Source organism: Aeromicrobium sp. WCS2018Hpa-31, assembly GCF_031843905.1.
Taxonomy (GTDB): Bacteria; Actinomycetota; Actinomycetes; order Propionibacteriales; family Nocardioidaceae; genus Aeromicrobium.
In genome coordinates this window covers 222,832-280,502 of sequence record NZ_JAVTJF010000006.1, presented here as the reverse complement: position 1 = coordinate 280,502, position 57,671 = coordinate 222,832, and the positions used below count along the sequence as shown (strand labels likewise).

Below are 57,671 nucleotides of genomic sequence, written 5' to 3'. Positions count from 1 at the left end.
CCCCTCGGACGGCTTGTCGTAGCCGACCGGGAACCGGCCCTTGGTCGAGAGCATCCGCTCGCGCCAGGGTCCGTACTCCCCCTGCACGCCGGTCTCCTCGGCCTGCTTGCGCAACGTGACCACGAGGTCGGCGATGACCTCGCGGCAGTCGCCGACGATCGGCACGTCGACCTCGCGGTTCTTGCCGATCTCGGCGGGGTCGATGTCGGCGTGGATGACCTTGGCCCCGGGGGCGAACGTGTCGAGGTTGCCCGTGACCCGGTCGTCGAAGCGCGCGCCGAGCGAGATCAGCAGGTCGGACTTCTGCAGCGCCGCCACGGCGGCCACGGTCCCGTGCATGCCCGGCATCCCGAGGTTCAGCTCGTGGGAGTCGGGGAACGCGCCGCGCGCCATGAGCGTGGTGACCACGGGGATCTGCGTCAGCTCGACCAGCATGGCCAGCTCGGCCGCGGCGTCGGCCTTGATGACGCCGCCACCGACGTAGAGCACCGGCCGCTCGGCGGCCGCGATGAGCCGTGCCGCCTCGCGCACCTGCTTGCCGTGCGGGCGGGTCGTGGGCCGGTAGCCCGGCAGGGCGAGCTCGTTCGGCCAGTGGAACGTCGTCGCGGCCTGCAGCGCGTCCTTCGCGATGTCGACGAGCACCGGACCCGGACGTCCCGTGCCGGCGATGTGGAAGGCCTCGGCGACCACGCGCGGGATCTCGGCGGGGTCGGTGACCAGGTAGCTGTGCTTGGTGATCGGCATCGTGATGCCGCGGATGTCGGCCTCCTGGAAGCCGTCGGTGCCGATGAGGCTCGACGACACCTGACCGGTGATCGCGACGACCGGCACGGAGTCCATGTACGCGTCGGCGATGGCCGTCACGAGGTTCGTGGCACCCGGGCCCGAGGTCGCCATGCAGACGCCGACGCGGCCGGTGACCATGGCGTATCCCTGCGCGGCATGCCCGGCGCCCTGCTCGTGACGCACCAGCACGTGCCGGATGCTCGAGTCGAACAGCGGGTCGTAGGCAGGCAGGATGGCACCGCCGGGGATGCCGAAGATGACCTCGACGCCGGCGTGCTCGAGGGAGCGGACGAGGCTCTGCGCACCCGTCAGCGTCTCGGTGCTCGGCCTCGTGACCTGTTCCGTCATCGGTCGTTCCTCGCTTCGGTCCACGGTTCTCGGGTGTTCTGGGCTGGGTGTTCGGGGTGGTGGTCGTGCTGCCGCCGGTCGCTCGTGACGCCGACCCGACGGTGTCCTCGCATGAAAAAACCCTCCGGCCAATGATGGCGTACGGAGGGTGACGCGAGACGGCGGGTCGTCGCGTCAGACATCTACTACGAGCAGCATGGCGTGCACCGTCCCAGTCTCGCCCTCGCCCGGGGCGTGGTCAAGTACTGAGACGGGACGTACCAGCATCCGGACTGGCGCCGCGTCGGCGCCCGTCCGCGTTCGCGTTCGCGTCAGCGGACCTTGCGCGTCGTCGTGCGCACCGTGGCCTTGGCGTAGCCCGGGGCGGTGGCGACCACGCGGACGCTCACCCGGTCACCGCGGAGCTTCTTGCGCAGCGTCAGGCGAGGGCTGGTCGTGGTCGCCACCCGACGACCGTCGGCGTACCAGACGTGGGTGACCTTGGTCCCCGGCGCGGCCCAGCACCGCGACCGACTGGCGACGAGGGTGCGGCCGACCTTGGCCTTGCCGGTCAGGGTGACGCGCGAGCACGGGGCGTTGCGGCCCTGCACGACCACCGCAGTGCTCGCGCTCGTGTCGTTCGACGTGGTCGTGTTGGGCAGGTCCACCCCGACACGGACCGAGAGCGAGCGCCCGAGCTGGCTCGCCGTGGGCGCGAAGGTGCGACCCGTGGCCCCGGCGACGGGCCTGCCGTCGGCGAGCCACTGGAAGGTGAACAGGTCGTCGGTGACCGGCATCGGTCCACCGAACCAGTCGTCCTCGACCGTCCACTCCTGCGGGTCCGCCGTGAGCGTCCATCCCACCTTCGGCGTGCCCTTGACGTAGGGCCGCCAGGTGGCGGTGGCTCGGCGCGGGAGGTTGCTGCCGTCGAACCGGACGACGTCGAGTCCGTCGAGGTCACGACCCGCACGGACGTCCACGACCGTGGCCTCGTCCTCGCGCAGCGTCCCGCCGAGCCACATCGCGGGGATGCCCGACCTCTCCTCGGCCGGGACGGCGCGGATCCGGTAGCGGCCGTCATGGACGCCGGCCAGTCGGTAGGAGCCGTCGCTCGCGACAGCGGTGTCGACCTGGTCACCGGCACCGTCGACGGGCACCGCCGTGACCGTCCACGGCGTGGCGTCCCAGGCGCTGCCGTCGGCCTGGACGAGCCGTCCCGCGAGACCGGCTCCGGCGTCGTCCGCCGCCGCAGGACCGGCCACCAGCGCCGCCGCCACGAGGACGGGTGCGACCACGACCACGACCACCCGACCCAGGCGTCCGACGCCCCGACCGAACCTCGACCTGCTCGACATGGCGGCCCTCCCCTGCTCTCCGCTCTTGGAGAGTAGGGCGCCCCAGGACGCTGACGCCGCTTCGCGGATCTTTCCGGGACCAAAGCCGGCGAAGTCCATGACCTAGGTCAAGTGGACCGACCGGCCACGCTCACCAGGGTGAGACGTCGTAGTCCTTGAGGAAGACGCCGTGCACGTCCTCGCCCGCCTCGCCCCGCACGATCGGGTCGTACACGCGCGCCGCACCGTCGACCAGGTCGAGGGGAGCCTTGAAGCCCTCCTCCGCCAGGCGGACCTTCGTGGTGTGCGGCCGTTCGTCGGTGATCCAGCCGGTGTCGACCGCGGTCATGAGGATGCCGTCGGACTCCAGCATCTCGCCCGCGCTCGTGCGCGTGAGCATGTTGAGCGCGGCCTTGCTCATGTTGGTGTGGGGGTGCCCGGGTCCCTTGTACCGCCGGGAGAACTGTCCTTCCATCGCCGAGACGTTCACGACGTACGTGCGCCGCGCGGGAGAGGCCGCGAGCGCAGGCCGCAGGCGGCTGATCAGCAGGAACGGCGCCGTCTGGTTGCACAGCTGGACCTCGAGCAGCTCCAGCGCGTCGACCTCCGAGACGGTCTGCACCCAGCTGTTCGTGTCGACGACGTCGGGCACCAGTCCCCCGGCGTCGATCCGGCTCAGGTCGGCCGACCCCGCGGTGAGCGCCTGCTCCAGACGATGGGTCCGCTCGGTGAGCGCGTCCGCCGTCGAGGCGTCGCCGGCCAGCACGGGGTGCGACTCGACCGAGCCGACGAGTGCGGCGGGGTGCAGGTCGCTCGTGTGGCCGAACGTGACGAGCTCGGGTCCGCCCGTCTCGTACGTCAGCCCGGGCGGGAGCGGGGCGTCCTCCGCCTCGGCAAGAGGACCGTACGCGCCCGGCGACCGACGGACCGTCTGCGCTGCGTTGTTGATGAGGATGTCGAGGTGACCGCGGGACGCGAGGTCGTCGGCCAGCCCGACCACCTGTGCCGGGTCGCGCAGGTCGATGCCCACCACGCGGAGCCGGTGCAGCCAGTCGGCGCTGTCGGGCAGACCGGCGAACCGCCGCACCGCGTCGCGCGGGAACCGGGTCGTGATCGTGGTCTCGGCGCCGTCGCGCAGCAGCCGCAGCGCGATGTACATGCCGATCTTCGCGCGACCGCCGGTCAGCAGCGCCCGACGCCCCGTGAGGTCGGTGCGCGCATCCCGCTTGGCGTGGCTCAGGGCCGCGCACTCCGGGCAGAGCTGGTGGTAGAACGCGTCGACCAGCGTGAACTTGCGCTTGCAGACGTAGCAGCCGCGAGGCACCTGCAGGACCCCGGCGGTCGCGCCCCGGGCCGTGGACGTCAGGGCGATCCCGGCGGTCTCGTCGTCGATGCGCTGCGCCGAGCCCGTGGCGGTCCGCTCCACGACCTCACGATCGGCCGCGGCCGTCGCGTCCCGCGCCGCCTTGCGACGCTGCTTCTTGACGTCCTTGTAGAACCGACCGCAGGCACGCCGCAGCGCCACGTACGACGCGTCGTCCTCGGTGAGGTGCTGCGCCTCACCGAGCACCTTCAGGGCGGTGGCGAGCTCCTCGTCGGTGAAGTCGGCCACTCCTGCTACCCGGTGACGGCGCCGTGCGCCGCGGAGCTGACCAGCTTGCGGTACTTGGCGAGCACGCCGGACGTGTACTTCGGGGCCATGGGCTCCCAGCCGACCTTGCGACGCTCGAGCTCGTCGTCGTCGATCTCCACCTCGAGGGTCCGGTTGGCGACGTCGAGCGTGATCGGGTCGCCGTCGGCCACGAAGGCGATCGGTCCACCGTCGACCGCCTCGGGCGCCACGTGCCCGACGCACAGGCCGGTCGTGCCGCCGGAGAAGCGGCCGTCGGTGAGCAGCAGGACGTCCTTGCCCAGGCCTGCGCCCTTGATGGCGCCGGTGATCGCGAGCATCTCGCGCATGCCCGGACCGCCCTTCGGACCCTCGTTGCGGATGACCACGACGTCGCCGGCGGCGATGGTGCCGTCCTCCAGCGCGTCCATGGCGGCGCGCTCGCCGTCGAAGACCCGCGCCGTCCCGGTGAAGACGTCGGAGTCGAAGCCGGCGCTCTTGACCACGGCTCCCTCGGGCGCGAGCGAGCCGCGCAGGATCGTGAGGCCGCCCGTCTTGTGGATCGGTGCGTCGAGCGGGCGGATGATGTCGCCGTCCAGACCCAGGTCGATGTCGGCCAGGTTCTCGGCCATGGTGCGACCGGTGACCGTCATGACGTCGCCGTGCATGAGCCCCGCGTCGAGCAGCGCCTTCATGATGACGGGGATGCCGCCGACCTTGTCGACGTCGTTCATGACGTAGCGGCCGAAGGGCTTGAGGTCGCCCAGGTGGGGCACCTTGTCCCCGACCCGGTTGAAGTCGTCGAGCGTGAGCGGGACACCGGCCTCGCGGGCGATCGCGAGCAGGTGCAGCACGGCGTTGGTGGAGCCGCCGAGCGCCATGACGACGGTGATGGCGTTCTCGAACGCCTCGAGCGTCATGATGTCGCGTGCGGTGATGCCGCGACGCAGCAGCTCGACGACGGCCTCGCCGGACTTCTCGGCGTAGTCGTCACGGCGACGGTCGGGCGCCGGCGGGGCGGCCGAGCCGGGCAGGCTCATGCCGAGCGCCTCGGCGGCCGAGGCCATCGTGTTGGCGGTGTACATGCCGCCGCACGCGCCCTCGCCCGGGCAGATCGCCCGCTCGATGCGGTCGACCTCCTCGCGGGTGATGAGACCGCGCATGCAGGCACCGACGGCCTCGAAGGCGTCGATGATCGTGACGTCCTTGCCGTCGACGTTGCCCGGCATGATCGAGCCGGCGTAGAGGAACACGCTGGAGAGGTCGAGCCGGGCGGCGGCCATGAGCATGCCGGGCAGGCTCTTGTCGCAGCCGGCCAGCAGCACGGAGCCGTCGAGTCGCTCCGCCATCATGACCGTCTCGACGGAGTCGGCGATCACCTCGCGGCTCACCAGCGAGAAGTGCATGCCCTCGTGACCCATGCTGATGCCGTCGGAGACGCTGATGGTGCCGAACTCGAGCGGGTACCCGCCCGCGGCGTGCACGCCGGTCTTCACGGACTTGGCGAGCCGGTCGAGCGAGAGGTTGCAGGGCGTGATCTCGTTCCAGCTCGACGCGACGCCGATCTGCGGCTTGACCCAGTCGTCGTCGCCCATGCCGACGGCACGCAGCATGCCGCGCGCGGCGGTCTTCTCCAGGCCGTCGGTGACGTCGCGGCTGCGGGGCTTGATGTCGACGCCGGGCTCCGGCGTCGGGGCAGGACGGCTGTCGGGGGTCTCGCTGGGCATGGGCTGATCCTACGACCGGGGTCTGCGACCCCGTCCCCGGCCGCCACCGACACCCGGTCAGGAGGTCGCGGCGTCGGCGCGGGCGAGCAGTCGGACGGCCAGGGCGCGCAGACGGTCCTCGTCGTCGCGACGGGCGACCTGCAGACGAGCGCTCATGGCCTGGGGCGTGATGCCGAGCTGCTCGGCGGCTGCTCGCTGCGTGGCGTGGCGCCGCACCTCGTCGACCGCCTCCTGGCCGTCCGGCGACCGGTCCACCACGAGCCGGCCCAGCACCTGCAGGACGGTCTCGGCGTCGAGAGCGTCCTGGGCGTCGCGACCCTCACCCGCCTCCAGCGCCACGCCCGCGGTGCACCGTGCTGCTCGCTCGACCGCGACCCGGGCCGCGAAGAGCGCAGGACCCCGAGCCGCGCGGACCGAGGGCGGTGTCGGCGAGTCGACGTCCCCGACCCCCACCCCGATCCACCAGCGGCCGGTGCGGGCCACCTGCGTGACCACCTCGACGGCGACGTCCGGCACCGAGACGAGGCCCTGGACCTCGTCGCCCACGGTGCGCTCGAACGCGCGGACGGTCTCGGTGCCTGCCAGGAGGTCGAGGAGCCCCGGCACTCCGTCGTCGGATAGCCGGCTCCCCCGCTGGTCGATGGTGAGGGCGAACATGGACGCAGTGTATCAACCCATGAGACTTGATTCATGCGAATCAAGTCCTGAGGCTTGATTACTCGGCGAGGTGTCGCCACCCCGTGGCACGATGGCGCGCGAGGAGATGCCATGACCGATGCGACCGACGACGTCAGCCGACGCCCGACCACCGGCGACGCGCCTTCGCCTGCGCCCGAGCCAGAGCCCGCCGACGTCACCGCGCCCGACCACGACCGCGCGGTCGGGGCCGGGCCGCTCGAGGTCGAGCTCAGCATCCTCGCCGAGGCCCGCAACGAGGTGGGCGCCGCCGACCACAAGGCGTCCATGGTGCTCGCCGTCCTCGGCATCGGCTTCGGTGCGCTGCTCGCGGGCCTGCTGGCCCGGGACTGGAGCCCGGCGGAGCTCGAGCCGTTCGGACGCGTCGTCTGGACCGTGGGCGCACTGCTCGCGGGCGGGTCCGTCGGTGCTGCCGCGTGCGCGGTCTGGCCTCGCTTCACCGTTCCCCCGCCGTCGGCGCACGTGTACTACTGGGGGCACGTGGCGGCCTTCGCCTCCCGTGACGACCTGGACGAGACCCTCGACGCCCACCCGCCGACGCTGCCCGCCCGCACCCGGCACCAGCTCTACGAGCTGTCGAGGATCGTGGCGCGCAAGTACCACTGGGTGAGGGTGGCGATGCGCCTCGCGGGCGCCTCGGTGCCGTTCTTCCTGCTCGCCGCCTTCACCGGCTACTGAGGGTCGGGGCCGGCCACCGCGCCCTGGAGCAGCAGCGCGTGGGCGTGCAGCACGGCGTAGGCGCCGCTGCGACGCAGGTTCTGCGAGACCGCGGAGGGGCTGATGCCCTCCCGCTCGGCCAGCTCGGCCTGGGTGCGTCCGTCGAGCACACCGCGCAGGAGGCGACGGGAACGGACCGGCATGCCCGTCACGATCTCGTCGCGCAGCAGCAGGAACGCGTCGACGTGCGCCTGGTCGGGGCGGTCCGGGTCGGCGGGTGCGTCCGGCGCGACGACGAACCAGGTGCGCAGCGTCCGGTCCCGCGCGGTCTCGCGCGCCTTCGCCTCGTCGATGGCGTCGCGTGCCGCCCACCATCCGGGACCGTCCTGGAGCAGCCCCACCACGCCCGTCCCCAGGTGCTGCACGGCCCCCACCCCGATCCCGGCCCGTGCATCGAGCTCCTCGGGCAGCTCGAGACGGAGCAGCAGGGTGGCCCGCAAGGCCTCCTCGACCGTGCGGTACCGGGCCTGGGCCTCGTCACCCAGGGTCGGCTCGAGGGGCTGCTCGGCAGGTACCGCGTCGTTGACCGCCGACAGGGCCTGCGTGAACACCCGGTGGACCCAGGCGCGGTCACCGTGCCGGCGCGACCCGACGAGGTCCACGATCACCGTCACCCGCGTGTGAACCTCGACCATGGAGATAAGCCTATGCGTTCAGATAAGACAGAACCTGGACCTGGCACGATGGGCTGATGCGCATCGCTTGGGCCTGCGGGGCCGACTTCCGCGAGGTCGATGCCGACCTCCCTCTGCTCACCGCCGCCGTCGCGGAGGTCGGGATCGACGCCGAGACCGCCGTCTGGGACGACCCCGACGTCGACTGGGACTCCTACGACCTCGTGGTCGTGCGCTCGTGCTGGGACTACGTCCCGCGGCGCGACGCGTTCCTCGCCTGGGCCGACAGCGTGCCCCGGCTGGCGAACCCGGCCGGCGTGCTGCGCTGGAACACCGACAAGACGTACCTGCGCCAGCTCGTCGAGGCCGACGTGGCCGTGGTCGAGACGGCCTGGTCCGTCCGGTCCGCCGAGGCGTTGCCCGAGGCCGACGAGTGGGTCGTGAAGCCGACCATCTCCGCCGGATCCGCCGACACGGCGCGCTGGAGCGACCCCGAGCGGGCCGTCGCCCACAGCCGCAGCCTGCTCGACGCCGGCCGGCCGACCATGGTCCAGCCGTACGTCGCCTCCGTCGACACCGAGGGCGAGACCGGTCTGCTGCTCTTCGGCCGGACGTACTCCCACGCCTTCCGCAAGGGCGCACTGCTCGTGGGCGAGGGTGATCCCCGCGGGCTGCCCGAGCTGAAGGAGGACATCGCGTCGAGGGACGCCTCGCCCGAGCAGGTGGCCTTCGCCGAGCGCGCGGTGTCGGTGGCACGCGACCTGGTGGGCGACGACCTGCTCTACGCCCGGGTGGACGTGGTGACCGGACCCGACGGCGACCTGCGACTCATGGAGCTCGAGCTGACCGAGCCGTCGTTCTTCCTCGACCACACCCCCACCGGCGGCGCGGCGTTCGCGACCGCCCTGCAGCGTCGGCTCGGGATCTAGGGTGCCTCGGCCGCAAGGCACCGGTTCCGGCGAACGCGTTGCGGGCGGGGGCCGGAGGAGGCAGGATCGACGCCCGTGACCTCGACTCCCGGACTCGTGCGCTTCTACGACGTGACGAGTGCCGACGGCACACGCCTGAGGGCCTGGACGAACGACGCCGACGGCCCCACCGTGCTCCTGTGCAACGGGCTGGGGACCAACCCCTACGCGTGGCCCACGCTGCTGCGTCCGGACTGCGGCGTGCGCGTCGTCTCGTGGAACCACCGCGGTGTCGGCGGGTCGGCCCGGCCCAAGGACGGCCGGGTCGATCTGGATGCGTACGTGGAGGACGCCCTGGCGGTCATGGACCACGCCGGGATCGAGTCGGCCCCCCTGCTGAGCTGGTCGGCCGGGGTGACCGTGGCCTTCGAGCTGGCCGGACGCCACCCCGACAGGGTGGAGGGGGTCCTCGCCGTCGCGGGCGTGCCGGGCAACACCTTCGGCACGATGCTCGCGCCGCTGCACGTCCCGCCCTTCCTGGCCCGCCAGCTGATGGTGGGCCTGGCGCGCATCACCACCGTGACCGGGCACGGCATCGCCCCCCTGACGACCCGGATCCCCTGGACGCGTTCCACCACCAACATCCTGCGTCGCACCCGACTCATCGACCCCGCAGCCGACACCGCGGAGCTGCAGGCGATGGTGAAGGAGTTCTGCACGACCCACCCCGCCTGGTACGCGAAGCTCGCGCTGGGCGTGGCCGAGCACTCCCGCGTCTCGCTCTCCTCGATCGACGTGCCCACCACGTTCGTCTCCGGCCGGTGGGACGTGCTCACGGGCGCGCGCGACATGTACACCGCGTCGCAGGCCGTGAAGCGCTCCCGCTACCGCGAGCTCGACGCCACGCACTTCATCCCGGTCGAGCAGCCCGAGGTCGTGCGCGAGGAGCTGCGCATGCTGCTCGAGCGCATCGACGCGCTGCGCGGAGCCTGAGGCCGCACCCGCTCAGGCCGGCTCGTCCGCCCACGAGGCGCGACCGTCACCGGTGATGGGGATGGCCGGGCCCGGGGTGACCCGAGGCCGCAACGTCGCCTCGCCGAGGCCGCGGACGCGGGCGATCCACTCGCGCGCACGTCGACCGCCCTCGCTGACGACGTAGCCCTCGACGTCGAGACCGGCCGCGACGCCCAGGTCGACCGTCCGTGCCGCGTAGACGCCCTGGGTGACGACGATCGCGTCGTCGACCCCGAACACGTCCCGGGCGCGCCGCATGGTGTGCCACGTGCTGAAGCCCGCGTAGTCGGTGAAGACGTCGGCCGCGGGCACGCCGGCCTCGAGCACGGCCCGACGCATCGCGTCGGGCTCGTTGTAGGTGCTGGTGCCGTTGTCGCCCGACAGGAGGATCTTCTCGACCAGGCCCGCGTCGTGGAGGGCCACGGCAGCGCGCACGCGCTCCTCGACGGGCCGTCCGAGCGTGCCGTCCGGATAGACGCCGGCACCCGGAACGATCACGACCTGGGCCGGGCCGAGGTCGTCCACGTCACGGGTCAGGTCGTCGGAGGTCCGACCCACGACCACGAGGTTCGCGACCACCACCGACGAGCCGACGAGCGCGGTGACGGCGAGACCCGCGATCCGGAGGACGCGCGACGTGGACCGGCTCACGGGCCGACGCCGTCCGGAGCGCTCGTCATCGTGACGGGCTCATCCGCCGAGCTTCTCGAGGATCAGCTCGCGCACGCGCCCGGCGTCGGCCTGGCCCCGCATCTCCTTCATGACGGCGCCGATGAGCGCACCGGCGGCCTGCACCTTGCCGTCGCGGATCTTCTGGGCGACGTCGGGGTTCGCCGCGATGGCGGTGTCGACGGCGGCACCGAGCGCGCCGTCGTCGGACACGACCTCGAGCCCGCGCGCGGTCACGACCTCCTCGGGCGTGCCCTCGCCGGCCAGCACGCCCTCCAGCACCTGTCGGGCGAGCTTGTCGTTGACGCGACCCGAGTCGATCAACGCCTGCACGCCCGCCACTTGCTCCGGCGTGACGCCCAGCTCGTCGAGGCCGGTGCCGGACTCGTTGGCGCGGCGCGCCAGCTCGCCGAGCCACCACTTCTTCGCCGACACCGGGGTGGCCCCGGCCGCGACCGTGGCCACGACGAGCTCCAGCGCACCGGCACCCACGGTGTCGCGCATGTCGAGGTCGGAGAAGTCCCACTCCGCCTGCAGCCGCTTGCGTCGCTCGGCCGGCGGCTCGGGCAACGTGCCCCGCAGCTCGTCGACCCAGGCGCGCGACGGCGCGACCGGCGCGAGGTCGGGCTCGGGGAAGTAGCGGTAGTCGTCGGCGTCGGACTTGGGCCGACCCGGTGAGGTGGTGCCGTCGGACTCGTGGAAGTGCCGCGTCTCCTGCAGGATGCTCTGCCCGGCGTCGAGCACGCCAGCGTGCCGAGTCACCTCGAAGCGCACCGCCCGCTCGACCGAGCGGAAGGAGTTGACGTTCTTGGTCTCGCTGCGGGTGCCGAGCGTGGACGAGCCAGTCGGCTTGAGCGACAGGTTCACGTCGGCGCGCAGCGAACCCTGGTCCATGCGGGCGTCGGAGACGCCGAGCGCCACCATGAGGTCGCGCAGGTGCTGGACGTAGGCGCGCGCCACGAGCGGGGCCCGGTCGGCCGGCACCTCGATCGTGCGGGTGACGATCTCGATCAGCGGGATGCCGGCCCGGTTGTAGTCGAGCAGCGAGTGGTCGGCGCCGTGGATGCGTCCGGTGGCACCGCCGACGTGCAGCGACTTGCCGGTGTCCTCCTCCATGTGGGCGCGCTCGATCTCGATGCGGAACGTCTCCACCCCGCCGTCCGGCAGGGGGACGTCGAGGTCGACGAAGCCGTCGAAGGCGATCGGCTCGTCGTACTGCGACGTCTGGAAGTTCTTCGGCATGTCCGGGTAGAAGTAGTTCTTGCGGGCGAACCGGCACCACTCGGCGATCTCGCAGTTGAGCGCGAGCCCGATGCGGATGGCCGACTCGACCGCCTTGGCGTTCACGACGGGCAGCGCGCCCGGCAGGCCCAGGCAGACGGGGCACACCTGGGTGTTCGGCTCGGAGCCGAACACGGTGGCACAGCCGCAGAACATCTTCGTGGCGGTGTTCAGCTCGACGTGGACCTCGAGCCCGAGGACCGGGTCGTAGCGCTCGATCGCCTTCTCGAACGGGACGAGCGCAGGTGTGGTCGTGCTGCTGCTCTGGGTGCTCATCGGGTCGCTCCTGCGTCGATCTCGCTCAGCTGGGGTGCCGTGACGAGCCGCTCCAGGGCCGCCCCCACGTTGTACAGACGGTCGTCGGCCTGGGCCGGGGCGAGCACCTGCACACCGACCGGCAGGCCGGTGTCGCTCGCGAGCCCGACCGGGAGGCTGAGCCCCGGCACGCCGGCGAGGTTGGCCGGGATGGTGGCGATGTCCTCGAGGTACATGGCCAGCGGGTCGTCGCTCTTCTCCCCCAGGCGCCAGGCCGTGGTGGGAGCGGTGGGCGAGACCAGCACGTCGACCTGCTCGAACGCAGCCGCGAAGTCGCGCGCGACGAGCGTGCGCACCTTCTGCGCCGAGCCGTAGTAGGCGTCGTAGTAGCCGCTCGAGAGGGCGTACGTCCCGAGGATGATGCGGCGCTTGACCTCGTCGCCGAAGCCGGCGTCACGGCTGACGGCCATGACCTGCTCGGCACTGGGGCCGTCGACGCCGTCGGGCGCGACGCGGACGCCGTACCGCATGGCGTCGAAGCGGGCCAGGTTGCTGGACACCTCGCTCGGCATGACCAGGTAGTAGGCGGCGATGCCGTGCACGAAGCTCGGGCACGAGATCTCGACGACCTCGGCGCCCGCCTTGGCGAGCAGCTCGACGGACTCGTCGAAGCGCTGCTGGACGCCGGGCTGGAAGCCCTCTCCACCGAGCTCCTTCACGACACCGATGCGCAGGCCGGCGACGTCGCCGCGGCGGGCCGCGGCCACGACGTCAGGCGTCGGCGCGTCGATGCTGGTGGAGTCCATCGGGTCGTGTCCGGCGAGCACCTCGTGCAGCAGGGCGGCGTCGAGCACGGAGCGGGCCATCGGGCCGACCTGGTCGAGGCTGCTGGCCATGGCGATGACGCCGTAGCGCGAGACACCGCCGTACGTCGGCTTGACGCCCACGATGCCGGTCATGGCACCGGGCTGGCGGATGGATCCGCCCGTGTCGGTGCCGAGGGCCAGGGGCGCCTCGTAGCCGGCCACGGCGGCCGCGGACCCACCGCTGGAGCCGCCGGGGATGCGCTCGGTGTCCCAGGGGTTGCGCGCCGGCTTGTAGGCCGAGTGCTCGTTGGACGAGCCCATGGCGAACTCGTCGAGGTTGGTCTTGCCGAGGATCGGCAGACCCGCGGCACGCAGACGGCTGACGACGGTCGCGTCGTAGGGCGGGACCCAGCCCTCGAGGATGCGGGAGCCGGCCGTGGTGGGCTGGCCGACGGTGTTGATGAGGTCCTTCACGGCCACCGGGACGCCGGCGAGGGTCGCCAGCTGCTCGCCCGCTGCGCGTCGCGCGTCGACGTCGGCCGCCGTGGCCAGCGCACCCTCGGCGTCGACGTGCAGGAAGGCGCCGAGCCGCTCGTCGACGTCGGCGATGCGGTCGAGATGGGCCTGGGTGACGGCCACGGACGTGAGGGTGCCGCCGACGAGGCCGTCGGCGATCTCGGCGGCCTTGAGCCGGGTGAGGTCGCTCATCACTCCTCCCCGAGGATCTGTGGGACGAGGAAGCGCTGCTCCTCGCTCGCCGGGGCACCGGCAAGGGCCTCGTCGGGCGTCAGGCCGGGACGGACCTCGTCGGCACGGAACACGTTGCTGATCGGCACCGGGTGGCTCATCGGCTCGACGTCGTCGGCAGCGGCCTCCTGGACGGCGGCGACGTGGTCGAGGATCGCCGGGAGCTCGGCGCCGAGCCGGTCCAGCTCGTCCTCGCTGAGCGAGATGCGCGCGAGGCTCGCCAGGTGGGCGACGTCCTCACGCGAGATGGCCGACGACATGCGTCTCCCTTGCAGGCTCGGGTGCGGGTACCGACCCATCGTAGTGACGTGTCACCTGGCGTTCACCACGCTCCCCTAGCCTCCCGCTCGTGATCGACACCGTGGCCGCCCAGCACCTCACCGACTTCACCGTCGACGACTCCGACGACGACGACCCCGTGCTCCTGGATCCCTCCGGCGTGCCGGTGGACACCTGGCGCGAGGGCTACCCCTACGGCGAGCGCCTCGACCGCACGACGTACGACCTGGAGAAGCGGCTGCTGCAGATCGAGCTGATCAAGCTGCAGCGCTGGGTGAAGGACACCGGGCAGCGGGTCGTGATGGTGTTCGAGGGACGCGACGCGGCCGGCAAGGGCGGCACGATCAAGCGGTTCACCGAGAACCTCAACCCGCGCGGCGCCCGTGTGGTGGCCCTCGTGAAGCCGACCGAGCGCGAGCAGGGCCAGTGGTACTTCCAGCGCTACGTCCACCACCTGCCCACGACCGGCGAGCTCACGTTCTTCGACCGGTCCTGGTACAACCGCGCCGGTGTCGAGCGGGTGATGGGCTTCTGCACGCCCGACCAGTACACCGAGTTCCTCAAGCAGGCGCCGGCGTTCGAGAAGATGCTCGTCAACGACGGCATCCACGTCGTGAAGTTCTGGTTCTCGGTCTCGCGCGCCGAGCAGCTGACCCGGTTCACGATCCGCCAGATCGATCCGGTGCGGCAGTGGAAGCTCTCGCCCATGGACCTCGCCTCCCTCGACAAGTGGGACGCCTACACCGAGGCCAAGGAGGCGATGTTCCGCAGGACGGACACGAAGCACTCCCCCTGGACGGTCGTGAAGAGCAACGACAAGAAGCGTGCCCGCTTGGAGGCCATGCGCCACGTGCTGCACCGCTTCGACTACCCCGGCAAGGACCACGAGGTCGTCCGCATCCCCGACCCGCTCGTCGTGGGCGCGGCGGCCGACCTCTTCGACCCGGACGACGCCGACGTGGACTGAGTGCCGCTCGTCGGTCGCGCCCGCCGGACCGGCGCGGCCGAGCCGTGGGAGGGCGGAGGCACCCGCGGGCACCTCGTCGGCCGCCTGCCATGCTCGAGGGATGCCCCCCTTCCCCCGCCTGCTCCTGCCCCTGGTCGCCTGCGTCCTCGTGCTGACGGGGTGCTCCGCGGCCGGGAACGACGGACTCCCTGAGGCCGCCGACGGGTGCCCCCAGGTGCAGGTCGTCGGGGTCCGTGGGCAGTCGCAGTCGCTCGACAAGAACCGTGGCCTGGGCACCGAGGTCGACGGGGTGGTCACCGACCTCGAGGAGCGGCTCGCCGAGAAGGGCGTGGACGACATCGACGTCGACGCGGTCCGGCACCGCAGCCGTGACGCCTCCGACGTCGACGTCTACGAGGCCGACGTCGACCAGGGCCGACGGCTGCTGGCCCGCCGGCTCACCGCGTCGGTCCGGGACTGCCCGGAGGCACGACTGGCGGTCGTCGGCTTCAGCCAGGGCGCACAGATCGCCCAGGAGACGCTCGCCGACCGGCCCGCACTCGCCCGTCGCGTCGACGCGCTCGCGCTCATCGGCAGCCCGCGGCACGACCCGGATGCCCCGTTCATCCGTCCGGACCTCCCTGGTTCGGAGGCCACGCTCGACGGCAGCCTGGGCGCCGGTCCGGACCTCGGTGCGCTCGCCGACCGGACGGTGGATGCCTGCCTGACCCGCGACGTAGTGTGTGACGCCGATGGGGGCACCGACTACACCGTGCACAAGACCGGATACGAGGACGCGGCCATCACGAGCCAGGTCGCCCGCGCCCTGCAGCGCCTTCTGCTGGGCTGAGTCAGGACAACCGGACGGAGGAGATCGTCACGTCCGGGTCAGGCAGTCCGGAACGTGCACCCGTGTCGTCGACGGCGGGTGCGCCACGAGCCTGGAGGGCGACGGGGCCGGCCGGCGGACGAGCTCGCCGCCGCAGTTCGGGCACGTGAGGTCGAGCCGGCCCTCGGCGCAGTCGCGGCACCACGTGCACTCGTAGGTGCAGATGAAGACGTCGCGGCTCGTGGGCGCCAGGTCGACGTCGCAGCACTCACAGCTCGGACGAAGCTCCAGCACGGTCAGGCCTCACCCTCGGCGTCCGGCGCGTCGGCCCCGTCCTCGTCGTGGGCACCGTCGTCCACGTCGGAGTCGTCGTCCTCGGCCGCAGGAGGCCCGTCGGCGAGCAGCTTCTTGAAGCCGTCCTCGTCGAGGATCGGGACGCCCAGCTGCTCGGCCTTCTCGGCCTTGGAGCCCGGACTGTCCCCGACGACCACGTAGTCGGTCTTCTTGCTCACCGAGCCCGATGCCTTGCCGCCGTGGGCGATGATCGCCTCCTTGACGGAGTCGCGGGTGAAGTCCTGCAGGGACCCGGTGACGACCACGGTGAGACCCTCGAGCGTGCGCACGATGCTGTCGTCGCGCTCGTCGGCCATGCGGACGCCCGCGGCCTCCCACGCATCGACGATGCCGCGGTGCCAGTCGACGGTGAACCAGTCCACGACGGCGTCGGCGATCGTGGGACCGACGCCCTCGGCCGCCGCGAGCTCCTCGGCGCTGGCCGTGCGGATGGCCTCCATGGTGACGAACTCGGTGGCGAGCGCCCGTGCTGCCGTGGGACCGACGTGGCGGATGGACAGGGCCACGAGCACCCGCCACAGCGGCTGGGTCTTCGCCTTCTCCAGACCGTCGAGGAACTTGCGACCGTTGGTGGAGAGCACGGTGTCGTCCGGACCCAGGACCGGGGCGTCCGGCGCTCCGGCGGCCACCGCCTCCTTCTCCGCCTTCTTCGCCGCTCGGCGGTAGAGCGGCACGGTGAGCAGCTGCTGCTCGGTCAGAGCGAAGAGTCCGCCCTCGTCGACGAGCACCCCGGACTCGAGCAACGCCACGGCGCCCTCCCAGCCGAACACCTCGATGTCGAACGCTCCACGGCTGCCCACGTGGGTGAGTCGCTCCCGCAGCTGCGACGGGCAGGAGCGCTGGTTGGGACACCGGATGTCGGCGTCGCCCTCCTTGGCCGGGGCCAGGGGCGTGCCGCAGGACGGGCACTCGGTGGGCATGACGAACTCGCGCTCGGTGCCGTCGCGCAGCGCGACGACGGGCCCGACGATCTCGGGGATCACGTCACCGGCCTTGCGCAGCACCACCATGTCGCCGATGAGCACGCCCTTGCGCTTGACCTCGTGCTGGTTGTGCAGCGTGGCCATCTCGACCGTGGACCCGGCCACCTTGGCCGGCTCCATGAGCCCGAAGGGCGTGACGCGGCCCGTGCGGCCCACGTTCACGAGGATGTCCTTGAGCCGGGTGTTGACCTCCTCCGGCGGGTACTTGAACGCGATCGCCCATCGCGGCGCGCGGGAGGTGGAGCCCAGGCGTCCCTGCAGCGCCACCTGGTCGACCTTGACCACCACTCCGTCGATGTCGTGCTCGACGTCGTGGCGGTGCTCGCCGTAGTGCTCGATGAACTCCTGGACCGCGTCGAGGCCGGTGACGACCCTGGCCCGGTCCGACGTCGGTAGTCCCCATGCCTTCAGCGCGTCGTAGGCCTCGGACTGCCGCTCGGGCCGGAAGCCCTCGCGGTAGCCGAGGCCGTGGCAGACCATGGACAGCGGCCGCGAGGCCGTGACCGAGGAGTCCTTCATGCGCAGGGTGCCGGCCGCGGCGTTGCGCGGGTTGGCGAACGGGTTGTTGCCGGCCTCGGCCCAGGCAGCGTTGAAGTCGTCGAACGCCTGCGTGGGGAAGTAGACCTCGCCCCGGACCTCGACGTAGGCGGGCACCGGGAACTCGTCCGTCGCGGAGAGACGGTGCGGGATCGCCTTGATCGTGCGGACGTTCTCGGTGACGTCCTCCCCCACCCGACCGTCGCCACGGGTGACACCGCGGGTGAGGACACCGTCCTCGTAGGTCAGGCTGATGGCGAGGCCGTCGACCTTGAGCTCGCACAGGAACTCGGCGTCGCCCGCGCCGTCGCGCTCGAGCCGCCCGTACCAGGCCTCGAGCTCCTCGCGGCTGAACGCGTTGTCGAGGCTGAGCATCCGCTCACGGTGCTCGTAGGCCTCGAACGAGGAGGAGACCATGCCGCCCACCTGCTGGGTGGGCGAGTCGGGCGTGCGGAGCTCGGGCAGCTGCTCCTCCAGCGTCTCGAGCTCGCGCACGAGGGCGTCGTACTCGCCGTCGGAGATGGTCGGCGCATCGTCGCGGTGGTAGCGCTGGCGGTGCTCGTCGACCTGCTCGGCCAGCTCCTTGTGCCGCTGCCGCAGGTCGTCGTCGCTCATGCGTCAGACGATATCGGCGCCCGCCGACACGTGCGCCGCGAGTCGCGGGGTGCACCGGTGCCGACGACCTGGCACGGTGGACGCATGAGCACTCGACGTCTCGTCCCGATCGTCCTCGGCGCTCTCCTCGTGGTGGCCGGGCTCGTGGGGTTCTTCGCCCTCGACGGGCTCACGGCCGACGTGGTGTGCGGCGTGGCCGTGGTCGTCGGCATCGCGGTCGTGCGGCTCGGCAGTCGTCCGGCCCGCGACGAGATCGTGTGAGAGCCATGGCGCTGCGTCGCTGCGGCTGAACCTTCGCTGGTGCGCTTCCCCGGCGGGGCTCTCGCTCACTGCTGCGCTTCCCGGCTGGGCCCTCGATTGCTGCTGCGTCGCTGCGGCTGCGAGTCGGCTCGGTCTCCGAGAGGGCCTCGACCGGCGGAGGGGTCCGGGCTCGGTCGGTCTCTCGGAGCGTGGCTCGGGGGACGCAAGGTTCTGCGTTCGTGCATGAAGAGTCGAAGGATGCTGCATTCGTGTTCGGATCCCGTCGTGTACGCAGCATCGTTCGGGCTTCTGCACGCGAAGGCAGAATCCTGCGTCCAGCGGGGCTTCGGTCCGCGGCGGGTGGGCAGGGATTCTCCTTCTGCGCGGACCGTTCCACGAGAAGGGAGAATCCCTGCCATTACGGGGCCGTTTTCGTCGCCACGGTTCTTCCTTCGTGAGGCACGGTCCACGCGAAGGAAGCATCGTGCGTGGATCACGCGCAGAGGGAGAATCGTGGCTGCGCCCCGCAGGCCCGCCCGGGTCGAGACCCACCGGTCCGGTCGAGGCCCTCTCGGAGACCGAGCCGACTCGCAGCCGCAGCGACGCAGCAGCATGCGAAAGCCCAGCCGGAGCCGCGCAGCAGCAAGGACGTACCCACCCGAGCCACGCAGCAGCAGGTCGCACGCAACCGCGGGCAGCGAAGGCCTACGTGAGCCGCACAGAGGGTAGCCGCAGCGCCCTCGACGGTGGTCAGCCCGCGAGGGCGGCGAGCTCGGCCAGCACCTGGCGGGCGTGGGCCGGGGTGGCCCCGGCCAGGCCGCAGGACGGCGTGACGACCACCCGGTCGTGCCAGGCGTCCTCGGCGAAGCCCAGACGGTCGAACCACGCCTCGAGCGTGCGACGGGACGCGGCCGGGTCGAGCATGGCGTCGGTCGACGGGAGGATGCCGGGCCACAGGTCCGTCCCCGCCTCGAACGCCTCGGCCCAGGCGTCGCCTCCGGAGGAGGTGTCGAGCGACAGGTCGAAGGAGATCGCGTCGAAGCCCGCGCCGCGGAGCAGGGTGACGGGCAGGTCCGGAGCGCACGAGTGCACGACCGGCCTCGCTCCCGCCGCCCGCACCGCGTCGACGACGACCCGCAGCAGGGCGTCGGCCTCCGGCGGGTGCACGGTGCGGTAGCGCCCGAAGCCCGACGAGGTCGGGACCTGGGCGGACAGCACGGCCGGAAGCAACGGCTCGTCCACCTGCAGCACCAGCTCGGCGCCGGGGAACCGGCGGCGCAGCGACGCGACGTGGTCGGTGAGGCCCGACGCGAGCGCGTGGGCGAGGTCGCGCCGTGCTCCGTGGTCCGAGAGCACCTTCTCCCCCCGCTGCAGCTCCACGGTCGCAGCGAGCGTCCACGGCCCGGCGACCTGCTGCTTGACGGCACCCTGCCGGCCCTGCGCCAGCTCCTCCACGACGTCGAGGTCCTGGGCGAGCAGCGACCTGGCGCGACGGTGGTCCACGCCCGACGCGTCGAGCAGCCGCCATCCACCGGGCTGCAGGTCCGCCCCCAGCCCCTCCAGGAACGCGAGCGAACGGCCGATCATCTGCGCGCCGACGCCTCGAGCCGGCAGCTCGGGGACGAAGGCCAGGTCGTCGAGCGTGCCGAGCACGGCCTTGACCGACTCGGCGTAGTCCTCCCCCGGCATCGAGCCGACGCCCGTGGCCCTCACCGCACGGGCCCGGAGGGGGTGCTGCTGCGGCTCGTCGCGGTGATCGTGGCCGACCCGACCACGCGGGTCCCGACGTAGACCACGGCGGCCTGACCGGGGGCGATGCCCTCGGCGGGGTCGACGAGGTCGACGTGCACCCGGCCGTCGTCGAGCACCTCCACGACCGCCCGGTGCTCGGCACCGTGGGCGCGCAGCTGCACCGTGCACTCCAGCGGTCCGTCGGGCGCGGCTCCGCACCACAGCGGTCGGTCCGCCTCGAGGGTGTCGACGAGCAGGTGCTCGCGCGGACCGACGGTGACCGTGCCGGAGACGGGCTCGATGTCGAGCACGAAGCGTGGCTTGCCGTCGTCAGCCGGGACGCCGAGACGCAGACCGCGCCGCTGTCCGATCGTGTAGGCGTAGGCACCGTCGTGCTCGCGCAGCACCGCACCCTGCTCGTCGACGACCACGCCCGGTCGCGGTCCCAGCTTCTCGGCCAGCCAACCGGCGTTGTCACCGTCGGCGACGAAGCAGATGTCGTGGCTGTCGGGCTTGGTGGCGACCTGCAGGCCGCGCCGTGCCGCCTCGTCGCGGACGTCGGTCTTGACCGAGCCGCCGAGGGGGAAGTGCGAGTGACGCAGCTGGTCCTGCGTGAGCACGCCCAGCACGTAGCTCTGGTCCTTGCCGGCGTCCTCCGAGCGGTGCATCTCGACCGTGCCGTCGGTCGCGGTGCTCAGCTGCGCGTAGTGCCCCGTCACCACGCCGTCGAAGCCGAGCGCGAGGGCGCGGTCGAGCACGGCCGCGAACTTGATCTTCTCGTTGCAGCGCAGACACGGGTTGGGGGTCCGACCCGCGGCGTACTCGGAGACGAAGTCGTCGACCACCTCGTCGGCGAACTCGGCGCTCATGTCCCACACGTAGAACGGGATGCCCAGCGCGTCGGCGGCACGTCGGGCGTCGCCGGCGTCCTCGATGGAGCAGCACCCACGGGCACCGGACCGGTACGACCGGGGGTTGCGGCTCAGGGCCAGGTGCACCCCGGTCACGTCGTGGCCGGCGTCGACGGCACGCGCGGCCGCCACGGCCGAGTCGACACCCCCGGACATGGCCGCGACGAGGCGGGCCATCAACGGCTCCGCACGAGAGAGGCGCGGACGGCACGCTCGTGCACCTGGGGCAGCACCGCGAGCAGCCGGTCGACGTCGGCCTCGGTGCTGGTGTGGCCGAGGCTCAGCCGCAGCGAACCGCGAGCCGCGGCGTCGTCGTAGCCCATCGCGAGCAGCACGTGGCTGGGCTGGGGAACCCCGGCCTGGCAGGCGGAGCCGGTGGACACCTCCACCCCCTGCGCGTCGAGCAGCATGAGCATCGCGTCGCCCTCGCACCCCGGGAACGTCACGTGCGCGATGTTGGGCAGACGGTGGTCCGGCCCGGGCTCCGGGTCCCCGTTGACGATCGCGTCGGGAACGATCCGCCCGATGCCGTCGACGAGCCGCCGCCTCAGCCCCTCGATGCGTGCCGAGACCTCCGCCTGGCGGTGCACCGTGAGCTCCAGCGCCCGGGCGAAGGAGGCGATGAGCGCCACGCCGACGGTGCCCGAGCGGAGGTCGCGCTCCTGGCCGCCGCCGTGGACCAGCGGCACCGGTGTCACCTCGCGGCGCACCAGCAGCGCTCCGACGCCGACCGGCCCCCCGAGCTTGTGGGCCGTGACGGTCATGGCGTCCAGGTGCGAGCCGGCGAAGTCGAGCGGGAGGTAGCCCGCGGCCTGGACGGCGTCGCTGTGGACCGGGATGCCGTGCTCGCGAGCCAGGGCCACGACGTCGGCCACGGGCTGGATCGTGCCCATCTCGTTGTTGGCCCACATGGTCGTCACGACGGCCACCGACGCCGGGTCGGACTCGATCTGACCGCGCAGGGCGTCGACGACGACCCGGCCCTGACGGTCCACGGGGGTCGTGTCGATGCGGGCGCCCTCGTGCGCCGCCAGCCAGGTCACGGGGTCGAGCAGGGCGTGGTGCTCGATGGAGCTGAACAGGACGCGGTCCCGCGCCGAGGACTCGTCGTGCCGCGCCCAGTAGAGACCCTTGATCGCGAGGTTGTTGGCCTCCGTCCCCCCGGACGTGAACACCACCTCGCTGGGCCGTGCGCCGAGACACTCGGCGATCACCTCGCGCGACTCCTCGACCACGCGCCGGGCCGCCCGACCCGACGTGTGCAGGCTCGATGCGTTGCCCGTGCGGGCGAGCTGGTCGGCGAGCACCGCGGCGGCCTCGGGATGCATCGGCGTCGTGGCCGCGTGGTCGAGGTACACGGCGTCGAGGCTCGAGGAGGGATCGGACGAGGTCATGGCTCTCCCAGCGTAGTCACTGGCCCCGAGGCCGGCAGGTACGCTCCCGTCGGGGGTGGTCCATGAGCACCGTGCAGACGTCGGCGCCACGCGGGTGGCTGGTGGTGGCCACCGTGCTGGGGGCGGCTCACGCCGGGATCAGCCTGCTCTGGCTGCTCGGCTCGACCTGGCTGCTCGACACGGTCGGCGAGCCGTTCGTGTCGTGGGGCACCGACCGGGGCGCCGGAGTGCTCGCTGCACTGGCCGCGGTCGTGGTCGCCAAGCTCGTCGTCGTGGCGCTGGTCGTCGTCGCGGTGCTGCACGGCCGGTTCCACCGCCTGGCCGCCCTCGCCGCCGGGGCGCTGCTGGTCTACGGGGCACTCATGACCGTCGGCAACGCCGCCGTGGCCCTCGACCTGATCAGCTCCTCCGACAGCGCCGACCTCAGGGCGATCCGCTGGCACGCTGCGCTCTGGGACCCGTGGTTCGCCCTCTGGGGCGCAGCCGGACTTCTCGCGCTCCGGGCGACACGTCGCTCCCGCACCACGACCTGACGCCCGACCCGAGGGTCCGGCCCCGGCTCACCCGACGACGTCGACCAGGGCGTCGGCGGCCTCGGCGAGCTGGTGGTCGGTCACCGCCACACCGAAGGTGAAGCGCAGCGCCGTCTGAGCCACCTCGCGCTCCAGACCCATGGCCGTCAGCACGTGGCTGGGCTCGTCGCTGCCCGCGTGGCAGGCCGAGCCGCTGGAGCACACGATGCCGCGCCGCTCGAGGTCCAGCAGGACCGACTCCCCCGACCGTCCGGGCAGCACGAAGGACGCGTGGCCGGGCAGCCGCGACGTGGGGTGGCCGGTGAGACGTGCACCGGGGACGCCGGCCAGCACGGCCGCGACGAAGCGGTCACGGCGCGCCGCGACCTCCTCGGCCGTCGACGGGCCGCCACGAGCCAGGCGCAGGGCAGCAGCCAGACCCACCGCGCCGGGCACGTCCTCGGTACCCGATCGTCGTCCGTCCTGCTGACCTCCGCCGTGCACGAGCGGCTCGAACCGCGTGCCCCGCCGGACCCACAGCACGCCCGCGCCCTTCGGACCGCCCAGCTTGTGGGCCGACAGGCTGAGGGCCTGCACGCCCAGCCGAGTGACGTCGACGTCGAGCCAGGCAGCCGACTGCACGGCGTCGGTGTGGAACGGGACACCACGCTCTGCTGCGACGGCAGCCAGGTCGGCGACCGGCTGGACCGTGCCGACCTCGTTGTTCGCGTGCTGCACGCTGACCAGGGTCGTGTCGTCGCGCAGGGCGGCCGCGAGCACACCGGGGTCGACCGCGCCGTGCTCGTCGACGTCGAGGAGCGTGACGTCGTACCCGATGCGTCCGAGCCAGAGCGCCGACTCCAGCACGGCCGGGTGCTCGACCGCGCTGACCACGACGTGCCTCCCGCGCGGCTGCGCCAGGCAGATCCCCTTCACGGCGGTGTTCGCGGACTCGGTCCCGCCCGACGTGAACGTGACCTCGCCCGGCCGCGCCCCCAGCGACGCGGCGACGTCGGCGCGAGCCTGCTCGAGCCCGGCTCGAGCCGCCTCACCGAGCTCGTGGTGGCTCGACGGGTTGCCGAACGCAGGCCCGAGGTACGGGCCCATCGCGGCGAGGACGTCGCGGCGCAACGGTGTCGTGGCCGCCTCGTCGAGATAGATCATGGTGCTGTTCCAGCCGCCCACGGCCCGGCACCCCCGCCGGGCGCGACGTCGAGGTCCAGACCCAGGTCGAGCGCGCGGACGGAGTGCGTCAGCGCCCCGACGCTGATCACGTCGACCCCCGTCCGTGCGACCTCGCCGATCGTCTCGAGCGTGATGCCACCGCTGGCCTCCACGATCGCGCGGCCGGCGACGAGCGCGACTCCCTCGCGCAGCTCGTCGAGGGTGAAGTTGTCGAGCATGATCGTGTCGACGCCACCCGCCAGGACGGCCTCCACCTGGTCGAGCCGGTCCACCTCGACCTCCACGTGCATGGTGTGCGGGAGGGTCGCGCGCGCCGCCCGGACGGCCGCCGTGACGTCCGGGACGAGCGCGAGGTGGTTGTCCTTGGCCATCACCGCGTCCGAGAGCGAGAAGCGGTGGTTGTGGCCGCCCCCGCAGCGCACCGCGTGCCGCTCGAGCGCGCGCAGGCCAGGCGTGGTCTTGCGCGTGTCGACGACCCGCACGTCGGTGCCGGCGACGGCCTCGACGTAGCGCGAAGTGAGCGTGGCGATCCCGCTCATCCGCTGCACCAGGTTGAGCGCGACCCGCTCCCCCTGCAGGACCGCCCGCGCCGGGCCCTGCACGCGCGCCAGCACGTCACCGGCGGCGAACCGTTCACCGTCGGCCACCAGCAGCTCGACGACGACCCGGGGGTCCACGGTCGTGAACGTCTGCCGGAGCACGTCGGTACCGGCCAGGACGCCCGGCTCCCGCGCCACGACGGACCCACGCGCCACGGCCTCGACCGGTACGAAGACCTGGGACGTGACGTCGCCGAACGGCGCGTCCTCCGCGAGCGCCATGTCGACGACGCGCTGCACCTGCTCCCGGCTCAGCACGGCACCGACTCCCGCGCCCCGTCGAGCAGCAGGCGCGCCGCCGGGAGGACGACGGCACTGTGCCGGGCCTGCGTCGGGTCGGTGCCGGGGGCGTCGGTGCGGTGGTGGCCGCCCCGCGACTCGCGTCGCGCCAGCGCCGACGCCACCACGGCCGCGCCCACGACGTGCAGGTTCGCGTCCTCGACCGCCTTCACGTCGGCACCCGGCGGGACGGCGCCGGCGCCGATCAGCGCTGAGGCACGCTCGAGGCCTGCCGCGTCCCGGCTGAGGCCGGCGGTCTCCCACAGCAGCTGCTGCAGGTCGGCGCGCTCGAGCGGCTCGGTCGTGGCCACAGACGGCACCTCGACCGGTGCGGCCCACTCGGCGTCGAACGTCTCCTGGGGCGCCGCACCGAGGACGGCCTCGACCACACGCCGACCGAAGACCGCACCCTCGAGCAGGGAGTTCGAGGCGAGCCGGTTCGCACCGTGCACACCGGTGCAGGCCACCTCGCCGACGGCGTACAGACCCGGCAGCGAGGTACGCCCCCACAGGTCGGTGCGGACCCCACCCATGAAGTAGTGCGCCGCGGGCGACACGGGGACGGGCTCGGTCCCCCAGTCCAGCCCGTGGGACCGGACCATGGCGTCGATGGTCGGGAACCTGCGGGCCAGGAAGGCGGTCCCGAGCCCCGTCGCGTCGAGCAGGACGGGCAGGCCACCCTGGCGCGCCATCTGCGCGGCGATCCCTCGAGCCACCACGTCGCGCGGGGCGAGCTCGGCGTCGGGATGCACGTCGGTCATGAACCGGTGGCCGTCCACGGAGCGCAGCACGGCACCCTCGCCCCGCACCGCCTCGGACACGAGCGGGCTGCCGGGCACGGCGAGCGCCGTGGGGTGGAACTGGTAGAACTCCAGGTCCGACGCGACCGCGCCGGCCCGCAGCGCCATGGCCAGACCGTCACCCGTCGCGACAGCCGGGTTGGTGGTGAAGGGGTAGAGCTGCCCCGCGCCCCCCGTGGCGAGCACCACGGCGTCGGCGGGCAGAACCGTGCCGTCGAGGAGACGCAGACCGCAGACCCGTCCCTGCGTCAGCTGCAGGTCGACGGCCATCGTGTGCTCGCGCACCTCGATGCCGGCGGCGCGGATCCGCGCCACGAGCGCCTCGGAGATGGCCGCGCCGGTGGCGTCGCCCCCTGCGTGAAGGATGCGCGCGTGCGAGTGCGCAGCCTCCAGGCCGCGCGCGAGGTCGCCCGCGTCGACGTCGAAGAGCACGCCCCGGCGCATCAGTCCAGCGACGGCCTCGGGACCGTCGGCGCACAGCACCTGCACGGCGTCGTCGTCGGAGAGTCCCGCACCCGCCGCGAGGGTGTCGGCCACGTGCGACGCGACCGAGTCGCCCGCATCCGTCACGACCGCCACGCCGCCCTGGGCCCAGGCCGTGTTGCTGGTCCCGAGCGCGGCCTTGGTGACGAGGGTGACCTCGACGCCGTCGCGGGCGTGGGCCTCCAGCGCAGCGGTCAGCCCCGCCACGCCACTGCCGACCACGACCACGCGGGTCATGTCAGGCGTCCTTCGGGAGCGCGGCGAGCATGCGCTCGAGGGCGACCTTGGCGTGCGTCGCGACCTCGTCGTCGACGACGATCTCGTTGCGCACCTCACCCTCGAGCAGGCCGTCGAGGACCCACGCCAGGTAGCCGGGGTGGATCCGGTACATCGTCGAGCAGGGGCAGACCACGGGGTCGAGGCAGAAGATCGTGCGGTCGGGGTGCTCGGCGGCGAGCCGGTTGACCAGGTTGACCTCGGTGCCGATCGCGATCACGTCGCCCGGCTCGCTCGCGGCGACGAACTTCCGGATGAAGTCGGTGGAGCCGGCCGCGTCGGCGGCGTCGACGACGGGCATCGGGCACTCGGGGTGCACCACGACCTTCACCCCGGGGTGCTCCGCGCGCGCCTTCTCGATCTGCGCGACGGTGAACCGCTTGTGCACGGAGCAGAATCCGTGCCAGAGCAGCACCTTCGCGTCCTGGAGCGCCTCGGCGGTGTTGCCACCGAGCGGCTTGCGCGGGTTCCACATCGGCATCCGCTCGAGCGGGACGCCCATCGCCTTGGCGGTGTTGCGGCCGAGGTGCTGATCGGGGAAGAACAGCACCCGGTGCGCCCGCTCGAACGCCCACTCCAGCACGGTCGACGCGTTGGACGACGTGCACACGATGCCGCCGTGGCGTCCGCAGAACGCCTTGAGCGCGGCGGAGGAGTTCATGTAGGTGACGGGGAGGACGGGCAGCTTGCCGTCGGCGTCGGGGCCCATGCCCGTGACCGGGTCGGCGTAGAGGGCCTCGAGCTCCTCCCACGCCCCCTCGACGGAGTCCTCGTCGGCCATGTCGGCCATGGAGCAGCCGGCGGCGAGGTTGGGCAGGATCACGCGCTGGCCGGGACGGGCCAGGATGTCGGCGGTCTCGGCCATGAAGTGCACGCCGCAGAACACGATGGTCTCCGCGTCCGGGCGGGTGAGGGCGGCGTTGGCCAGCTGGAAGGAGTCACCGACGAAGTCGGCGTGCTGCACCACCTCGTCGCGCTGGTAGAAGTGGCCGAGGACGACCAGCCGGTCCCCGAGCGCCTCCTTGGCGGCGCCGATGCGCTCGTGCAGCTCCGGCTCGGCCATCCGCTGGTAGGCCGCGGGCAGCTGACCCGGACGCACGACCGGCTCGGGGATCACGTCGTCCTCGGAGGCCCCGGGGCCGTAGCCCGGGACGAGGTCGAAGACCCAGGGTCCCTCGGCCAGCTCGGTGTCGCACGAGTCGGCCGGGCGGGCCGAGATCGCGTCGTGGACGGAACCACCGGGAGCGGGGACGAATGAGGTGGTCATCGGTTCTCCTCGAGGTGTCCGGCGCGTCGGTAGAGCGCCGGAGGTCGGTGGCTCGTACCCGTCAGGTGCGAGCCGGTGGGGACGACGGTGCCGCTCGCCAGGACCTGGCGGCGGAAGTTGGCGGGGTCGAGCGGCCGGCCGAGCACGGCCTCGTGCACGGCCCGCAGGTCGGCCAGGGTGAACTCTGGCGTGAGGAACGCGAAGGCGATCGGCGAGTAGGTGATCTTGGCCCGCAGCCGGTCGAGCGCGTAGCCGAGGATCGCGTCGTGGTCGAAGGCCAGTCCCTCGACCTCGTCGGCCACGACCCACTCGACGTTCTCGCCGTCGGTGGCGCGCGCGTCCTCGTCGGGGCGCACGAGCGCCCAGTAGACGATCGAGACGACCCGGTCCTCGGGCGAGCGGTCGATGGCGCCGAAGGAGTACAGCTGCTCGAGGTGGCTGGGCGTGAGCCCGGTCGTCCGCTCCAACGTGTGCCGAGCCGAGGCCGCGAGATCCTCGTCCGGCTCGAGCGGGCCGCCGGGGAGGGCCCACAGCCCCGCGTACGGCTCGCGGATCCGGCGCACGAGCGGCAGCCAGAGCGTCGTGAGTCCGGTGACGGGGTGCGGACGCAGCGCGAAGATCACGGTCGAGACGGCCAGGCTCACCTGGCCGACCGCACGGCCGTCGAGGGACCGGGTCATCGACATTCCTCCCACCTCCTTCTGGTGAGAGTGACTCTAAGCCTCCCTTATGGTCTCGTCAACCCTAAGGGGTGTCGTCGTGACGGTGACGCCAGGCGAGGAGCCGCCAGGGCAGCTCGCCGAGGCGTGCACGCTGTCGGGCGCCTCGGCGACGTCCCCAGGGCAGCACCTCCGCAGCACCCTGACGGACGAGGTCGACGTCTCGGACGATCGTCGCCGGTCTCGGGAGCTGCCACTGCGCCTCCAGACGCAGCAGGTCCTCCGTGCGCCATAGGGTGCGGTCGCTGAGCCGCACCCACTGCCCGGACGAGACGTCGCCCACCGACACCAACCTCTCCCAGCGACGCCCGCCACCCTGCAGCACGACGAAGCCACCCCCGTGACCCTCTCGGTGCACCCTCGTGGTGCGACCCCAGGAGCGATGCTCGAGTCGGTCGTCCCACACCGTCAGCGACGAGCTGAGCACGTGCACGACGCCCGACGCGAGCACCACGAGTGCGGCGACGGCGAGCAGGAAGGCGAGCGGCGTTCCGTCGGCCCCCTCGGCCAGCCCCAGCGCGGCGACGAGCACCAGCACGAAGAGCAGCTGCCGCGGTTCGCCTCTTCGGAGCACGTCACCCCAGGCAGGTCTGACGGTCCACGACCCCATGTCGGACATCCGACCACCCCCGCCAGAATGATGCCATGGAGATCAGACGACTCACCGAGGACGACACCGCCGCCATGCGTCCCTTGTTCGTGGAGGCGTTCGGGGCGTTCGACCCCCCGGAGCCGCCGGTCGCGATCCACGCCCCGGGCAAGACCTGGTGGGGTGCGTTCGTCGCTGGACGCCTCGTGGCCACCGCGCTCGACCGTGCCTACGACTCGTGGTTCGGGGGCACGCTGGTGCCGACGGCCGGCATCGGTGGGGTGACGATCACGGCCGAGCACCGCGGCAGCGGCATCCTCACGCCGCTGCTGACGACGCTGCTCGACGCCGCGCGGCAACGTGGCGCCCTGGTCTCCACCCTCTACGCCACCTCCCCCGGCATCTACCGGCGCCTCGGGTACGAGAACGTCACCACCCTCGACGACGTCCGCGTGCCCACCGGGGCGCTCGCTGCCGGCGGCACCACGTCGGTGCGCCGTGCCGACGAATCCGACGCCGAGGCCATCCGCGCCGTGCACGACCGGGTGGTCTCGCGCGGCAACGGCCCGCTCCAGCGTCGTGGGCCCTTGTTCGCCGAGGCCCCCACGCTCCGGGTCAGCGGCGTGACCGTGGCCGAGCGCGACGGCGTGGTCGTCGGCTACACGTCGTGGGACCGCGGTCGTGGGTACGCCGCCGACGGCGAGCTGCGGGTGTGGGACCTCGTGGCCGACGACGAGGACGCCCTGCGCTCGCTCATGACGCTGCTCTCGACGTTCGGGTCGGTCACGCCGAACGTGCTGCTCCGCTCCAGTGGCATCCCGGCCTGGCAGCACCTCATGCGCGTCGCGCACCCCACCCCCGTCACGTCGACGCCCTACGCCCTCGCCGTGCTCGATCCGGCGGCTCTCGCGCTCCCTCGCGTGCATCCCGGCATCGACGCGCGCCTGCCGTTCGTGGTCGAGGGCCGACCGCACACCCTCGTCCTGGCCGACGGTTCGGGTCGGCTCGAGGACGGCGACGGGAGCGGCCGCTCGTTTACCCGCGGTGGGCTGGCCCTGACCTTCGCGGGGGCGCAGACGTCGGCGGCGTTGCGCGCCCTGGGACACGTCGGCGACGACGACGCCGACGACGTCACGTGGGACCTGCTGTTCTCACGCGGGCCGGTGACGGTGCACGACTACTTCTGAGCACCCGGCCGTCGAGCTCGTCGAGGTGCCCTGCGCAGGGCGTCCCTCCGTCAGCAGACCCCGTCGTACCGCTTCGGGACGTCGAGGCCGAAGTACGGCCGCAGGCGCAGACCCACCCAGGTGCCGGCGAGCGCGACGAGGCCCCAGATCCAGCCCGACAGGCTGCCGGTGGAGATGCCACCGAGGTAGGCGCCGATGTTGCAGCCCGACGCGAGCCGCGCGCCGATCCCCAGCAGGACGCCACCGATCAGCGAGGCCAGGACCTGCTTCGTCGCGAACCGGTGCCGCAGCGAGTACGTGCCGGCCAGGGTGGCGGCGATCGCGGCGCCGACGATGATGCCGAGGTTGGTGAGTGACGTCTTGTCGTCGAGCACGGGGCCGGACAGCTGGGCGGCCTGGCTGGGCTGCTGCCAGAAGCTCCACGTCTCGGGATGGGCGCCCAGCAGCTGGAGCACCTTGGCCCCCCACAGCGCGAAGGCACTGGTGACGCCCCAGATGCCGCCGGAGACCCACAGCACGCCGGCCGCGAGGACGGCCAGCACCACCGCGCCGACGTACGGCGACCAGGAGCCGCGCACCACGCGTGCCGCACCCTGGGCCGTCGGCGGCGGCGAGGTGGGCGGCGGGTTGCGACGGGCCTGCACGACCCGGGTCCCCCACACCACGAGCGCGAGCGCTCCGATCGTGAGCACCCACGCGCCCAGGTAGCCGACGTGGTCCTGCAGGACGATGGGGTCCCACGCCGGCAGGTCGTCGACGAGGTCGTACTGCCACGTGTAGAGCACCGACCCGACGACGAACCCGAAGAGGGTCACGAGGATGCTGCTCTGGCCCGACCCGACGGCGAACAGCGTGCCCGACGCGCACGCGCCGCCGAGCTGCATGCCCACGCCGAACAGGAACGACCCGAGCACCAGACCCACCCCGATCGATCCTTCCACCCCGCCCGGGGTGGTGCCGAACAGGCCGGACCCCGAGGCGAGCAGCAGCAGTCCGAGCGTCGCGGCCGTGCCGAGGAGCAGCGAGTGCGCGCGGACGCCCGCCCCGTTGCCGACGGCGACCAGCTGGCGCCAGCCCGACGTGAAGCCGAAGCGCGCGTGGAACAGCGCCGCGCCCAGCCCGAGACCCAGCGCGAGCAGCACGGCCTTCTGCGTGCCGTGCTGGGTCTGGACGACCGCGAGCAGCACGACGGCGAGCACCCCGGCGACCACCGCCGGTCCGCGCTGCAGCGGCGGTGCCGGCGGCGCGGGCGGGGTGGGGACCCGGGTACGGGCGGGGCTGAGGAGGGTGGCCATGTCCACGACGCTACGTCCGGCCGAGTCGGCCGCCGGTCGGTTCTCGCTCCCTGAGATCGCTCGGCAGGGCCGACGTGACGTCGATCACCGGAAGTCGCGGGACCGGTGAGGACCGATGGTCGAGGCCGCCTCGGGGTACAGCACCTCCACCCGCTCGATCCGCTCGGCCCGCAGGTTGGTGGCGCCCTCCACGTTCTCGACCACACCGCGCACGACCACGCCCGCCGCGTTCTGCAGGACCCGCCGGTGTCGCTTCCAGACGTCGGCGAAGACCACCACGTTGAGCATGCCCGTCTCGTCCTCCAGATTCAGGAACGTGACGCCCGAGGCGGTGTAGGGGCGCTGCTTGTGGGTGATCAGCCCCGCCACCCGGACCCGACGCCCGGTGCCCAGGTCGGGGCAGTCCTGCACCGCCAGCACCTCCTCGGCACGCAGCAGCGGTCGCAGGTGCACGAACGGGTGCTCCGTGGGCGAGATGCGGGTGGCCCACAGGTCGGCGGTGGTCAGCTCGACGTCGCTCATGCCGGGCAGCATCGGAGGTGGCGCCTGCACCGCCGTGCCCGCCAGCAGGTCGGGGGCGTCGGTGTAGCCCGCGTTCCAGAGCGCCTGGCGACGGCTGATCCCGAACACGTCGAACGCCCCGGCGGTGGCGAGGGCCTCCATCTGCGGGACCGAGAGCCCGGTACGTCGCACGACGTCGGGCATGTCGACGAACGGACCGTCGGCTCGCGCCGCCACCACCCGCTCGGCGTCGGCCTCACCGATGCCCTGGACCTCGGTGAGACCGAGGCGCACGGCGTGGTGGCCGTCGCGGCGGTGCCCGGCCAGCCGGGCCTGCAGCTCCGTCCGGCCCTCGGTGTCGTCGAAGTCGCCTGCCGGCGGCTGCACCCGGTGCGTGCACCCGTCGAGGCCGGTGCTGGTCCGCCGCCCACGGCCCGGCCCGTCGTCGAGGACCTCCAGGTCGGCATGGACCTGCGAGCGGGCGATGCAGGGCCGCCGCACCTCGACGCCGTGGCGCCGCGCGTCGGCGGTGAGGGACTGCGGGGAGTAGAAGCCCATCGGCTGGGAGCGCAGCAGCGCCGCGAGGAACGCCGCCGGCGCGTGCAGCTTGAGCCAGCTGCTGGCGTACACGAGCAGCCCGAAGCTCAGCGCGTGGCTCTCGGCGAAGCCGAAGTTCGCGAACGCCTGGATGCGGGCGTAGATGCCGTCGGCCACCTCGCCCGTGATGCCGTGGCGCTCCATGCCGGCGTAGAGCTTCTCCCGCAGCCGCTCGATGCGCTCGGTGCCGCGCTTGGACCCCATGGCCCGACGCAGCAGGTCGGCGTCGTCGCCCGTGCAGTCACCCACCGCCATGGCGATCTGCATGAGCTGCTCCTGGAACAGCGGCACCCCGAGGGTGCGCGCCAGCACCGGCTCCAGCAACGGATGGATGAACTCGACCGGCTCCTTGCCCGTGCGGCGACGGATGTACGGGTGCACGGCGCCGCCCTGGATCGGACCGGGCCGGATGAGCGCGATCTCGATGACGAGGTCGTAGTACGAACGAGGACGAAGCCGGGGCAGCGTGCCGATCTGGGCACGGCTCTCGACCTGGAAGACCCCGACGGAGTCGGCCAGGCAGAGCATGTCGAAGACCGCCGGCTCCTCCTTGGGGATCGACGCGAGGTCCCACCGCTCCCCCGTGTGCTCGGCGAGCAGGTCGAACGTGCGCTGGATCGCGCCGAGCATCCCGAGGCCGAGCAGGTCGAACTTGACCAGCCCCATCCACGCGCAGTCGTCCTTGTCCCACTGCACGACGGTGCGCTTGTCCATCCGCGCCCGCTCGATCGGCACGACCTCGCCCACTGGGCGCTCGGTGAGCACCATCCCGCCGGAGTGGATGCCCAGGTGCCGCGGGGTCTTCAGCAGCTGCTCGGCTAGCTCACCGACCAGCGGTGGCAACGGGCTCTCCTCGGGCGTCTCGACCGCACGCCACGACTCGATGCTCTTGCTCCACGCGTCCTGCTGGCCCACGGAGTAGCCCAGCGCCTTCGCGACGTCGCGGACCGCCGAGCGCGGCTGGTAGCTGATGACGTTGGCCACCTGGGCGGCGTTGCGGCGTCCGAACGTGTCGTAGACCCACTGGATCACCTCCTCACGGCGGCCTGCGTCGAAGTCGACGTCGATGTCGGGCTCCTCGTCGCGCGTGGCGGCCAGGAACCGCTCGAACGGCAGGTCGTAGAACATCGAGTCGACGGCCGTGATGCGCAGGGCGTAGCAGACCGCGGAGTTGGCCGCCGAGCCCCGGCCCTGGCACAGGATCCCGCGTCGACGGGCCTCGGCCACGATGTCGTGGACGATGAGGAAGTAGCCGCAGAACCCCTTGGCCTCGATGACCGCCAGCTCCTGGCGCAGCCGCTCCTCGGCCCGGTCGCGGTCGTGGGCGTACAGGTCGTCGGCGCCCCGCCTCACCAGCTCGCGCAGCCACTCCATGGGGGTGTACCCGTCCGGGACGTCGGTCTGCGGCAGCCGCGGCGCCGCACGACGCAGGTCGAAGGCCGCACCCCGGGCCACCTCGACCGACCGCGCCACGGCTCCCGGGTAGCGCGCGAAACGTGCCTGCATCTCCTCGCCCGAGCGCAGGTAGGCCTGCCCGGAGGCGGCCAGCCAGCCGTCCATCTCGGCGAGGCTGCGCCGGGCACGCACGGCGGCCATGGCCTGGGCCAGCCGGGTGCGCGACGGCACCGCGGCGTGCACGTTGCCGGTGGCCACGACCGGCAGGGCGTGCTCGACGGCCAGGGCCGCGAGCACGTCGTTGGTGGCCGAGTCGGTGGGACCGCCGTGGTCGGTGAGCTCGACGTCGACGGCGTCGGCACCGAACAGGTCGACCAGCCGTCCCAGCGCGCGCGACGCATCGGCCGGGCCACCGGTCGCGAGCGCCTGCCGGACGAAGCCCTTGCGGCAGCCCGTGAGCACGTGCCAGTGCCCTCGGCCCTGCTCGGCGAGCCGCTCGAGGTCGTAGACCGGCCTGCCCTTCTCGTCGCCTGCGAGCTGCGCCTCGGTGATGGCCGCGGCCAGCCGGTGGTAGCCCTCCACCCCTCGGGCGAGCACGAGCAGGTGGCTGCCCTCCGGGTCCGCGGCACCCAGCTGGGGCGCGGTCAGGCCCAGCGACAGCTCGGCCCCGAACACCGTGTCCAGACCGGGGTGCTCGGCGGCGGCCTCGGCGAAGCGGGCCACGCCGTAGAAGCCGTCGTGGTCGGTGAGCGCGAGCGCCTCCAGCCCCAGGGAGCTCGCCTGCTCGACCAGCACCTCCGGTGCGCTCGCGCCGTCGAGGAAGCTGAAGTCGCTGTGGCAGTGCAGCTCGGCGTACGGGACGGTGTTGTCGATCTGCCGCCCACGGCCTTCGGGCACGCCGGGCGCCTCGTACCGTCCGCGCTTGCGGCTGAACGCCGGTCCGTCACCCCCGTCGGGGAAGCGACCGTCGACCGGGTCGGGGCGCAGGTCGTCGCGGCCCTCGCTCGGCAGCGCGTGGGCGGGCCGGCCGGAGAGCCGAGCCTCCAGCTCGCGCCACGGGACGTCGGGGTTGTTCCAGCCCATCAGCGCTCCACGGGCTCGTGCACGTCAGTCATAGCGGGCCTCGGTCCACCAGGTGCCGTTCTCGACGACCATGAGCCAGGCCGTGCCGTCGACCCCGACCACCTGGAAGCGCGCCACCCGACGGGCCGCCGCCTCGTCCCACCACAGCTCGTCGACCGGCCACGGGCCCGCCCAGGACGCCACGGGACGCCAGTCCTCGTCGCCGGCAGCACGGAACCGGACGGGGTCGCAGCTGATCGCTCCCCGGCCGTCGACCCCGACGACCCGGTCGCCGGGGCCGACCACCTGGGCCGGACGCGGTGACGCGTACACCGTGGCCGGCGCCGGCGGTGGCACGGAGCCCGGCCAGGGAGCCCCCACGGCACGCGCCGGCTGGGTCTGCTCGCCCCACGGCGCGAGCAGACGCCGGGCCGACGGCGAGCGGCCACCCTGCACCCGGGCGGCGAGCACCCCCTCGTGACCGACGAGACCCTGCACCCGGGCGATGCCGCGCTCGACGCGGTCGTCCTCCTGCGCCGTCGCGGCACCCCGACCACCGGGCCCGAAGAGGGCGGGTGCGTGCTCGCCGACGGGCGCGACGCTCTCGGGCACGAGCCGGACCGCGCCGACCGGTCCCGGCAGCGGACCGCCCTGCAGCTGCCAGCGCACCCGGTCGACGACGTCGACCGCACCGAACCAGCGCGGGTGGACCCACCGACGGGTGGACGCCACCTGGTCGTCGACCTCCACCTCGATCCCGAGCGCGGTGCACACCAGGCCGTGGTCGGCCAGGCGCGCGACGAACCGTTCGGCGACCGACCGCAGGCTGAACGCCACCGTCTCGGAACTGGAGACCGGCGGCTCGAGGGTGAGGATCCCGCCCAGCTCGGGAGGCACCTCACGCCGGGCGAGGAGCCGAGGGTCCTGGCCCGAGGCCAGGCGGTGCAGGAGGGCACCGTGGGTGCCGAACCGGGTGTGCACGTCGGACGCGGGCAGGGCCGCCAGGTGCGCGAGCGTGGTCAGGCCCATGCGACGCAGCAGGCTCACCACCTCCGGCGCCTCGAGCGTCTCGACCGGCAGCGGAGCCAGGAACGCGGCGTCGGCACCGGGCTCGACCACGTGGACCCCTTGCGGCACCGCACGGCGGGCGGCCTGCTCGGCCGCGAAGAGGCCGTCGGCCACCCCGAGCCGCACGTCCCACACCGCCAGCGAGACGACCCGCTCGGCGACGACGGCCGCCGCCTCCTCCTCGCCCCCGTAGAACCGGGCCGGTACGGGCAGCGCGCACAGTCCCGGCCGTAACGGCGTGACGGCGGGGCTGAGCTCCTCGACGCCCAGCAGCACCTCCTCGAAGGCCCGGGCCTCGACCTCCGGGCGGTGGTCGGCGAGCACGAGCTCGGGGCACCGCGCCTGCGCGTCACGGCGCCGCATGCCGCGGCGCACGCCCTCCACCCGGGCGGCGTGGTTGCAGGCCAGCACCTGGCCGCCGTCCATGACCGCGCCGGGGACGTCGCGCGGCAGGTCCGGCAGGGCGGCCCGCACGGGCCAGTCCGGGCACCAGAGCACGAGCGTCCTCATCCTGCGCTCCTGACGAAGGCGGGGCTCCTCACGATGGCGGGAACCCCGGTGGCCGGGGGCGCCGCGACCTGTGGGCGCACAGGTCGCACGGTCAGGTCGTCGGCCGGCAGGAGGAGGTCGCGGGTCCGGCTCGGAGCAGTGCCACGCTGCACGGTCACGGTGGCCTCACGAGCCCTCAGGTGGCCGTCACCCGCCCCCACCCCCGCCCAGCGAGTGGTCGCGAGGGTGAGCCGGGCGTCGCACCGGGGCCAGACGCCCCAGGGCACCAGCACGCAGCCCTGCTTGCGCAGCCGCGCACCGAGGCGGGCGGCGTCGCCCTCACCGACGACGGACGTCGGCCGCACCACCACGAGGCCGACGACGTCGACGAGGGCGGCGGTGACCTCCAGCCACCGGTCCTGCGGGTCCGGCACGAACACGGTGCGGTGCGGGTCGACCCCCATGGCCACGGCGGCCTCGACCCCGAGGTCGGGTGCACCCACGACCGCGGACCACGTGCCGGCCGCGGACGGGCCGGACATGAGCAGCAGCGCGAGGCTGGCTGCGTCGACGCCGTAGACCCCGCCGGTCTCGAGGCTCAGCAGGCCCTCGAGGGCCGGGTGCGTGGGCACCGCCTGCCGTGCGGGTGCGCCCTGCATCCGCTCGACCTCGCGCCGCAGCTCGGCGACGACCTCGAGGGCTGGACGGGCTGCGGACACCCACCCATGATCGAACAGATGTTCGAACGAGTCAACCTGGTCTCACCCCCGAGCCGTCACCGGATCAGGCGTCGCCGGCCTCCACCACGCCGAGCGGGATCGACCCGCCCGGGATCGCATCGAGGAGCATCCGCGTGTAGTCCTGCTGCGGGTTCTCGAACACGTCGGTCACGCTCGACTGCTCGACGACCTGGCCGTTCTGCATCACCACCACGTTGTCGGCGATCTGCCGCACGACCGCGAGGTCGTGGGTGATGAACAGGTACGACAGGCCCAGCTCGCTCTGGAGCTCGTTGAGCAGGTTCAGGATCTGCGCCTGCACCAGCACGTCGAGCGCCGAGACGGCCTCGTCGCAGATGACCACCTCGGGGTCCAGGGCGAGGGCCCGCGCGATGGCGACGCGCTGCCGCTGTCCGCCGGACAGCTCGTTGGGGTAGCGCGTCATGACCGACGCCGGCAGCGACACCTTGTCGAGCAAGTCGCGAATCTTGGCCTCGCGCTCCTTGGAGGTGCCGATGTCGTGGAGCCGCAGCGGCTCCTCGATGGACCGGTAGATCGAGTACATCGGGTCCAACGACGCGTACGGGTTCTGGAAGACCGGCTGCATCTGCCGTCGCATCGCCAGCTGCTGCTTCTTGGACCGCAGGCTGGTGATGTCGACGCCGTCGAACTCCACCGACCCGCTCGTGGCGTCGAGCAGGCCGAGCACCATGCGCGCCACGGTGGACTTGCCCGAGCCGGACTCCCCCACGATGGCCGTCGTCGTGCCGCGCTCGAGGCGGAACGAGACCTGGTCGACGGCCGTGAAGTCCGTGGACTGACCCGGACGGCTGCCACGGATCTTGAAGACCTTGGTCAGGTCCTTGGCCTCGATGATCGTGCTGGCCCCCTCGCCGAACTCGCCGGTGTCGGTCGCGACCTCCGCAGCGATCTCAGCCGCGGTCTGCACCGCCTGCTCGCGCACCTCGGCACGCGCCTGGACCGACGAGAGCCGCTGCGAGGCGAGCGACGGCGCCGAGCTCACGAGGCGCTTGCTGTAGGGGTGCTGGGGGTCCTGCAGGATCTCCAGCGCCGGCCCCGACTCCACGATCTGGCCGCGGTACATGACCACCAGGTGGTCGGCGCGCTCAGCGGCGAGACCGAGGTCGTGGGTGATGAGCAGCACCGCGAAGCCGAGCTCGTCGGTGAGCCGGTCGAGGTGGTCGAGGATCTGCTTCTGCACGGTCACGTCGAGCGCCGAGGTGGGCTCGTCGGCGATGAGCAGCTTGGGGCGTGCTGCCAGGCCCATGGCGATGAGCGCGCGCTGGCGCATCCCGCCGGAGAACTCGTGCGGGTACTGACGGGCCCGGCGCTCGGCGTCGGGCAGACCGGCCTCCTCGAGGAGCTCGACCACGCGGGCGTCCGCGGCCTTGCCCTTGGCGACGCCGTTGGCCTCGAGCGACTCCTTGATCTGGGTGCCCACCCGCCACAACGGGTTCAGGTTCGACATCGGGTCCTGCGGCACGAGACCGATGGACGACCCACGCAGCGCGACGATGTCGGACCGCTTCGCGTGGGCGATGTCCGTGCCCTCGAACAGGATCTGGCCACCGGTGATGCGTCCGGTCCCCGGGAGCAGGTCGATGATGGCGTGCGCCGTCGTCGACTTGCCCGAGCCGGACTCGCCGACGATGGCCACGGTCTGACCGGGGTAGACCGTCAGGTTCGCGCCGATGACGGCGGGGACGATCGTCTTCTTGTCGGCCTCGAAGCCGACGTGCAGGTCCTTGACCTCGAGCAGCGGCTGCTCGCCGGAGGTGCGGCCCTCGGGGTTCGGGTTGCTCATCGCTTCTTGGCCTTCGGGTCGAGGGCGTCGCGCACGGCGTCGCCGAGGAGGATGAAGCTGAACACGGTCAGCGCGAGCGCACCGGCTGGCCAGAACATGGTGCCGAGCCGGGTGCCGGACCTCACCTGGTTCTGCGCCGACGAGATGTCGTTGCCCCACGACACGATGCTCGAGGGAAGACCGAGGCCCAGGAAGGACAGCGTGGCCTCGGCGACGATGAAGATGCCCAACGAGACCGTGGCGGTCACGATGACCGGGGCCAGCGAGTTCGGGACCACGTGCCGCAGGAGGTTGCGTCGAGGCGTGGCGCCCAGCGCCCGCGCTGCGTCGACGAACTCCTGCTGCTTGGTCTCGATGACCGCACCACGAGCGATACGGGTGACCTGCGGCCAGCCGAACAGGCCGAGCGCGAGCACGATCGCCAGGACCGAGCCCCAGAAGCCGCGGTCGGGCCACACGTTGTTGAGGGCCGACAGCAGCACGATGGCGGCGAGCAGCAGCGGGATCGCGTAGAAGACGTCGGCGATGCGCGAGATCAGCGAGTCGAAGAAGCCGCCGTAGAAGCCCGCGACGGCCCCCGTGACCAGGCCCAGCAGCGCGACGATGATCGTGGTGAACACGCCGACCGCGACGGAGGCCCGCGCGCCGTAGATCACCCGGGAGTACACGTCGCAACCCTGGGAGTCGAAACCGAGCGGATGCCCGGGCGCGGCAGGACGAAGACGCAGTCCCGTCTGGCAGTACGTCGGGTCGTTGTTGGTGAACAGGCCGGGGAACACCACGACCACGGCCACCAGGACGAGCAGACCTGCGGAGATGAGGAACAGCGGGTTCTTGCGCAGCTGCTTCCACGCCTCCTTCCACTGGCTCTCCGGGGGCGCGGTGGTGTCGAGGGCACCCACGTCGTGCAGGGGCGTGTCCTCCAGCGGAGCGAGGTAGCGCTCCTGACCGGGGCGGGGGGTGGACGAGCGGCCGTCAGGCATAGCGGATCCTCGGGTCGAGCAGGGCGTAGAGCAGGTCCACGACGAGGCTGGTGAGCACGTAGACGAGCACCATGATGGTCACGACGGAGACGATCGTGGGGGTCTCCCCACGTCGGACCGCCTCGAAGGCCAGGTTGCCGACACCGGGGACGTTGAAGATGCCCTCGGTCACCACCGCACCAGCCATCAGCCCGCCCAGGTCCGCACCGAGGAACGTCACCACGGGGATGAGGGAGTTGCGCAGCACGTGGCGCCGGTTGACCTGCCCGTCGGGCAGGCCCTTCGCTCGGGCGGTGCGCACGTGGTCGGCCGTGAGGTTCTCGATGACCGACGTCCGCGTCAGGCGCAGCACGTACGCGAACGAGACGAGTCCGAGCACGATGGCCGGCAGGAGCAGCTCGCGGAACGTCGCCTGCGAGCTCACGAGAGCGGGTAGGGCTCCGAGCTTGATGCCCACGACGAGCTGGAGCACGAAGCCGAACACGAAGATCGGCACCGCGATGACGAGCAGCGAGACGACCAGCATGGTGGAGTCGAACAGCTTGCCGCGACGCATGCCGGCGTAGAAGCCAGCGGCCACGCCGAGAACGGCCTCGATGACGAGGGCCATCAGGGCGAGCTTGATCGTCACGGGGAACGCGCGCTGCACGAGGTCGATGACGGGCTGGCCGCTGAACGCGGTGCCGAAGTCGAGGGTCAGCGCGCCCTTGAGGAACAGCAGCCACTGCACCAGGAACGGCTTGTCGAAGTTGTACTGCTCACGCAGCGCCTGGTAGGTGCCCTCGGGCACCGGCTTGTCGCCGAACAGGGCGACGATCGGGTCTCCAGGTCGCAGGAACACCATCGCGTAGATGAGCAGCGTGGCTCCGAGGATCACCGGGATCGCTTGGAGGAGACGCTTGCCGACGTACCACCACATGGGCAGAACTCCTTGTCTGAGGGGGCGGCGACACCGCGACCCGCCACGACGATACGCCGCGGGCGGAAGCGCCACCGAGGGACCCGGACACACCTGTGGGGCAACACCTGAGGTGTTGCCCCACGGGTGGTCGTGCGGGCGCCGGAGCTACTTCTTGGTGATGAGGTGCAGCTCGGGCTGGTTCTGCCAGTTGAACTCGACGTTCTCCACGTTCTTCGACGCGGCGGCCGCGACGTTGGAGTACCAGAGAGGGATGGCCGGCAGGTCCTTGAACAGGACCTCCTGAGCCTGCGACTGAAGCGTGTAGCGCTTGTCCTCGTCGGGCTCGCCGGCGACCTGCTTCATGAGGTCGTCGAACTCCTTGCTGGAGTAGTCACCGTCGTTCGACCCGGCCTTGGTCTGGTACAGCGGGGCCAGGTAGTTGAAGATCGACGGGTAGTCGGGCTGCCAACCGGTGCGGAAGGAGGTCTTGATGGTGCGGTTGGTGACATCCGAACGAAGCTCGTCGAACGTGGCGTAGGCCTTGGCCTTGGCGTCGATGCCGAGGTTGTTCTTGAGCTGGTTCACGACGGCGTCGACCCACTCCTTGTTGCCGGGACCGTCGCCGTTGTAGGCGATGGAGAAGGATCCGTCGAACTCGGCGATGTCGTCGGCCTGGGCCCACAGGTCCTTGGCCTCGGTGGCGTCGAACTGCAGCACCTCGCTGCCCGGGATCTCCTTGTCGAAGCCGGGCATGACCGGGGCCGAGAAGTCGACGGCCGGCGTGCGGGTGTCGTCGAAGATGTTCTTCGTGATCTCCTCGCGGTTGATCGCCTTGGAGATGGCCTGACGACGCAGACGTCCCTCGTCGTTGGTGCCGAAGCCGGGCAGACGCTCGGGGATGGTGATCGAGCCGAAGACCGAGCCCGGCTCGGAGATGGCCTGGACCGAGTCGTCCTCCTGGAAGGTCGGCAGGGCGCTCGGCGGCACGGCGTCGAGGACGTCGAGGTCACCGGTCTGGATGGCCGTGTAGGCGGTGTCGGGGTTCGTGAAGAACTTCAGCGTGACGCCACCGTTCTTCGGCTTGCGCACACCGTCGTAGGAGTCGTTCGGGACGAGCTTGATCTGGACGTCGTGCTCCCACGCGCCCTTGCCGTCCATCTTGTACGGGCCGTTGCCGATCGGGTCCTCGCCGTAGGCCTTGATGTCGTCGAACGCCGACTCGGGCAGCGGGTAGAACGCCGAGTAGCCCAGACGCGCCGGGAAGTCGGCCTCGGGCTGGTTCAGCTCGATCGTGAAGGTCTTCTCGTCGACGACCTTGAGGCCCTCGAGCGTCTTGGCGGTCGGCTTCTCCTCCTGGACGGCGTCGAAGCCCTTGATCGGGTAGAAGAAGTAGCTGTTCAGCTGCTTGTTGGTGCTGAGGGCGCCGTAGTTCCACGCGTCCACGAAGGAGTCGGCGGTGACGGGGGTGCCGTCGGAGAACTCCCAGTCCTTGAGCTTGACGGTCCAGGTGACGTTGTCCTCGGACTCGATCGACTCCGCGACCTCGTTCACGCTCGAGCCGTCCTTCTGGTACGAGACCAGACCGGCGAAGAGCAGGTCGATGGCGCGACCGCCACCGGTCTCGTTCGTCGAGGTGGGGACGAGCGGGTTCTGGGGCTCGGTGCTGAAGTTGGTGATGACCGAGTCGGTGGACCCGGAGTCGTCACCGCCCCCGCCACAAGCCGCCAGGACGAGGCTGCCCGCGGCGAGCAGGGCTACGCCCGCGACGCGAGTACGTCGGGAGAGACGCATGGATTCCTCCTGTGAAGATGGGTGCACGCAGGCGCGTGCGCCCCTATTGCTATCACCGCGACAGGGCCGCAGGACAGGGTCCGTCGATGACTTAACCAACTTGGAACCTGATCCCGATGGGCCACGTCGTCGTGGCCCGGACGGACCATGGGGACGCACGAGGGCCCCGGACCGTGTGGTCCGGGGCCCTCGTGGCTGGAGTGCGATCAGCCCTTGCGCTGGGCGATGCCCTCGGTGGCCTGCGGCAGGACCGTCTTCAGGTCGCCGACGACGCCGAAGTCGACGAGCTCGAAGATCGGCGCCTCCTCGTCCTTGTTGACCGCGACGATGGTCTTGGACGTCTGCATGCCGGCGCGGTGCTGGATGGCACCGGAGATGCCGTTGGCCACGTACAGCTGCGGCGAGACGGTCTTGCCCGTCTGACCGACCTGGAAGCTGTGCGGGTACCAGCCGGAGTCGACCGCGGCGCGCGAAGCGCCCACGGCGGCACCGAGGCTGTCGGCGAACGCCTCGACCTCGGTGAAGTCGCCACCGGTGCCACGGCCGCCGGAGACCACGATGGCGGCCTCGGTGAGCTCGGGACGACCGGAGGCGGCCTTCTCCTTGGTGGAGACGATCTTGGCGCCCTTGGCGGCGTCGGAGACCTCGACCGTGACGGCCTCGACCGTGCCGGCGCCCGAGGCGGCCTCGGGGGCCACGGAGTTGGGCTTGACGGCGATCACCGGGATGCCCTTGGTGACCTGGGCGTCCACGGTGAAGTTGCCGGCGAAGACCGACTGCGTGGTGGTGACGACGTCGCCGTCGACCTTCACGTCGACCGCGTCGGTGATGAGACCGGACTCGGTCCGCAGCGCGACGCGGGCGGCGATCTCCTTGCCCTCCGTGCTGGAGGGGACCAGCACGGCCGAGGCGGAGGAGTCGGTGACGATCTTGGTGAGCGCCTCGGCCTTGGGGCCGACCAGGTACTCGCCGTAGACGGCGTCGTCGAGCTGGTAGATCTTCTCGGCGCCGTGCTCGGCCAGCGAGCCGGGGACGTCGGCGCCGAAGACGACGGCCGACGGCTCACCGATCTTGCGGGCGATCGTGAGGAGCTCGAGGCTGGGCTTGGTGGCGTTGCCGTCGACGACGTCGACGAGCACGATGACTTCGGACATGTCTCTGCTCTCCCTGCTCAGACGAACTTCTTGGAGGCGAGGAACTCGACGAGCTTGGAGCCGCCGTCGCCCTCGTCGGTGATGATCTCGCCGGCGGTGCGCGGCGGGCGCGGCTCGGTCGAGGCGACCTTCGTCCACGCGGCGTCGAGGCCCACGTCGGACGCGTCGACACCGAGGTCGGACAGGTCCCACTCCTCGACCGGCTTCTTCTTGGCCGCCATGATGCCCTTGAAGGACGGGTAGCGGGCCTCGCCGGTCTGGTCGGTCACGCTGACGACGAGCTTGCCCGTGCCCTGGACCTCCTGCGTGGCGACGTCGCCGTCACGCTTGATGGTCACGGTCTCGCCGTCGACGGTGATCTCGCCGCCGAGGGTGACCGCGGGCAGGCCGAGACGCTCGGCGACGAGCGTCGGGACGACACCCATGCCGCCGTCGGTCGAGGCCATGCCGAAGAAGACGAAGTCGTACTCGAGCTTCTCGAGGGCCTTGGCCAGCACGAGCGACGTGGCGAACGCGTCGGAGCCGGCGATGGCCTCGTCGTTGACGTGCACACCCTTGTCGGCGCCCATCTGCAGCGCCTTGCGCACGGCGTCGGCGGCGTCGTCGGGGCCGACGGTGAGGACGGTGACCTCGCCATCGCCCTCCTCGACGACCTTGAGGGCCTGCTCGACGGCGTACTCGTCGAGCTCGGACAGCAGACCGTCGACGTTCTCACGGTCCACGGTGTTGTCGGACGAGTCGAAGGTGCGGTCGGCCGTGGCATCCGGCACGTACTTCACCGCGACGACGATGTTGGTCACGAGGACCCTCCTGTGGTCGGGGACGCGACGCTCGGCGTCGCGTGGTCGGGAGGTCCACCTTCCCACGTGGAGCACCACGCGGTGAGGGCAGCCTTGCGTCGCAGGTTACCGGCGGGTTACAAGCGCGGCCACCCACACCGGCAATGGCGTCGGTCACATCGCTGCACGCCACGTCGCCCGCGGTGCCGGCCGACCGCCGACTCAGGCGTCGCGGCGGGAGAGCAGCGACGGCGCAGCCACCCCGACGATCAGGTAGACCACCGAACCGCCGCCGTAGGCGACGAACGCCTCCTTGGCCGCAGCGTTCTCCCCGGAGAAGGCGACCAGGCCACGCAGTGGTGCCGTGAGCGGGTCCGCGACCACGGCGACCGCCCGCAGCACACCGGCGTCGGCGTCGAAGCCGAAGGCGACGAGGAGGGCGGCGAGCGCCAGCAGCACCGAGGCCACCAGTCCGAGCACGCCGATCGCCACGCCCACAAGGGACACCACACGCGCCGGTCCGAAGGAGGAGGACTCCTGCGGCACCGACGGCGGCTCCGGCACGCTGTCGTCGACCTCGCGGGCCGGCGCCTTCTCGACCCGACGACGCCGGGCCGCCTGGCCCTTCTCGGCGCGTGCCCGCTCCTTCGCCTCGGCCTTCTCGCGACGACGCGCCACGGTGGCTGCCGCCGCCGCCCGGCGGTCGTCACCTCGACCGCCGCGGTCCACCGGTTCCTGAGAGGTGTGCTCGGACTCGCGCGCGTCGGCACGGGGGTCCTGGGCGCCGGCCTCGGTGGCCTCGACGTCCTGGTGGGCGGCACCGACGGCGTCGAGGAGGGCCGTCTCCTCGGCCAGGTCGGCAGCGGAGCCGTCCTCGGACCGGGTCGTCGTCGACTCCTGCTCCGGCGTGCCGTCGCCCGGCATCGGGTCCTGCGCGTCGGGGTCCTCGGGCGCAGGGTCCTGGCCCGCGACGTCCTCGCCCGCGACGTCCTGGGACGAGGGGGCGTCGGCCTCGTCGGCTCGAGCGGTGGTCGGGCGTCCGGCCAGGGCGGCGAGGGCCGCGGCCTTGCTCTTCTCGCGGCGCTGAGCCTTCTGCTCCGCCGCCGCGCTCTCGGCCTGGCGACGTCGGTCCTGCTCGACCCGCGCGGCCGCGGCCTGCTCCTCGGCGAGCTGCCTCGTCCGCTCGTCCTCGACCTCCTGCGCGGCCTTGCGGGCCGCGGCCTGCTCGGCCTCGCGCTGCTTGGCCTCCGCCCGCTCGGCCGCCTCACGATCCTTGGCCTCGGCGCGTTCGCGCCTGGCTCGATCCTTCTCCGCCTTGGCGGCGGCTCGCTGCTCCTCACGGGCTCGGCGCGCGGCAACACGCTTCTCGGCCTTGGCCTGCTTGGCCGCTCGGCGCCGGTCCCCCGCGTCGCGGCGGGCGTGGTCACCGGGCTGGGCCTCCAGCTCGGCCGCACCGTCGTCGGACGAGCCGCCGTGCGTCGCAGCGATCCACGCGAGCGAACCCGGCACGAGGTCCTCGTAGGACCGCGTCGGGCGCGCGTCGTCGGGCGCAGGCGTCGCCTGCGCAGGCTCCGGGGTCGCCACCGGCTCGTCCTCGGGCGTGCTCGCCTCGAGTCCGGCGACGATCGCGCCGGCGGTCAGGTACTCAGGATCGGCGGATGACCCTTTTTTTGGTCGGGGGGACGGATCCCCCGGTCCCGTCGCTCACCTCCGGGGGGGTCTCGGTGCCCACGGACGGCTTCTCGTCCACGAACTCCCCCACTAACGGTTCCGAGAGGCTCTCGGAGAACGTCGGAGTGGCCTTGGCCGACTGGTTGGCCGCCACGATGTGGGACTGCGCCACCCGCTCGGCCTCGGCCTCGGCCGCCGCGACCCATTCCATGGCCGTCGCCTCGGCCTCGGCCAGCTTCTCCTCGGCGGCCGAGCGTGCGGCCGCCACGGCCTGGCTGAGTCGCTCCTGCGCGTCGCGCTTGGCCTGCTGGACGACGCGGTCCGCCTCGGCGCGCGCCTCCTCGATCCGTCGCCGCGCGTCGTCGTCGGCGCGCTGCGCCACGGTGCGAGCCTCGGCCTCGGCCTGCGAGAGGCGGTCGGCCGCCTGCTGCTCGGCCTCGGCCAGCTTGCGCTCCGCGGTGACGCGTGCCTGCTCGGCCTCCTCGGCCTGACGACGCGTGGCCTCCTCGCGAGCGGCTGCGGACGCCCGCGCGGCGTCGGCAGCCTCGGCCGCCACGCGCTCGGCCTCGGCCTGGGCGTTGCGGACGCGCTCCTCCGCGACCCGCTCGGCCTCGGCCAGCTGTGCGGTGGCCTGGTTGCGCTCCTCCTCGGCCTGGCGTGCGAGCTCGGCCACCTCGGCGGTGACGCGCTCCACATGGGCCCGGGCCTCGTCGCGCTCGCGGGCGAGCTCGGTCGCCGCGAGCTCGTGCCGCTCGGCGGCCTCGGACGCGAGGCGCTCCGCCTCCGCCGCGGCCAGCTGGTCCCCGGCCGTGCGCTCGGCGTCGGAGAGCCGCACGGCGATGGCGACGCGCTCGGCCGCCACCTCCTGCGCGTACTTCTCCGCCTCGGCCTTCGCGGCGGCCACGTGCTCGGCCGACGTCCGCTCGGCGTCGGCCACGACCTTCTCGGCCTCGAGCCTCACCTGCTCCAGCTTGGCCTCGGCCTCGGCACGCTCCTTCTCGAGCTGCTCGAGGGCCGCTTCGCGATCCCTCCGGGCACCCTCGGCGAGCTTCTCGGCCTCGGCACGGGCCTCGCTGATACGACGCTCGGCGTCCTGCTCGGCCGCGGCGAGCCGTCGCTGGGCGGCGTCCTCGGCGTCACGCTCACCCTGGGCGAGTCGTTCGGCCGCCTTGCGCGACGCCTCCTCCTCGGCGGCGGCGATGCGTCGCTCGGCCTCGGCCTTGGCCTCGTCGAGCCGCTCCTGCGCGGCCCGCTCGGCCTCGGCACGGGCGACCTCGACGCGCTCGTCGGCCTCCTTCTGCAGCTGCTCGATCTTCGCCGACGCCGCCTGGCGCTCGCGCTCGATCTCCGCCGTGACGCGATCGGCCTCCTCGCGTGCGGCGCGGACCCGCTCCTCCGCCGCCTGCTCGGCTGCGCGCAGTCGACCCTGCAGCACCTCGCGCTGCTCGGCCTCGTCGGCGCGGATGCGAGCGGCCACCTCGGCGCGCTCCCTGGCCGCCTCCTCCATGAGGCGGGCGGCCTCGGCGCGCGCGGCGCTGACCCGCTCCTGGGCCGCGGCGCTGGCGGCAGCCAGCTTCTCGGCGAACGTGCTCGGAACCGCGGGCGGGGCCGGGCTCGCCACCGCAGCAGCCTCCGGTGCGGAGCTGGTCGGCGCGGGGTCCTCGGGGGCGGGCGCCTCGAGGCTCTCCGTCGCGGCGGCAGGAGCCTCCTCGGCCTCGTCGGCGTCCACGGCGCGGTCCTGCGGCGGCTCGACCGGCTCCGAGAGCGCGTCGACGTGGTCGTCGGTCGGGACCTCGGACGTCGGCTCGGCGTGCTCCACGACGGTCTCGTCCGGCGTGCTCTCGGGCTGCGTGCCCTCGTGCTGCGTGCTCTCGGGCTGCGTGCCGTCGTGCGGCTGGGCCGCGACCGACTCGCTCTCCTCGGCCTTCGCAGCGGACTCGGTCTCGGCGTCGGGACTCGTCGCCCCGGCCGTCGCGGTCTCGGCAGGAGGCTGGTCGTCGGGCGCGGACTCGTCGGCCTGCGCGAGCGCGGGCTCGGCGCGCTCGGGCTCGGGCTCGGGCTCGGAGACCGCGACACCCTCGGACTGCGACGCCGTCACGGACTCCTCCGTGCCGGAGGCCTCGACCGGGTCGGCGTCGGCCGTGACCACGTCGTCGGCGACCGGTCGGTCGGCCGCGACGGGAGCGGCGGGCGTCTCCGGCTCGGCAAGGCTCGCCGCGGTGGGCGGCATCCAGCGCCTCGTCTGCGGCTGCTCGACCGCTTCGGCCTCAGGAGCGGCGGAGGCGGGAGCCTCGGGCTCGACGGCGGCCGGGTCGTCCGTGTCGTCCAGCAGCGCCGCATCGATGTGCTCGTCGTCGTTCGGGACCCGACCGGTCAGGGCGTCCGCGACCGTGGGCCGGGCCTCGGGCTCCGCCGGCGCCGCGGGGACCTGGGGCATCTCGGCGGTCTTCTCGGCCTCGGGCACCTGGCTCGCCGACCCGGCCTCGACGGACGGAGTCTCGACGGGCTCGGGGGCGGTGGGCTTGGGCTCCTGCTGCGCCGCCTCGGCCGGCTGCTCGGCGTCGAGAGCCTCCTCGGCCGCGCGCAGGGCCGGCTCGACCGGACCGTCCTCGGAGCGGCGTCCGCGACGGGAGGCGCTGAACGCCCGTGCCGCGTTGCGCTCGCTGCGCCGCTTCTCGGCAGCCACCTGGCGCGCGGCGCGCTGCGCTGCCCGCTTGCGTCGCCGGTCGTCCGCGGACCCGGAACCGCCCGCGTCGCTCGTGTCGGCGGCGTCGTCGCCGTCGGACTGCGCGAGCATGTCCGCCGCGACCTTCAAGGGGTCGGCACGCCGACGATCCTGTGGCTGGTTCGACCCTGAGTCGGTCATGACTCCCCTTCTTGGCGACACGGCGGCACGTCGCAGCACAGTATGCCCCATGCGCCTCTCGTGCCACGGACGTTTCGCGGCGATGTCGAGGCGTGAGACCTCGGACCGTCCCGTCCGGGTCAGGAACCGCTGAACGTGGCCTTGCCGGGACCGTTCTCGACGAACGAGTCCATGCCGGCGCTCCGGTCGTCGGTGGCGAAGAGGCCGGTGAACTCGATCCGCTCGATCTCCAGCCCCGTCTGCAGGTCCGTCTCCAGGCCGCGGTCGATCGCGCTCTTGGCCGCCCGCAGGGCCAGCGCCGGGCCCCCGACGAATCCGCGGGCCCACGCGAGGGCGGCCTCGAGCACCTCGTCGGCCGGGAGGACACGGTCGACCAGGCCGATGCGCAACGCCTCCTCGGCACCCACGAACCGCCCGGTGTAGACGAGGTCCTTCGCGACCGAGGGACCGACGAGGCGCGCCAGACGCTGCGTCCCACCCGCACCGGGGATGATGCCGAGCAGGATCTCGGGCTGGCCGAGCTTGGCGTTCTCCGCGGCGAACCGCAGGTCGGTGGAGAGGGCGAGCTCGCAGCCTCCGCCGAGCGCGAAGCCCGTGACGACCGAGACCGTCGGCTTGCCGATGCTCGCCACGGCCCGCGTGAACTCCTGCAGCAGGTGGCCGTGGGCGACCATCTGCTGGTAGCTCATCGCCGCCATCTCCTTGACGTCGGCGCCCGCGGCGAACACCTTGGGGCCTCCGTGCAGCACCACCGCGGCGACGTCGTCGCGGGTGTCGGCCTCACGGGCCACCTCCACCAGCTCGCGCTGCAGCTGGGCGTCGAGGGCGTTCATGGGCGGACGATCGAGTCGGATCACGCCGACTCCGTCGGTCACGTCGAGCTGGACGAGCTGCGTCACGCTGCTTCCTTCCGTCGGGCGACCACCCGAGGAAGGGGCCGCTGGTCCGTGGCCGCGAGCATAGGAGTCGTCGCGCCATGGGGCGGCATCGGGGGAACACGCCCGAAAGCCGCACGCACGCACTAGCGTGGGTCCATGGTCGCTCGGGTTCCGGTGCTGGAGGTCCGTCCGTGCCTGGACCGCGGCCGGTTCCCGGCCAAGGTCGTCCCCGGCGAACCGTTGCGCATCGAGGCGATCGTGCTGCCCGACGACCTCGAGGTCGGCGCCGCCGTGGTCCTCACCGACCCCGAGGGGAAGACGCGCGGCCCCGTCCCCCTGCGCCACCTCGGCGACCACCTGTGGTCGGCGACCGTCACCACCGACGTCGTCGGGGCCTGGACCTACCACGTCGAGAGCTGGCAGGAGCCGCTGCGCAGCTGGGCGGCTCGCGTCGTCTCCGACATCGACGGCGGCGCCGACGCCGAGAACGTCCTCGCCCACGGCAGCGCGCTCGTGCTCGGCATCGGCGACCGCGATCCCGCCGCGCTGCAGGTGGCCGAGGACCTCCTCGACGACGCCGCACCGGCCCACGAGCGGCTGGCCGAGGCGCTCGCCTACGTCGCGTCCCTGCCCGACGAGATCGGTCGGCTGCACGTCGACAGCACGGACCCACTGCCGTTGCGCGTCGATCCGGAACGAGCCCTCGTCGGCGCCTGGTACGAGCTGTCCCCCGCGTCCACGTCCGACCTGGCCACCGTCACGGAGGAGCTCGCACGGGTCGCCGCCCTGGGCTTCGACGTGGTCCGGCTCCCTCCGCTGCACCCGTCCGCGTCCGCCGACCCCTGGGATGCCGGACCGGCCACCGCGGAACACACGTCGGTGGATCCTCGCCTCGGCACCGTCGACGACGTCCTGGAGCTCGTCGAGCAGGCACACCACGTGGGCCTCGAGGTCGCCCTCGAGCTCGCCTGGACCATCTCGTCGTCCCACCCGTGGCTCGCACAGCACCCGAGCTGGTTCGTCCCCGCCGGAGACGACACCTGGCGGTTCGACCACGACGGGGACACCGGTGCCACCTACGCCGCGGTCCTGGACATGGTGACCACCTGGATCGGCCGGGGCATCAGCGCCTTCGTGGTGCAGGACGCGCACCGCTGGCCGCTGGCTCTGTGGGAGCAGCTGCTCCACGACGTCCGGGTCGCGGCCCCCGACGTGGTGCTGGTGGCCGAGGGCGATCCGTCGCCCGCACAGGCGCACGCGCTGTCGCTCGTCGGCTTCCACCAGACCACTCCGCCGCTGCACCGCGCCCTCGGCGTCCACGACGTCGAGGAGGTCCTCACCGGGATCGGCCGCGGGTCGGTGACCCGCCCGCAGCTGCTGGCGTCCACGCGCCACCGGCGCTCGTCGGCCCTCACCGGCGGATCCGCGGCCACCTTCCAGGCCTGGGCCGCCGTCGCGGCGCTCGGTGGACCCGCCTGGGGAGTCAGCAGCACGTTCTCCCCCACCGACGACCCCGCCGACGAGACGGTCGCCGCGTTCCTCACCCGCCTCAACGAGCTGCGCCGGTCCCACCCCGCCCTGCGGTCGCGTCGTGGTCTCGAGCTGCGACCGGTGCACCACGCCGGGGTGCTGGCCTTCAGCAGGACCTGCGCCGACGACGAGGTGCTCGTGGTGATCGACCTCTTCCCGGCCTTCTCCAAGACCGTGGGCGTGCAGACCACGCTGACCGGGAGCGACGGCCGGCTGCAGGACGAGCTCGACGGCTCCTGGCACGCCGCGGAGTCGATCCTGCTGGACCTCGAGCACCCGGTCCGAGTCCTCACGGGCCGGCGGTGACGCTCGCCCACGACGGCCGACGTCAGCGATGACGGCCGCGCAGGCTCCGCGTACGGTGGCGGCGTGAGCACCATCCTGCGAGACGACGACCTCGTCCTCGAGCCCACGAGCGGATCCGACGGACTCCACGGCTGGGCCCTGACCATCGACGGAGATCGTCTCGGCACGATCGCGCTGCTCGACGAGGGCCGTGGGGTGGGCTCGGTCCGCTGGAACACCGGCACCGGTGACGGCGCGCTCGGTCTCGCGGTCCGCGCCCTGCGACTGGTGCTCGAGCACGCCTTCGGGGAACGGGGGCTCCTGCGGGTGGAGGCCCGGGTCCCCGTGGACCGGACCGAGGACGTACGAGCGGCCTCGATCAGCGGCCTGCGCCGCGAGGGCATCGCCCGGGGAGCGGGCGACGCCCCCGACCGCGCGCTGCTCGCCCGGCTGCACGACGACCCTCCGGCCACGAGCCGCGACGGCTTCATCGCCCTGCTCAACGCGGGTCTGCCCACCAAGCGGGTCATCTCCCAGGGCCTGCTGCGCGACCCGCAGGGCCGCGTGCTGCTGTGTCGACTGACCTACAAGCAGGAGTGGGACCTACCCGGTGGCGTCGTCGAGGTCGGCGAGTCCCCCGCCGACGGCCTCGTGCGCGAGCTCGAGGAGGAGCTGGGCCTCACGGTGCAGGTGCGCGAGCTGCTGACCGTCAACTGGTTGCCCGCCTGGCGCGGATGGGACGACGCCTGCATCTTCCTGTTCGACCTCGGCGTGGTCGACACGTCGTACGTGGACGACATGGTGCTGCAGCCCACCGAGATCGTGTCGGTGCACTGGTGCGACAGCGAGACGGTGCACGACAAGGCGACCGCGGCCGCGATCGAGCTGCTCGACGCCGTGGCCGGCGACGACCTCGCGACCTACCGCGAGGCACCCCTCGCTCCCACCGAGCCGCCTACCGTCTGACCCGTCAGGGCCCCTGGGCCTCCACGACGCCGCCGTACTGACCGATGACCCTCGGCTTGCCCGACCCGCCGGGGATCGAGACGAGCACCTGGTGCAGGTAGCGCAGGCTGCCCGACGAGGACAGTCCCGACTCCAGCAGGGCCTTCTGCGGCGAGTCGTCCGGCCACGTGACCCGGACGCCCTCCCCCACCTCGTAGGAGTCGACGCGCTCGAGGGTCGCGAACACGAGCGCACCCCCGTCGGCGGTCCGCAGGACGTGCCGCACCTCTTGCGCCGACCACGTCTGCGTGAACGACACGTCCTCGAGCGAGGCGTTGCGCTCGGCCGCCGCGCGCATCTGCTCGATGAAGTCGTCCTGCTCGAGCGACGAGGCCGCGGGTGAGGCCGGGTCCGCGAGCACCGCGGCGTAGCGGTCGGCCGCGTCCTGGGGCGACATCGACATGCCGGTGGCGCTGTCCGGCGGCACCACGAGCTGGACCCCGTCGCGCTCCCGCAGGTCGGGCAGCGGCGTCGTGAGCAGCGTCTCCGGGCTGGCGACGAGGAACCACGGGTCCACGGCCGAGGCGCGCTCGAAGATCTGCACCCGATTGACCTCGGCCGCGCGGTCCTGCACCTCCACCATGAACCACAGGGGGTAGGCCGTGAACCGGGGCGTGGCCAGGCGCACGACGTCGTTGGAGGCCGAGTCGCCACCCACGGCTCGCGCCAGGCGCTGCGCCACCTCGAAGGACCCGGTGTCGATCGCCAGCACGGCACCGCTCTCCACGGTCGACAGCGGCTTGGGGTCGAGCAGCTCGGCGGCGGTGTCGCGCACCTTCTCGTAGCGGGCCAGCACCGCGTCGACCTCCGCGGCGTCGACCGGGACCGTGGACGGGGGCGCGTCGCCGCGCTCGCGCGGGAGACCACAGGCCGCGAGGACCAGCAGCGCACAGACCAGCGCCGCCAGGAGCCGTGAGGACCGCCTCATCGCTCGTCCTCCTCGTCGACGACCTCGTAGTCGGCCAGCTCGTCGGCCGAGACCTCGTGCTCCACGCCGTCCTCGTCGACGAACACGTAGACGACGTCCTGGACCGGCGTCGGCGCGGGTGGGTCGGCGATCGGCGTCGCCGGAGCCGGGGCCGGGGCGGTCTGCTCGCCGGACGCCGCCTCGACCGGACCGTCCACGGTGGAGGAGTCGGGCCCGGCGGCCTCCGCGGTCGGCACGTCGTCGTGCCCTGCCTGGTCGGCGAGGTCCAGGCGCGCCTGGAGACGTTCTGCCTCGTCCTCGGAGATCTCGTGCTCCACGCCCCGTTCGTCGACGAAGACGTAGACCACCTCCTCGACCTCCTCGACCTCCTCGTCCCCGCCCGAGGCACCCGGTGCCGCGACCCGCGCGGGAGCGAGTGCGGTGTCACGCCGCAGCAGCACACCCACCCACACGAGTCCGGCACCGACGAGCACCGCACCGAGGCCCAGCCCGAAGCCGCCCTTCACGCCGTAGGCGAACGTGACAGTGAGTCCGGAGAGGTCCGAGGCCCCCACCGCGAGCACGGCCACCGAGACGGACTCGTCAGGCAGGCTGGCACTGATCGACGCCCCACCGAGACCCGCCGACTCCGCGATCCACCAGTCGAGGGCCGTGGGCGCACCGGGCAGCGCCGGGCCTCCCTCGACCTCCCGGGTGCGGACCGTCCACGGCACCCGGAACGACGTCACCTCGAGCCGTTGCGTCCGACTCACGTAGTCCTGCACGTCCACGGTGTTGCCGAGGCCGACGAACACCGGCTTGTTCACCGGCACCTCGACCAGCACGTCGACCTGGAGCCCGCGGTAGGAGACGACACCGGGGGCGGTCACCACGGCGGCGGCGTCGGTGTCGACCTCGTGCGGGCCCGTCGTGAACCGGCTGTCCGGACCGAGCACCACGACGACCGCGAGGCCGACGACCGACAGGAGCACACCCACGACGAGCGCCGGCCAGGCCAGCCGTCCGCCCATCGTCGCTCTCCTCGCTGCGGCCACGCCTGTCGTCGCCGTCGCCGCACCCTAACCCTCCGGGTGCGCTCGCACCGTCAGAAGAGGGCGGACGCGAGGGCGCGTCGCGCGTCGGCCACCCGCGGGTCGTTCGATCCCACCACCACGAACAGCTCGAGCAGACGCTCGCGGATGCGGTCGCGGTCGTCGCCCTGCGCCTGGCGCACGAGCGCGACCAGACGGGCGAAGGCGTCCTCGACGTGGCCACCGCTGACGTCGAGGTCGGCCACCAGCAGCTGCGCGTCGAGGTCGTCGGGCCGGTCGGCCGCGGCTGCGCGAGCAGCCTGGAGGTCGGCGTCCTTCGTCCGGTCGAAGAGCTTGACCCCGGCCAGCCGCTCGGCCACCTCGGCGTCTCCGGGGTGCTGGGCCTTGAGTCGTTCGTACTCGGCGATGGCCGTGGTGGTGTCGCCTGCCGCGAAGGCGGTGTCGGCCGCGGCGAAGCGCGGGTCCTCGGCGGGCTCGGCCTCGACGTCCTCCGACGCGTCCGGCGCGGCGACCCGTCCGGACAGCCCGTTCTGGACCGCGACGGCGACCAGCTGGTCGAGGTACTGGCGCACCTCGGCCTCCTCGACCGCACCCTGGAAGAGCGGGACGGGCTGGCCCTTGACGAGACCCACGACCAGCGGGACGCCCTGGGCCTGCAGTGCCTGCGCGATGGCGGGATTGGCATCGGCGTCGACCCTGGCCAGCAGGGCGCGACCCTCGAGGCCGTCGACGGCGCGTCCGACGACGTCGACGAAGTCGCGGCTCTGGGGTGCGCGCGGCGACCACAGGGCCAGGACCACGACGTGCTGCATCGAGGCCTCGAGGGCGACGGTCTGGAAGTTCTGCTCGGTCACGTCGACCGCGTACGCCCCTGCGGCACCCGACGGTCCTGCGGCCGGGGACGGCGGGGGCGACGCCAGGGCGGACAGGTCGATGGCACCAGGACGCGAGAAGGTCATGGACCCATCCTAGGAAGTGGGGCCAGCGTCCTCACGCACCCCACGTCCCGAGGCCTCGGGCCCCGGCCCTCAGCGGCCGTCCTGCGCCTGCCGCTCGAAGGCCGTGCGCGGACCGCGCAGCCCGGAGCGCTGGACGACCCGCTGGATCGTCAGGTCGCGAGCGTCGGGATCGCCGATGAAGCGGATGTCGCGCAGGCCCTGGGCCTGGGCGGCCGACTCGAAGACGAAGTGCCCGTAGCCGAGCACCCGCCCCACGAACGGCTTCTCGACGGTGATGTCGAGGATGCGGGTGATGGGCATGGTGGCGATGCGCACCGAGAACACGCCCGAGGCGCGGAAGACCCGCATGTTGGTGATGACGAAGACGTCGCGGTGCTCCTGGAGCATCAGGTAGCCGGCGTGCAGCAGCACCCCGACGCCGAGCAGGATGAACAGCCACCCGATCTGGATGGGACCGACGACGGCCAGCACCCACAGAAGCACGGCGCCGAGGGCCTCGGCGGCGGGACGCAGGTAGACGACCGGGTGCTTGCGGACCAGGTCGATCACGTGCTCGCCCTCGTCGAGCAGCAGGTGCCCCTCGACGTCCTGCTCGGGAAGTCGCGCCAGCAGGGCGGCCAGCACGGGGCCTACCGGGTCAGCTCGTTGAAGAAGATGAAGACCTGGCCGAAGGCGTTCATGACGGCCTCGACCGCGCCGGAGACGGCGTCGGCCGCACCGGCGGGCGCGGTCAGCAGGTAGTAGACCACGAACGCGGCGACGAGGAGCACCAGGAGCTTCTTCAGCACGCGAACATTCCTATCGCACTCGACCGCCCGTCAGCGGCAGGCGCGCCCGGGCGATCGCTGAGACTGTCGACACGCCTCAGCGGACGACGTCGAGCAGCACGTCGGCCGCGGCGAACGGGTCCTGGTCGCCGGCCAGCACGGCCGCGGCGAGGTCGTCGAGACGCTCGTCTGCGCCGACGTGCCCGAACCGCTCTCGCAGCTCGTGCAGGGCGACGGCCTCGATCTCACGGCGGGTGCGGGCGAGCCGGCGTCGCCGCAGCCCGCCCGAGGACTCCTGGTGCTCGCGGTGCCGCTCGATCTCGGCCACGACCTCGTCGATCCCCTCACCACGCGAGGCCACCGTCAGGGTGATGGGTGGCTTCCAGGCGCCCTCGGGACGCTCGGACATCGCGATGACCGAGCGCAGCTCGCGCCGGGTGGACTGCGCACCGTCTCGATCGGCCTTGTTGACCACGAAGATGTCACCGACCTCCAGGATCCCGGCCTTGGCCGCCTGGATGCCGTCGCCCATGCCGGGGGCGAGGAGCACCAGGGTGGTGTCGGCGAGCCCGGAGACCTCCACCTCCGACTGTCCGACCCCCACGGTCTCGACCAGCACGACGTCGCAGCCGGCGGCGTCGAGCACACGCAACGCGTGCGGCGCCGCCCACGACAGACCGCCGAGGTGACCACGGCTGGCCATGGAGCGGATGTAGACGCCGCTGTCGGTGGCGTGCTCGCCCATGCGGATGCGATCACCCAGCAGCGCTCCACCGGAGAACGGGGAGGTCGGGTCGACCGCGAGCACACCCACGCGCTTGCCCTGGCCACGCAGAGCCCCGACCAGGGCGGCGGTCGAGGTCGACTTGCCCACACCGGGCGACCCGGTCAGGCCCACCACGTGGGCGCGGCCCACGAGTGGGGCGAGCGCCGCACTGACCTCGCGCAGCGCGGGCGACTCGTCCTCGACGAGCGAGATCAGACGCG

50 protein-coding genes (2 of these 50 only partly in view) are annotated in these 57,671 nt (G+C 72.5%); 10 read left to right on the top strand and 40 right to left on the bottom strand.

Annotation, left to right across the window (positions count from 1 at the left end; genetic code table 11):
* From RQG84_RS10080 to RQG84_RS10060, 5 genes are all read right to left on the bottom strand, one after another.
* Positions 1-1,134, bottom strand: partial view of an acetolactate synthase large subunit gene (locus tag RQG84_RS10080; protein ID WP_396135271.1) — the 5' portion only. The gene continues 654 nt to the left of window position 1, outside the view; the window shows 1,134 of its 1,788 coding nt (coding positions 1-1,134); it begins with the start codon at positions 1,132-1,134; the stop codon falls past the left edge of the window.
* Positions 1,135-1,445: 311 nt separating this feature from the next.
* Positions 1,446-2,468 carry a hypothetical protein gene (locus tag RQG84_RS10075; protein ID WP_311209928.1) on the bottom strand — a complete coding sequence of 341 codons (1,023 nt, stop codon included), beginning with the start codon at positions 2,466-2,468 and terminating at the stop codon, positions 1,446-1,448.
* Between the two features lie 130 nt (positions 2,469-2,598).
* Positions 2,599-4,059, bottom strand: coding sequence for an SDR family NAD(P)-dependent oxidoreductase (locus RQG84_RS10070; RefSeq protein ID WP_257727818.1), 1,461 nt, complete (start codon positions 4,057-4,059; stop codon positions 2,599-2,601).
* A gap of 5 nt (positions 4,060-4,064) precedes the next feature.
* Entirely contained in the window at positions 4,065-5,783 is a 1,719-nt protein-coding gene (gene ilvD / locus RQG84_RS10065; RefSeq protein WP_257727819.1) for a dihydroxy-acid dehydratase, read from the bottom strand.
* Between the two features lie 57 nt (positions 5,784-5,840).
* A complete protein-coding gene (locus RQG84_RS10060) occupies positions 5,841-6,440 on the bottom strand; it encodes a hypothetical protein (RefSeq protein WP_311209927.1) in 600 nt (199 codons plus the stop codon).
* 111 nt (positions 6,441-6,551) lie between these two features.
* On the opposite strand from RQG84_RS10060, the gene RQG84_RS10055 reads away from it, so the two are divergent.
* On the top strand, positions 6,552-7,157 hold the full coding sequence (locus tag RQG84_RS10055; RefSeq protein ID WP_311209926.1) for a Pycsar system effector family protein: 606 nt from the start codon (positions 6,552-6,554) through the stop codon (positions 7,155-7,157).
* On the opposite strand, the gene RQG84_RS10050 is transcribed toward RQG84_RS10055, so the two are convergent.
* Positions 7,151-7,831, bottom strand: a complete 681-nt coding sequence (locus RQG84_RS10050; RefSeq protein WP_311209925.1) for a hypothetical protein — start codon at positions 7,829-7,831, stop codon at positions 7,151-7,153. The two genes, RQG84_RS10055 and RQG84_RS10050, sit on opposite strands and share 7 nt — an antisense overlap.
* Before the next feature lie 56 nt (positions 7,832-7,887).
* Here RQG84_RS10050 and RQG84_RS10045 point away from each other — a divergent pair, with 56 nt between their 5' ends.
* Both RQG84_RS10045 and RQG84_RS10040 read left to right on the top strand, forming a co-directional pair.
* The gene (locus tag RQG84_RS10045) at positions 7,888-8,739 is read left to right on the top strand and encodes a hypothetical protein (protein ID WP_311209924.1); all 852 of its coding nucleotides are present in this window, start codon (positions 7,888-7,890) and stop codon (positions 8,737-8,739) included.
* Positions 8,740-8,814: 75 nt separating this feature from the next.
* Positions 8,815-9,711: an alpha/beta fold hydrolase gene (locus tag RQG84_RS10040; RefSeq protein ID WP_311209923.1), complete on the top strand. Its 897-nt coding sequence runs from the start codon at positions 8,815-8,817 to the stop codon at positions 9,709-9,711.
* A gap of 12 nt (positions 9,712-9,723) precedes the next feature.
* Here the strand turns inward: RQG84_RS10040 and RQG84_RS10035 are convergent, their stop codons facing one another.
* The 4 genes from RQG84_RS10035 to gatC are packed head-to-tail and all read right to left on the bottom strand — an operon-like array spanning position 9,724 to position 13,750.
* Positions 9,724-10,383, bottom strand: coding sequence for a vancomycin high temperature exclusion protein (locus tag RQG84_RS10035; RefSeq protein ID WP_311209922.1), 660 nt, complete (start codon positions 10,381-10,383; stop codon positions 9,724-9,726).
* Positions 10,384-10,422: 39 nt separating this feature from the next.
* On the bottom strand, positions 10,423-11,958 hold the full coding sequence (gatB, locus tag RQG84_RS10030) for an Asp-tRNA(Asn)/Glu-tRNA(Gln) amidotransferase subunit GatB (protein WP_311209921.1): 1,536 nt from the start codon (positions 11,956-11,958) through the stop codon (positions 10,423-10,425).
* Positions 11,955-13,451, bottom strand: coding sequence for an Asp-tRNA(Asn)/Glu-tRNA(Gln) amidotransferase subunit GatA (gene gatA, locus RQG84_RS10025; RefSeq protein WP_311209920.1), 1,497 nt, complete (start codon positions 13,449-13,451; stop codon positions 11,955-11,957). The genes gatB and gatA overlap by 4 nt, the downstream gene beginning before the upstream one ends.
* A complete protein-coding gene (gatC, locus tag RQG84_RS10020; protein ID WP_055967141.1) occupies positions 13,451-13,750 on the bottom strand; it encodes an Asp-tRNA(Asn)/Glu-tRNA(Gln) amidotransferase subunit GatC in 300 nt (99 codons plus the stop codon). Before gatC ends, gatA begins: the two co-directional genes overlap by 1 nt.
* An 89-nt stretch (positions 13,751-13,839) precedes the next feature.
* On the opposite strand from gatC, the gene ppk2 reads away from it, so the two are divergent.
* Together ppk2 and RQG84_RS10010 are read left to right on the top strand one after the other, a co-directional pair.
* Positions 13,840-14,736 carry a polyphosphate kinase 2 gene (gene ppk2, locus RQG84_RS10015; RefSeq protein ID WP_200914534.1) on the top strand — a complete coding sequence of 299 codons (897 nt, stop codon included), beginning with the start codon at positions 13,840-13,842 and terminating at the stop codon, positions 14,734-14,736.
* A 100-nt stretch (positions 14,737-14,836) separates the two neighbouring features.
* Positions 14,837-15,565, top strand: a complete 729-nt coding sequence (locus tag RQG84_RS10010) for a cutinase family protein (RefSeq protein ID WP_311209919.1) — start codon at positions 14,837-14,839, stop codon at positions 15,563-15,565.
* Positions 15,566-15,592: 27 nt separating this feature from the next.
* On the opposite strand, the gene RQG84_RS10005 is transcribed toward RQG84_RS10010, so the two are convergent.
* Positions 15,593-15,838 (bottom strand): DUF1272 domain-containing protein, encoded by a 246-nt coding sequence (locus RQG84_RS10005; protein WP_311209918.1) that lies wholly within the window; start codon positions 15,836-15,838, stop codon positions 15,593-15,595.
* A gap of 2 nt (positions 15,839-15,840) precedes the next feature.
* Positions 15,841-18,033 (bottom strand): NAD-dependent DNA ligase LigA, encoded by a 2,193-nt coding sequence (gene ligA / locus RQG84_RS10000; RefSeq protein ID WP_311209917.1) that lies wholly within the window; start codon positions 18,031-18,033, stop codon positions 15,841-15,843.
* Positions 18,034-18,117: 84 nt separating this feature from the next.
* Here ligA and RQG84_RS09995 point away from each other — a divergent pair, with 84 nt between their 5' ends.
* Entirely contained in the window at positions 18,118-18,294 is a 177-nt protein-coding gene (locus RQG84_RS09995) for a hypothetical protein (protein ID WP_156364755.1), read from the top strand.
* 729 nt (positions 18,295-19,023) lie between these two features.
* Here RQG84_RS09995 and RQG84_RS09990 read toward each other — a convergent pair.
* The 3 genes from RQG84_RS09990 to RQG84_RS09980 are packed head-to-tail and all read right to left on the bottom strand — an operon-like array spanning position 19,024 to position 22,309.
* Entirely contained in the window at positions 19,024-19,986 is a 963-nt protein-coding gene (locus RQG84_RS09990) for a methionine synthase (RefSeq protein WP_311209916.1), read from the bottom strand.
* Positions 19,983-21,092, bottom strand: coding sequence for a tRNA 2-thiouridine(34) synthase MnmA (mnmA, locus tag RQG84_RS09985; protein WP_311209915.1), 1,110 nt, complete (start codon positions 21,090-21,092; stop codon positions 19,983-19,985). Before mnmA ends, RQG84_RS09990 begins: the two co-directional genes overlap by 4 nt.
* Positions 21,092-22,309 carry a cysteine desulfurase family protein gene (locus RQG84_RS09980; protein ID WP_311209914.1) on the bottom strand — a complete coding sequence of 406 codons (1,218 nt, stop codon included), beginning with the start codon at positions 22,307-22,309 and terminating at the stop codon, positions 21,092-21,094. Before RQG84_RS09980 ends, mnmA begins: the two co-directional genes overlap by 1 nt.
* A gap of 62 nt (positions 22,310-22,371) precedes the next feature.
* Between RQG84_RS09980 and RQG84_RS09975 the strand changes: the two genes are divergently transcribed.
* Positions 22,372-22,842 (top strand): DUF3995 domain-containing protein, encoded by a 471-nt coding sequence (locus tag RQG84_RS09975; protein ID WP_311209913.1) that lies wholly within the window; start codon positions 22,372-22,374, stop codon positions 22,840-22,842.
* 27 nt (positions 22,843-22,869) lie between these two features.
* Here the strand turns inward: RQG84_RS09975 and RQG84_RS09970 are convergent, their stop codons facing one another.
* The 6 genes from RQG84_RS09970 to RQG84_RS09945 form a co-directional block, all read right to left on the bottom strand.
* On the bottom strand, positions 22,870-23,985 hold the full coding sequence (locus tag RQG84_RS09970) for a cysteine desulfurase family protein (protein ID WP_311209912.1): 1,116 nt from the start codon (positions 23,983-23,985) through the stop codon (positions 22,870-22,872).
* Positions 23,982-24,863: a carboxylating nicotinate-nucleotide diphosphorylase gene (nadC, locus tag RQG84_RS09965; protein WP_311209911.1), complete on the bottom strand. Its 882-nt coding sequence runs from the start codon at positions 24,861-24,863 to the stop codon at positions 23,982-23,984. The genes RQG84_RS09970 and nadC overlap by 4 nt, the downstream gene beginning before the upstream one ends.
* Positions 24,857-26,404, bottom strand: a complete 1,548-nt coding sequence (gene nadB / locus RQG84_RS09960; protein WP_311209910.1) for an L-aspartate oxidase — start codon at positions 26,402-26,404, stop codon at positions 24,857-24,859. Before nadB ends, nadC begins: the two co-directional genes overlap by 7 nt.
* Position 26,405: 1 nt before the next feature.
* A complete protein-coding gene (gene nadA / locus RQG84_RS09955; RefSeq protein ID WP_311209909.1) occupies positions 26,406-27,710 on the bottom strand; it encodes a quinolinate synthase NadA in 1,305 nt (434 codons plus the stop codon).
* Positions 27,707-28,390, bottom strand: coding sequence for an NrtR DNA-binding winged helix domain-containing protein (locus tag RQG84_RS09950; protein ID WP_311209908.1), 684 nt, complete (start codon positions 28,388-28,390; stop codon positions 27,707-27,709). Before RQG84_RS09950 ends, nadA begins: the two co-directional genes overlap by 4 nt.
* A 64-nt stretch (positions 28,391-28,454) precedes the next feature.
* The gene (locus RQG84_RS09945; protein ID WP_311209907.1) at positions 28,455-29,039 is read right to left on the bottom strand and encodes a hypothetical protein; all 585 of its coding nucleotides are present in this window, start codon (positions 29,037-29,039) and stop codon (positions 28,455-28,457) included.
* Between the two features lie 35 nt (positions 29,040-29,074).
* Here RQG84_RS09945 and eis point away from each other — a divergent pair, with 35 nt between their 5' ends.
* A complete protein-coding gene (gene eis / locus RQG84_RS09940) occupies positions 29,075-30,205 on the top strand; it encodes a GNAT family N-acetyltransferase (RefSeq protein WP_311209906.1) in 1,131 nt (376 codons plus the stop codon).
* 50 nt (positions 30,206-30,255) lie between these two features.
* On the opposite strand, the gene RQG84_RS09935 is transcribed toward eis, so the two are convergent.
* From RQG84_RS09935 to RQG84_RS09875, 13 genes are all read right to left on the bottom strand, one after another.
* Positions 30,256-31,500: a YeeE/YedE family protein gene (locus RQG84_RS09935; RefSeq protein WP_311209905.1), complete on the bottom strand. Its 1,245-nt coding sequence runs from the start codon at positions 31,498-31,500 to the stop codon at positions 30,256-30,258.
* 84 nt (positions 31,501-31,584) lie between these two features.
* Positions 31,585-35,076, bottom strand: a complete 3,492-nt coding sequence (locus tag RQG84_RS09930; protein ID WP_311209904.1) for an error-prone DNA polymerase — start codon at positions 35,074-35,076, stop codon at positions 31,585-31,587.
* Positions 35,077-35,100: 24 nt separating this feature from the next.
* On the bottom strand, positions 35,101-36,633 hold the full coding sequence (locus RQG84_RS09925; protein ID WP_311209903.1) for a DNA polymerase Y family protein: 1,533 nt from the start codon (positions 36,631-36,633) through the stop codon (positions 35,101-35,103).
* Complete coding sequence (locus tag RQG84_RS09920; RefSeq protein ID WP_311209902.1) at positions 36,630-37,331, bottom strand: hypothetical protein; 702 nt, start codon at positions 37,329-37,331, stop codon at positions 36,630-36,632. The genes RQG84_RS09925 and RQG84_RS09920 overlap by 4 nt, the downstream gene beginning before the upstream one ends.
* A 64-nt stretch (positions 37,332-37,395) precedes the next feature.
* Positions 37,396-39,156 carry an ABC transporter ATP-binding protein gene (locus RQG84_RS09915; protein WP_311209901.1) on the bottom strand — a complete coding sequence of 587 codons (1,761 nt, stop codon included), beginning with the start codon at positions 39,154-39,156 and terminating at the stop codon, positions 37,396-37,398.
* A complete protein-coding gene (locus tag RQG84_RS09910) occupies positions 39,153-40,139 on the bottom strand; it encodes an ABC transporter permease (protein ID WP_311209900.1) in 987 nt (328 codons plus the stop codon). Before RQG84_RS09910 ends, RQG84_RS09915 begins: the two co-directional genes overlap by 4 nt.
* Positions 40,132-41,058, bottom strand: coding sequence for an ABC transporter permease (locus tag RQG84_RS09905; RefSeq protein ID WP_311209899.1), 927 nt, complete (start codon positions 41,056-41,058; stop codon positions 40,132-40,134). Before RQG84_RS09905 ends, RQG84_RS09910 begins: the two co-directional genes overlap by 8 nt.
* A 147-nt stretch (positions 41,059-41,205) precedes the next feature.
* Positions 41,206-42,831, bottom strand: a complete 1,626-nt coding sequence (locus RQG84_RS09900; protein ID WP_311209898.1) for an ABC transporter substrate-binding protein — start codon at positions 42,829-42,831, stop codon at positions 41,206-41,208.
* A gap of 206 nt (positions 42,832-43,037) precedes the next feature.
* Entirely contained in the window at positions 43,038-43,985 is a 948-nt protein-coding gene (locus RQG84_RS09895) for an electron transfer flavoprotein subunit alpha/FixB family protein (RefSeq protein WP_311209897.1), read from the bottom strand.
* 17 nt (positions 43,986-44,002) lie between these two features.
* Entirely contained in the window at positions 44,003-44,785 is a 783-nt protein-coding gene (locus RQG84_RS09890; protein ID WP_055967082.1) for an electron transfer flavoprotein subunit beta/FixA family protein, read from the bottom strand.
* A gap of 201 nt (positions 44,786-44,986) precedes the next feature.
* The gene (locus RQG84_RS09885; protein ID WP_311209896.1) at positions 44,987-46,348 is read right to left on the bottom strand and encodes a hypothetical protein; all 1,362 of its coding nucleotides are present in this window, start codon (positions 46,346-46,348) and stop codon (positions 44,987-44,989) included.
* 61 nt (positions 46,349-46,409) lie between these two features.
* Entirely contained in the window at positions 46,410-49,301 is a 2,892-nt protein-coding gene (locus tag RQG84_RS09880; RefSeq protein WP_311209895.1) for a hypothetical protein, read from the bottom strand.
* A 119-nt stretch (positions 49,302-49,420) separates the two neighbouring features.
* Positions 49,421-50,200, bottom strand: coding sequence for an enoyl-CoA hydratase-related protein (locus RQG84_RS09875; RefSeq protein WP_311209894.1), 780 nt, complete (start codon positions 50,198-50,200; stop codon positions 49,421-49,423).
* A 135-nt stretch (positions 50,201-50,335) separates the two neighbouring features.
* On the opposite strand from RQG84_RS09875, the gene RQG84_RS09870 reads away from it, so the two are divergent.
* Positions 50,336-52,015, top strand: coding sequence for a maltotransferase domain-containing protein (locus RQG84_RS09870; protein WP_311209893.1), 1,680 nt, complete (start codon positions 50,336-50,338; stop codon positions 52,013-52,015).
* 63 nt (positions 52,016-52,078) lie between these two features.
* Positions 52,079-52,960: an NUDIX hydrolase gene (locus RQG84_RS09865; protein WP_311209892.1), complete on the top strand. Its 882-nt coding sequence runs from the start codon at positions 52,079-52,081 to the stop codon at positions 52,958-52,960.
* 4 nt (positions 52,961-52,964) lie between these two features.
* Here RQG84_RS09865 and RQG84_RS09860 read toward each other — a convergent pair whose 3' ends face one another.
* From RQG84_RS09860 to meaB, 6 genes are all read right to left on the bottom strand, one after another.
* Positions 52,965-53,927, bottom strand: coding sequence for a hypothetical protein (locus RQG84_RS09860; RefSeq protein WP_311209891.1), 963 nt, complete (start codon positions 53,925-53,927; stop codon positions 52,965-52,967).
* Entirely contained in the window at positions 53,924-54,937 is a 1,014-nt protein-coding gene (locus RQG84_RS09855; RefSeq protein ID WP_311209890.1) for a hypothetical protein, read from the bottom strand. Before RQG84_RS09855 ends, RQG84_RS09860 begins: the two co-directional genes overlap by 4 nt.
* Before the next feature lie 74 nt (positions 54,938-55,011).
* Positions 55,012-55,917, bottom strand: a complete 906-nt coding sequence (locus tag RQG84_RS09850) for a tetratricopeptide repeat protein (protein ID WP_311209889.1) — start codon at positions 55,915-55,917, stop codon at positions 55,012-55,014.
* A gap of 69 nt (positions 55,918-55,986) precedes the next feature.
* Positions 55,987-56,541, bottom strand: coding sequence for a PH domain-containing protein (locus RQG84_RS09845; protein ID WP_311209888.1), 555 nt, complete (start codon positions 56,539-56,541; stop codon positions 55,987-55,989).
* Between the two features lie 5 nt (positions 56,542-56,546).
* Positions 56,547-56,705: a hypothetical protein gene (locus RQG84_RS09840; protein WP_164468778.1), complete on the bottom strand. Its 159-nt coding sequence runs from the start codon at positions 56,703-56,705 to the stop codon at positions 56,547-56,549.
* A 76-nt stretch (positions 56,706-56,781) separates the two neighbouring features.
* Positions 56,782-57,671 carry the 3' portion of a methylmalonyl Co-A mutase-associated GTPase MeaB gene (gene meaB, locus RQG84_RS09835; protein WP_311209887.1) on the bottom strand. Its footprint extends 70 nt past the window's final position, so 890 of the gene's 960 nt are visible here — the last part of the coding sequence; its start codon lies off the right edge, out of view; its stop codon occupies positions 56,782-56,784.

Bases quoted from the DNA above. Each gene is read 5' to 3' on its own strand.
- RQG84_RS09900 (WP_311209898.1), bottom strand. From the start codon at position 42,831: ATGCGTCTCTCCCGACGTACTCGCGTCGCGGGCGTAGCCCTGCTCGCC.
- RQG84_RS09880 (WP_311209895.1), bottom strand. From the start codon at position 49,301: ATGACCGACTCAGGGTCGAACCAGCCACAGGATCGTCGGCGTGCCGAC.
- RQG84_RS09950 (WP_311209908.1), bottom strand. From the start codon at position 28,390: ATGACCCGGTCCCTCGACGGCCGTGCGGTCGGCCAGGTGAGCCTGGCC.
- RQG84_RS09970 (WP_311209912.1), bottom strand. From the start codon at position 23,985: ATGATCTATCTCGACGAGGCGGCCACGACACCGTTGCGCCGCGACGTC.
- RQG84_RS09870 (WP_311209893.1), top strand. From the start codon at position 50,336: ATGGTCGCTCGGGTTCCGGTGCTGGAGGTCCGTCCGTGCCTGGACCGC.
- RQG84_RS09860 (WP_311209891.1), bottom strand. From the start codon at position 53,927: ATGAGGCGGTCCTCACGGCTCCTGGCGGCGCTGGTCTGTGCGCTGCTG.
- gatB (WP_311209921.1), bottom strand. From the start codon at position 11,958: ATGAGCACCCAGAGCAGCAGCACGACCACACCTGCGCTCGTCCCGTTC.
- RQG84_RS09910 (WP_311209900.1), bottom strand. From the start codon at position 40,139: ATGCCTGACGGCCGCTCGTCCACCCCCCGCCCCGGTCAGGAGCGCTAC.
- RQG84_RS10045 (WP_311209924.1), top strand. From the start codon at position 7,888: ATGCGCATCGCTTGGGCCTGCGGGGCCGACTTCCGCGAGGTCGATGCC.
- RQG84_RS09895 (WP_311209897.1), bottom strand. From the start codon at position 43,985: ATGTCCGAAGTCATCGTGCTCGTCGACGTCGTCGACGGCAACGCCACC.
- RQG84_RS09850 (WP_311209889.1), bottom strand. From the start codon at position 55,917: ATGACCTTCTCGCGTCCTGGTGCCATCGACCTGTCCGCCCTGGCGTCG.
- gatA (WP_311209920.1), bottom strand. From the start codon at position 13,451: ATGAGCGACCTCACCCGGCTCAAGGCCGCCGAGATCGCCGACGGCCTC.
- RQG84_RS10060 (WP_311209927.1), bottom strand. From the start codon at position 6,440: ATGTTCGCCCTCACCATCGACCAGCGGGGGAGCCGGCTATCCGACGAC.
- RQG84_RS09975 (WP_311209913.1), top strand. From the start codon at position 22,372: ATGAGCACCGTGCAGACGTCGGCGCCACGCGGGTGGCTGGTGGTGGCC.
- RQG84_RS09980 (WP_311209914.1), bottom strand. From the start codon at position 22,309: ATGACCTCGTCCGATCCCTCCTCGAGCCTCGACGCCGTGTACCTCGAC.
- RQG84_RS09945 (WP_311209907.1), bottom strand. From the start codon at position 29,039: ATGGGGTCGTGGACCGTCAGACCTGCCTGGGGTGACGTGCTCCGAAGA.
- nadB (WP_311209910.1), bottom strand. From the start codon at position 26,404: ATGACCCGCGTGGTCGTGGTCGGCAGTGGCGTGGCGGGGCTGACCGCT.
- mnmA (WP_311209915.1), bottom strand. From the start codon at position 21,092: ATGGCCCGCCTCGTCGCGGCCATGTCCGGGGGTGTCGACTCGGCCGTG.
- ilvD (WP_257727819.1), bottom strand. From the start codon at position 5,783: ATGCCCAGCGAGACCCCCGACAGCCGTCCTGCCCCGACGCCGGAGCCC.
- RQG84_RS09995 (WP_156364755.1), top strand. From the start codon at position 18,118: ATGAGCACTCGACGTCTCGTCCCGATCGTCCTCGGCGCTCTCCTCGTG.
- RQG84_RS10050 (WP_311209925.1), bottom strand. From the start codon at position 7,831: ATGGTCGAGGTTCACACGCGGGTGACGGTGATCGTGGACCTCGTCGGG.
- RQG84_RS09905 (WP_311209899.1), bottom strand. From the start codon at position 41,058: ATGTGGTGGTACGTCGGCAAGCGTCTCCTCCAAGCGATCCCGGTGATC.
- RQG84_RS09925 (WP_311209903.1), bottom strand. From the start codon at position 36,633: ATGAGGACGCTCGTGCTCTGGTGCCCGGACTGGCCCGTGCGGGCCGCC.
- RQG84_RS09935 (WP_311209905.1), bottom strand. From the start codon at position 31,500: ATGGCCACCCTCCTCAGCCCCGCCCGTACCCGGGTCCCCACCCCGCCC.
- gatC (WP_055967141.1), bottom strand. From the start codon at position 13,750: ATGTCGTCGGCCATCTCGCGTGAGGACGTCGCCCACCTGGCGAGCCTC.
- RQG84_RS09930 (WP_311209904.1), bottom strand. From the start codon at position 35,076: ATGGGCTGGAACAACCCCGACGTCCCGTGGCGCGAGCTGGAGGCTCGG.
- RQG84_RS10055 (WP_311209926.1), top strand. From the start codon at position 6,552: ATGACCGATGCGACCGACGACGTCAGCCGACGCCCGACCACCGGCGAC.
- eis (WP_311209906.1), top strand. From the start codon at position 29,075: ATGGAGATCAGACGACTCACCGAGGACGACACCGCCGCCATGCGTCCC.
- nadA (WP_311209909.1), bottom strand. From the start codon at position 27,710: ATGACCACCTCATTCGTCCCCGCTCCCGGTGGTTCCGTCCACGACGCG.
- RQG84_RS10010 (WP_311209919.1), top strand. From the start codon at position 14,837: ATGCCCCCCTTCCCCCGCCTGCTCCTGCCCCTGGTCGCCTGCGTCCTC.
- RQG84_RS09915 (WP_311209901.1), bottom strand. From the start codon at position 39,156: ATGAGCAACCCGAACCCCGAGGGCCGCACCTCCGGCGAGCAGCCGCTG.
- RQG84_RS10075 (WP_311209928.1), bottom strand. From the start codon at position 2,468: ATGTCGAGCAGGTCGAGGTTCGGTCGGGGCGTCGGACGCCTGGGTCGG.
- ligA (WP_311209917.1), bottom strand. From the start codon at position 18,033: ATGAGCGACGACGACCTGCGGCAGCGGCACAAGGAGCTGGCCGAGCAG.
- RQG84_RS09855 (WP_311209890.1), bottom strand. From the start codon at position 54,937: ATGGGCGGACGGCTGGCCTGGCCGGCGCTCGTCGTGGGTGTGCTCCTG.